At 61.6% G+C, this 56,655-nt stretch carries 51 protein-coding genes, 1 tRNA gene, 3 pseudogenes and 1 riboswitch; of the genes and pseudogenes, 36 read left to right on the forward strand and 19 right to left on the reverse strand.

Annotation, left to right across the window (positions count from 1 at the left end):
• Positions 1-180: 180 nt before the first annotated feature.
• From LG30_RS0112915 to LG30_RS0112930, 4 genes and pseudogenes are all read right to left on the reverse strand, one after another.
• A complete protein-coding gene (locus LG30_RS0112915; RefSeq protein ID WP_033131118.1) occupies positions 181-2,031 on the reverse strand; it encodes an extracellular solute-binding protein in 1,851 nt (616 codons plus the stop codon).
• A gap of 104 nt (positions 2,032-2,135) precedes the next feature.
• Positions 2,136-3,029 (reverse strand): EamA family transporter, encoded by an 894-nt coding sequence (locus tag LG30_RS0112920; protein ID WP_033131119.1) that lies wholly within the window; start codon positions 3,027-3,029, stop codon positions 2,136-2,138.
• 155 nt (positions 3,030-3,184) lie between these two features.
• Complete coding sequence (locus LG30_RS0112925) at positions 3,185-3,931, reverse strand: DeoR/GlpR family DNA-binding transcription regulator (RefSeq protein WP_033131120.1); 747 nt, start codon at positions 3,929-3,931, stop codon at positions 3,185-3,187.
• A gap of 146 nt (positions 3,932-4,077) precedes the next feature.
• A pseudogene (locus LG30_RS0112930) lies at positions 4,078-4,590 on the reverse strand (glycine radical domain-containing protein); the annotation flags it as partial.
• Here LG30_RS0112930 and LG30_RS23020 point away from each other — a divergent pair.
• From LG30_RS23020 to LG30_RS0112940, 3 genes and pseudogenes are all read left to right on the forward strand, one after another.
• A pseudogene (locus tag LG30_RS23020) lies at positions 4,582-4,819 on the forward strand (beta/alpha barrel domain-containing protein); the annotation flags it as partial. The pseudogenes LG30_RS0112930 and LG30_RS23020 sit on opposite strands and share 9 nt — an antisense overlap.
• A 9-nt stretch (positions 4,820-4,828) precedes the next feature.
• Positions 4,829-4,989 (forward strand): annotated as a pseudogene (locus tag LG30_RS23025) (fructose-6-phosphate aldolase); the annotation flags it as partial.
• A gap of 74 nt (positions 4,990-5,063) precedes the next feature.
• On the forward strand, positions 5,064-5,252 hold the full coding sequence (locus tag LG30_RS0112940) for a hypothetical protein (RefSeq protein WP_033131122.1): 189 nt from the start codon (positions 5,064-5,066) through the stop codon (positions 5,250-5,252).
• Here the strand turns inward: LG30_RS0112940 and LG30_RS0112945 are convergent.
• Positions 5,249-6,445, reverse strand: a complete 1,197-nt coding sequence (locus LG30_RS0112945; RefSeq protein ID WP_033131123.1) for an HD-GYP domain-containing protein — start codon at positions 6,443-6,445, stop codon at positions 5,249-5,251. The genes LG30_RS0112940 and LG30_RS0112945 overlap by 4 nt on opposite strands.
• 351 nt (positions 6,446-6,796) lie before the next feature.
• Here LG30_RS0112945 and rsuA point away from each other — a divergent pair, with 351 nt between their 5' ends.
• Positions 6,797-7,489, forward strand: coding sequence for a 16S rRNA pseudouridine(516) synthase RsuA (gene rsuA, locus LG30_RS0112950; RefSeq protein ID WP_033131124.1), 693 nt, complete (start codon positions 6,797-6,799; stop codon positions 7,487-7,489).
• Positions 7,490-7,680: 191 nt separating this feature from the next.
• Here the strand turns inward: rsuA and LG30_RS0112955 are convergent, their stop codons facing one another.
• Positions 7,681-8,592, reverse strand: a complete 912-nt coding sequence (locus LG30_RS0112955; RefSeq protein ID WP_033131125.1) for a DMT family transporter — start codon at positions 8,590-8,592, stop codon at positions 7,681-7,683.
• Positions 8,593-8,757: 165 nt separating this feature from the next.
• Between LG30_RS0112955 and LG30_RS0112960 the strand changes: the two genes are divergently transcribed.
• On the forward strand, positions 8,758-10,410 hold the full coding sequence (locus LG30_RS0112960) for a peptide ABC transporter substrate-binding protein (protein ID WP_033131126.1): 1,653 nt from the start codon (positions 8,758-8,760) through the stop codon (positions 10,408-10,410).
• A gap of 10 nt (positions 10,411-10,420) precedes the next feature.
• Positions 10,421-10,963, forward strand: a complete 543-nt coding sequence (gene yfcE / locus LG30_RS0112965; RefSeq protein WP_033131127.1) for a phosphodiesterase — start codon at positions 10,421-10,423, stop codon at positions 10,961-10,963.
• A 30-nt stretch (positions 10,964-10,993) separates the two neighbouring features.
• Here yfcE and LG30_RS0112970 read toward each other — a convergent pair whose 3' ends face one another.
• The 3 genes from LG30_RS0112970 to flgA form a co-directional block, all read right to left on the reverse strand.
• Positions 10,994-11,410, reverse strand: a complete 417-nt coding sequence (locus LG30_RS0112970; protein WP_033131128.1) for a flagella synthesis protein FlgN — start codon at positions 11,408-11,410, stop codon at positions 10,994-10,996.
• Positions 11,407-11,727 carry a flagellar biosynthesis anti-sigma factor FlgM gene (gene flgM / locus LG30_RS0112975; RefSeq protein ID WP_033131129.1) on the reverse strand — a complete coding sequence of 107 codons (321 nt, stop codon included), beginning with the start codon at positions 11,725-11,727 and terminating at the stop codon, positions 11,407-11,409. The genes LG30_RS0112970 and flgM overlap by 4 nt, the downstream gene beginning before the upstream one ends.
• A gap of 95 nt (positions 11,728-11,822) precedes the next feature.
• Positions 11,823-12,428, reverse strand: coding sequence for a flagellar basal body P-ring formation chaperone FlgA (gene flgA, locus LG30_RS0112980; RefSeq protein ID WP_033131222.1), 606 nt, complete (start codon positions 12,426-12,428; stop codon positions 11,823-11,825).
• Between the two features lie 234 nt (positions 12,429-12,662).
• Here flgA and LG30_RS0112985 point away from each other — a divergent pair, with 234 nt between their 5' ends.
• The 14 genes from LG30_RS0112985 (at position 12,663) to mgtE (ending at position 27,270) form a co-directional block, all read left to right on the forward strand.
• The gene (locus LG30_RS0112985) at positions 12,663-13,574 is read left to right on the forward strand and encodes a chemotaxis protein CheV (RefSeq protein ID WP_033131130.1); all 912 of its coding nucleotides are present in this window, start codon (positions 12,663-12,665) and stop codon (positions 13,572-13,574) included.
• Positions 13,575-13,592: 18 nt separating this feature from the next.
• Entirely contained in the window at positions 13,593-14,417 is an 825-nt protein-coding gene (locus LG30_RS0112990) for a CheR family methyltransferase (RefSeq protein WP_033131131.1), read from the forward strand.
• Positions 14,418-14,478: 61 nt separating this feature from the next.
• Entirely contained in the window at positions 14,479-14,877 is a 399-nt protein-coding gene (gene flgB / locus LG30_RS0112995) for a flagellar basal body rod protein FlgB (RefSeq protein WP_033131132.1), read from the forward strand.
• Entirely contained in the window at positions 14,877-15,296 is a 420-nt protein-coding gene (gene flgC / locus LG30_RS0113000; protein WP_005329775.1) for a flagellar basal body rod protein FlgC, read from the forward strand. The genes flgB and flgC overlap by 1 nt, the downstream gene beginning before the upstream one ends.
• Before the next feature lie 105 nt (positions 15,297-15,401).
• Positions 15,402-16,139 (forward strand): flagellar hook assembly protein FlgD, encoded by a 738-nt coding sequence (locus tag LG30_RS0113005; RefSeq protein WP_033131133.1) that lies wholly within the window; start codon positions 15,402-15,404, stop codon positions 16,137-16,139.
• Positions 16,140-16,151: 12 nt separating this feature from the next.
• Complete coding sequence (flgE, locus tag LG30_RS0113010; protein WP_033131134.1) at positions 16,152-17,510, forward strand: flagellar hook protein FlgE; 1,359 nt, start codon at positions 16,152-16,154, stop codon at positions 17,508-17,510.
• Positions 17,511-17,654: 144 nt separating this feature from the next.
• Positions 17,655-18,401 carry a flagellar basal-body rod protein FlgF gene (flgF, locus tag LG30_RS0113015; protein ID WP_033131135.1) on the forward strand — a complete coding sequence of 249 codons (747 nt, stop codon included), beginning with the start codon at positions 17,655-17,657 and terminating at the stop codon, positions 18,399-18,401.
• A gap of 14 nt (positions 18,402-18,415) precedes the next feature.
• Positions 18,416-19,204 (forward strand): flagellar basal-body rod protein FlgG, encoded by a 789-nt coding sequence (gene flgG / locus LG30_RS0113020; protein WP_033131136.1) that lies wholly within the window; start codon positions 18,416-18,418, stop codon positions 19,202-19,204.
• Positions 19,205-19,218: 14 nt separating this feature from the next.
• Complete coding sequence (flgH, locus tag LG30_RS0113025) at positions 19,219-19,890, forward strand: flagellar basal body L-ring protein FlgH (RefSeq protein ID WP_033131137.1); 672 nt, start codon at positions 19,219-19,221, stop codon at positions 19,888-19,890.
• Positions 19,891-19,924: 34 nt separating this feature from the next.
• A complete protein-coding gene (locus LG30_RS0113030; RefSeq protein ID WP_033131138.1) occupies positions 19,925-21,022 on the forward strand; it encodes a flagellar basal body P-ring protein FlgI in 1,098 nt (365 codons plus the stop codon).
• A gap of 102 nt (positions 21,023-21,124) precedes the next feature.
• Positions 21,125-22,231 carry a flagellar assembly peptidoglycan hydrolase FlgJ gene (flgJ, locus tag LG30_RS0113035; protein ID WP_033131139.1) on the forward strand — a complete coding sequence of 369 codons (1,107 nt, stop codon included), beginning with the start codon at positions 21,125-21,127 and terminating at the stop codon, positions 22,229-22,231.
• Between the two features lie 3 nt (positions 22,232-22,234).
• Positions 22,235-24,232: a FlgK family flagellar hook-associated protein gene (locus tag LG30_RS0113040; RefSeq protein ID WP_033131140.1), complete on the forward strand. Its 1,998-nt coding sequence runs from the start codon at positions 22,235-22,237 to the stop codon at positions 24,230-24,232.
• 3 nt (positions 24,233-24,235) lie between these two features.
• Positions 24,236-25,444, forward strand: coding sequence for a flagellar hook-associated protein FlgL (flgL, locus tag LG30_RS0113045; protein ID WP_033131141.1), 1,209 nt, complete (start codon positions 24,236-24,238; stop codon positions 25,442-25,444).
• 189 nt (positions 25,445-25,633) lie between these two features.
• Positions 25,634-25,803, forward strand: a riboswitch (M-box (ykoK) riboswitch).
• A gap of 123 nt (positions 25,804-25,926) precedes the next feature.
• Complete coding sequence (gene mgtE / locus LG30_RS0113050) at positions 25,927-27,270, forward strand: magnesium transporter (protein ID WP_033131142.1); 1,344 nt, start codon at positions 25,927-25,929, stop codon at positions 27,268-27,270.
• Between the two features lie 67 nt (positions 27,271-27,337).
• On the opposite strand, the gene ppx is transcribed toward mgtE, so the two are convergent.
• The 3 genes from ppx to LG30_RS0113065 form a co-directional block, all read right to left on the reverse strand.
• Complete coding sequence (ppx, locus tag LG30_RS0113055) at positions 27,338-28,828, reverse strand: exopolyphosphatase (RefSeq protein WP_033131143.1); 1,491 nt, start codon at positions 28,826-28,828, stop codon at positions 27,338-27,340.
• Positions 28,818-30,887 carry a polyphosphate kinase 1 gene (ppk1, locus tag LG30_RS0113060; RefSeq protein ID WP_033131144.1) on the reverse strand — a complete coding sequence of 690 codons (2,070 nt, stop codon included), beginning with the start codon at positions 30,885-30,887 and terminating at the stop codon, positions 28,818-28,820. Before ppk1 ends, ppx begins: the two co-directional genes overlap by 11 nt.
• Positions 30,888-30,963: 76 nt before the next feature.
• Complete coding sequence (locus LG30_RS0113065) at positions 30,964-31,476, reverse strand: glycine cleavage system transcriptional repressor (RefSeq protein WP_033131145.1); 513 nt, start codon at positions 31,474-31,476, stop codon at positions 30,964-30,966.
• Between the two features lie 212 nt (positions 31,477-31,688).
• Here LG30_RS0113065 and LG30_RS0113070 point away from each other — a divergent pair, with 212 nt between their 5' ends.
• The 5 genes from LG30_RS0113070 (at position 31,689) to LG30_RS0113090 (ending at position 37,658) form a co-directional block, all read left to right on the forward strand.
• Complete coding sequence (locus LG30_RS0113070; protein ID WP_033131146.1) at positions 31,689-32,540, forward strand: DUF2726 domain-containing protein; 852 nt, start codon at positions 31,689-31,691, stop codon at positions 32,538-32,540.
• A gap of 261 nt (positions 32,541-32,801) precedes the next feature.
• Positions 32,802-34,220 carry a sigma-54 dependent transcriptional regulator gene (locus tag LG30_RS0113075; RefSeq protein WP_033131147.1) on the forward strand — a complete coding sequence of 473 codons (1,419 nt, stop codon included), beginning with the start codon at positions 32,802-32,804 and terminating at the stop codon, positions 34,218-34,220.
• Positions 34,221-34,326: 106 nt separating this feature from the next.
• On the forward strand, positions 34,327-35,361 hold the full coding sequence (locus LG30_RS0113080) for a sensor histidine kinase (RefSeq protein ID WP_033131148.1): 1,035 nt from the start codon (positions 34,327-34,329) through the stop codon (positions 35,359-35,361).
• 88 nt (positions 35,362-35,449) lie between these two features.
• Complete coding sequence (locus LG30_RS0113085) at positions 35,450-36,787, forward strand: sigma-54-dependent transcriptional regulator (RefSeq protein ID WP_033131149.1); 1,338 nt, start codon at positions 35,450-35,452, stop codon at positions 36,785-36,787.
• A gap of 109 nt (positions 36,788-36,896) precedes the next feature.
• Positions 36,897-37,658 carry a Nif3-like dinuclear metal center hexameric protein gene (locus LG30_RS0113090; RefSeq protein WP_033131150.1) on the forward strand — a complete coding sequence of 254 codons (762 nt, stop codon included), beginning with the start codon at positions 36,897-36,899 and terminating at the stop codon, positions 37,656-37,658.
• A gap of 147 nt (positions 37,659-37,805) precedes the next feature.
• On the opposite strand, the gene purN is transcribed toward LG30_RS0113090, so the two are convergent.
• Positions 37,806-38,444, reverse strand: coding sequence for a phosphoribosylglycinamide formyltransferase (gene purN / locus LG30_RS0113095; protein ID WP_033131223.1), 639 nt, complete (start codon positions 38,442-38,444; stop codon positions 37,806-37,808).
• A 5-nt stretch (positions 38,445-38,449) separates the two neighbouring features.
• Positions 38,450-39,487: a phosphoribosylformylglycinamidine cyclo-ligase gene (purM, locus tag LG30_RS0113100; RefSeq protein WP_033131151.1), complete on the reverse strand. Its 1,038-nt coding sequence runs from the start codon at positions 39,485-39,487 to the stop codon at positions 38,450-38,452.
• A 175-nt stretch (positions 39,488-39,662) separates the two neighbouring features.
• On the opposite strand from purM, the gene upp reads away from it, so the two are divergent.
• From upp to hda, 3 genes are all read left to right on the forward strand, one after another.
• The gene (upp, locus tag LG30_RS0113105; RefSeq protein WP_033131152.1) at positions 39,663-40,289 is read left to right on the forward strand and encodes a uracil phosphoribosyltransferase; all 627 of its coding nucleotides are present in this window, start codon (positions 39,663-39,665) and stop codon (positions 40,287-40,289) included.
• Positions 40,290-40,424: 135 nt separating this feature from the next.
• A complete protein-coding gene (locus LG30_RS0113110; RefSeq protein WP_033131153.1) occupies positions 40,425-41,465 on the forward strand; it encodes a DUF2066 domain-containing protein in 1,041 nt (346 codons plus the stop codon).
• Between the two features lie 180 nt (positions 41,466-41,645).
• The gene (hda, locus tag LG30_RS0113115; RefSeq protein ID WP_033131154.1) at positions 41,646-42,347 is read left to right on the forward strand and encodes a DnaA inactivator Hda; all 702 of its coding nucleotides are present in this window, start codon (positions 41,646-41,648) and stop codon (positions 42,345-42,347) included.
• Positions 42,348-42,448: 101 nt separating this feature from the next.
• Here the strand turns inward: hda and aceA are convergent, their stop codons facing one another.
• From aceA to LG30_RS0113130, 4 genes are all read right to left on the reverse strand, one after another.
• Positions 42,449-43,762 carry an isocitrate lyase gene (gene aceA / locus LG30_RS0113120; RefSeq protein WP_033131155.1) on the reverse strand — a complete coding sequence of 438 codons (1,314 nt, stop codon included), beginning with the start codon at positions 43,760-43,762 and terminating at the stop codon, positions 42,449-42,451.
• A 73-nt stretch (positions 43,763-43,835) separates the two neighbouring features.
• Positions 43,836-45,443 carry a malate synthase A gene (aceB, locus tag LG30_RS0113125; RefSeq protein ID WP_033131156.1) on the reverse strand — a complete coding sequence of 536 codons (1,608 nt, stop codon included), beginning with the start codon at positions 45,441-45,443 and terminating at the stop codon, positions 43,836-43,838.
• Positions 45,444-46,150: 707 nt separating this feature from the next.
• Complete coding sequence (locus tag LG30_RS22540) at positions 46,151-46,291, reverse strand: hypothetical protein (RefSeq protein ID WP_193354273.1); 141 nt, start codon at positions 46,289-46,291, stop codon at positions 46,151-46,153.
• A 274-nt stretch (positions 46,292-46,565) separates the two neighbouring features.
• A tRNA-Pro gene (locus LG30_RS0113130) sits at positions 46,566-46,642 on the reverse strand.
• Between the two features lie 271 nt (positions 46,643-46,913).
• Between LG30_RS0113130 and LG30_RS22625 the strand changes: the two genes are divergently transcribed.
• From LG30_RS22625 to LG30_RS0113170, 8 genes are all read left to right on the forward strand, one after another.
• Positions 46,914-47,084: a hypothetical protein gene (locus LG30_RS22625; protein WP_420796351.1), complete on the forward strand. Its 171-nt coding sequence runs from the start codon at positions 46,914-46,916 to the stop codon at positions 47,082-47,084.
• Positions 47,081-47,620 (forward strand): tRNA adenosine(34) deaminase TadA, encoded by a 540-nt coding sequence (tadA, locus tag LG30_RS0113140; protein ID WP_033131158.1) that lies wholly within the window; start codon positions 47,081-47,083, stop codon positions 47,618-47,620. The genes LG30_RS22625 and tadA overlap by 4 nt, the downstream gene beginning before the upstream one ends.
• Positions 47,621-47,821: 201 nt before the next feature.
• Entirely contained in the window at positions 47,822-50,059 is a 2,238-nt protein-coding gene (locus LG30_RS0113145; protein WP_033131159.1) for an ABC transporter permease subunit, read from the forward strand.
• A gap of 51 nt (positions 50,060-50,110) precedes the next feature.
• Complete coding sequence (gene pstA / locus LG30_RS0113150) at positions 50,111-51,760, forward strand: phosphate ABC transporter permease PstA (protein ID WP_033131160.1); 1,650 nt, start codon at positions 50,111-50,113, stop codon at positions 51,758-51,760.
• A 103-nt stretch (positions 51,761-51,863) separates the two neighbouring features.
• A complete protein-coding gene (gene pstB / locus LG30_RS0113155) occupies positions 51,864-52,682 on the forward strand; it encodes a phosphate ABC transporter ATP-binding protein PstB (RefSeq protein ID WP_033131161.1) in 819 nt (272 codons plus the stop codon).
• A gap of 100 nt (positions 52,683-52,782) precedes the next feature.
• Positions 52,783-53,493 (forward strand): phosphate signaling complex protein PhoU, encoded by a 711-nt coding sequence (phoU, locus tag LG30_RS0113160; RefSeq protein ID WP_025327511.1) that lies wholly within the window; start codon positions 52,783-52,785, stop codon positions 53,491-53,493.
• Between the two features lie 192 nt (positions 53,494-53,685).
• A complete protein-coding gene (gene paeA, locus LG30_RS0113165) occupies positions 53,686-55,017 on the forward strand; it encodes a polyamine export protein PaeA (RefSeq protein WP_033131162.1) in 1,332 nt (443 codons plus the stop codon).
• Between the two features lie 164 nt (positions 55,018-55,181).
• A complete protein-coding gene (locus tag LG30_RS0113170; protein WP_033131163.1) occupies positions 55,182-55,724 on the forward strand; it encodes a hypothetical protein in 543 nt (180 codons plus the stop codon).
• 69 nt (positions 55,725-55,793) lie between these two features.
• Here the strand turns inward: LG30_RS0113170 and LG30_RS0113175 are convergent, their stop codons facing one another.
• Positions 55,794-56,633, reverse strand: a complete 840-nt coding sequence (locus LG30_RS0113175) for a sterol desaturase family protein (RefSeq protein ID WP_033131224.1) — start codon at positions 56,631-56,633, stop codon at positions 55,794-55,796.
• Positions 56,634-56,655 lie beyond the last annotated feature (22 nt).

A 56,655-nucleotide genomic window follows, 5' to 3' on the forward strand; every position in this document is an offset into this window, starting at 1 on the left:
CATACAAGAGACCCCGTCCTATATGGCACGGGGTCTTTTGTTTTCAGGCATCTCTCTTTTCGTACAAGAGACCCCGTCCGACATGGCGCGGGGTCTTTTGTTTTCAGGCATCTCTCTTTTCATACAAGAGACCCCGTCCGATATGGCGCGGGGTCTTTCGTTTGGTGCTGCAAGCAAGGTTCAAGGCTGCTGGTAGCGGGTATCGATCAGGGTGACGGGAGGGAAGCGCTGGCCACTCTTGATGGCCGCTTGCGTCTCCTGTTTCACCTGCTCGTCGATCCAGAACAGGCCGCCAACGCTGTAGCCCGAATTGGTACCATCGAGCGGCCAGTACAGCAGATCGCTCTTGGGGGTCGCCGGGATCTTGGGCAATTTCACCCAGCGCCAAGCGCCGGCCCGGGTGTAGGGCACCTGATAGGCGGGCACGAAGCTGGCGAGCTCATAGAGCCGTTGCTGGATCTGGCGAGACAGCTCGGCCTTCTTGGCAAAGTCGAATGCCTTGTCAAACTGCTCCACCAGGGCGGTGATGGCATCGTCATCGATGTTCATGATGTTGTTGGTCTGGGGCTTGTTGGCATTGACCTTGTGAAAATGCTCCCAATAGGCGGGATAGCGGCCGGAGCTCCAGCCCATCCAGGCACTCTGGTGCTTCTTCTCCAGCATGGATTTGAAACCGGCGGAGGCATCCATCAGGTTCAGCTCCAGATTGAGGCCCGCCTTCTTCGCCTCTTCCCGCAGCAGGGTCAGGCGCTGGGCATGCTCCTGGGTGGTGTAGGTGATGTTGAGCGAGAGGGGCTGCCCCTTGTCATTTTGCAAGATGCCATCGGGCCCTGTCCTGGTGAAACCCGCCTTGGCGAAATACTCCCGCGCCAGCTTGGGATCGAAGGGCCGCGCCCTGAGTTCGGTGTTGGTGAAGGCGCCCTGGCCGGAGCCATAGCTGTTGAGGCGCTGGTAATCCCCGCGCAGCAGGGTGGCGATCATCTTGTCGATGGCGAGCGCGTACTGAATGCCGAGCCGCACATTGAGATCGCTGAGCAGGGGATCGGCGGTGTTGAGGTAGAGCCCCATCGGTGACTGCGGCGTCTGGGTATAGAACCAGATCCTGTCGATATAGCCCTTGTCGAATTCGGCGGTCTTGCTCTTGTCGTGCCACCAGTTGGGCATGACGAGCGGGAAGGTATCGAGCTCGCCGCGCAGAAAGTGCTGCCAGGCAATGTTCTGATCCCGCAGCACCTTGATCTCGATCTGATCGGGATTGAAACGGTGCTGGAAGTAGCGCTCCCCATCCCCCCACCAGTCCTTGACTCTATTGAAGGTCACGGACTTGCCTTTCTTCAGCTCCCCTATCTCATAGGCGCCGGTGACCGGCAGTATCTTCCAGTTGTACTCCTTGACCCAGTTATCGGTGAGCTTGATGGCATGGCTCGGCTCCGGACTGAAGGGCAAGGATTCCAGCAGATCTTCCCGGCTCTTCTCGGTGCCGCTGGTGATGGACAGCGTGTGATCGTCGAACTTGGTCACCGCGCTTATCTGGGTGCTGTAGTAGTTGTTGTACCAGGGATCGTTGATCTCCTTGCTGCGCATCATCTTGAGGGTAAACAGCCAGTCGTCGGCGGTGACGGGCTGACCGTCCGACCAGCGGGCCTTGGGGTTGATGCGAAAGTAGAGGGTCTTGTTGTCGGTCCCGAACGCCCACTGGTTCGCCAGCATGGGCATGGGCTTGCCGGTGAGGGGATGGGTGGCGAGCAGCGGCAGGGTGCCCTCCCGGATATAGCCCGCGAAGCCGCCGTTGGAGTCAGGCCCGTATTTGCGCAAGGTGAGCGGGAAGCTCGACATGAAGTCGTGGAAGGTGCCGCCACGCCGGGCGGCGGGATCGGCGTAGACGGGGTCATTGTCGTTGCTCTCCCACACAAGATCCGCCGGCAGGGCGGCGCTCCAGCCAAAGGTGCTGAAAAACAGCGGGATCACCAGTGTCGTGAGTCGTACAAGGCGTGGAAACAGTGAAATGGTTGGTGACGAAGGGTGCAGCATGTCCTTGCTCTCCTGATGATCGGCGTCCTGCCGGGAAGGATGTCAGGCCCGGGAGGGCCTGTCTCATGATGGGAACTTTCCCTCGGTTGGTCAATGCCGCTGCTTTAGTGCTCGGCCTGGGGCTTGAACAGCCTCATGCGCCCGCCCAGCACATGCACCACGAAGCCAAGCAGCACCAGGCCGGAGCCCAGCCACTGCAGGGTGTTGGGATGCTCGTCGAGCAGGAGGGCGGCGGCCACCATGCCGACACAGGGCACTAGAAGGGAGAGCGGCGCGACCTGGGCCACCGGATAGCGCATCAGCAGGCGTCCCCAGAGCCCGTAGCCGAGCCAGGTGGCGACCAGCGACAGGTAAAGCACGCACAAGAGTCCCTGCCAGCTGAAGTGCTGCAGGCTGCTGGCGATGCGCTCCGGCCCCTCGAACAGCCAGGAGAGCGCGAGGAACGGCAAGATGGGCACCAGACCACCCCAGGCGATGAGGCTCGGCAAGCTGGTCTGATAGCGCAGGCCAATCTGGCGGTTGATGACGTTGCCAAGGCCCCAGCAGGCGGCCGCGCACAGGGTCAGCATGAAGCCGAGCAGGGTGAGATTGCCCTCACCGTTGGCGGCGATCAGATAGAGGCCGCCTCCCGCCAGCGGCAGCGCCACCCAGTGATGGGTCTGCCAGCGCTCCCCCAGCCAGATCATGGCGAACAGCAGGGTGAACAGCACCTGGGATTGCAGCACCAGAGAGGCCATGCCCGCCGGCATGCCGAACTTCATGGCGCTGAACAGGAAGGCGAACTGCCCAAGGCTGATGGCGCCGCCATAGGCCAGCAGCCAGCGCCAGGGCATGGCGGGCCTGGGCACCAGCAGGATGGCGGGGAACACCACCCCGATGAAGCGCAGGGCTCCCAGCAGCAGAGGCGGGATCCCGTCCAGCCCCCACTTGATCACCACGAAATTGAGTCCCCAGCACAGAATGACCAAGGCGGCCAGACACTTGTCCTTGGCTTGCATGATGCGTCCTTGTTGATACGGCAGTTGTGATGCGAAAGGCACTGGCCAAAGGGCGCCGGCGAGTCGACAGAGACTCGAGCATAACCGCTCAGGGGTGAGGGGTGTCAACCAGATAGCGGCAATGGAAGTGGCAATAGTGCGCCGCCAAGGGCTGGTCAGGCGGCGACGCAGTGCAGGGTCACGCTGCGGGCCGCGAGGGCGCCACGCATGGCGGCGGGCAGGGCATCATCGGTGACCAGCACGCCGATCTGTCCCAGGATGCCCAGCGGGCTGGGGTGGATGACGCCAAACTTGCTGCTGTCGGTGATGACCACGTTGGTCACCCCCTTGGCCAGCACGCTGTTGACCACGTCGGCTCGCATCATGTCGCGGCCGGTGAAGCCGACGTCGGGATGAAAGCCATCCACCCCGATGAAGGCCTTGGAGAAGTGCACCTGCTCGATGCACCGCCGGGTGAGCGGTCCCACCACGCTCTCGCTCTGCTGCTGATAGAGACCGCCGAGCAGCACGACCTGGGCCTGGGTGTCTTTGAGCAGATGGGCGATGAAGCTGCTGATGGTGATGATGGTGACGCGTTTGTGCAGGGCCAGGTGGCGGGCCAGCAGGGCATTGGCGCTGCCCCCCTCGATAAACACCGTCTCGCCATCCTCCACCAGCTGGGCGGCCCGCTCGGCGAGCCGCTCCTTGAGCGGATAGTTGATGTTCATGCGGGCATCGGGATCGTCGCTCTTCAGGACCATGGCAAAGCCGTGCACCCGCTTGAGCAGCCCCTGTTTCTCCAGCGCGGTGAGATCGCCCCGTACCGTGACCTCGGACACCCCGGTCTGTGCGGCCAGGTCGCTCACGCTCATCTTGTGGGCCTGGTGGACCAGGGTGAGGATCTGTTGGCGGCGTTGATTCATGGCAAGGGCTCGATGCGAAGGATGAAAAAAACATGGCGGCAGGGCCGCCATGAGGGTTCCCGTCAGAGGCTGTGCTCGATGCGGGCGATGATAGCATCTTGTGCATTCGGCGGTAAGGCGGTGAAAACACGATAAAATATGCGTGTTCACCTGTTACCTACCGCCGCTCGGAGGCTGTGCTCGGTGCGGGCGATGATGTCGTCCTGGGCATCCGGGGAGAGTGCGGTGAAGAAGGCGGAGTCGCCCGCCACCCGCACCACCAGATCCCGGTACTTGTCCGGCGGCTTCTTGGCCGCCAGCAGGGTTTCGCGCGAGACAATGTTGTACTGCACGTGCCAACCCTTGTGCACCCCGAAGAAGGTGCGCAGCAGGCTCATCAGCTTGGCCTGGCCCCGCGGGTTGTCGAGGCTCGCCGGGCTCAGCTTCTGGTTGAGCAGCACGCCGCCGAGGATGGCCCCGATGGGCAGCTTGCCGAGGGAATTGAACACAGCCGTCGGCTCCAATCTCTCCGAGCCCGAGCCCGAGCCCGGGCTGGTTCCTTCTGCGAGTGGCGTGCGGGCGTGGCGACCATCCGGGGTGGCCTGGGTGGCCGCACCGAAGGGCACGTTGGCGGAGATGGAGGAGGTGCCGACGTAGTAGGTGCCGCCGATGTGGCCGCGGTGTGTCGCTGGTCCAGGGTCCTGCCGCTGGCGAGGGTCACCACCAACCCGAGCATTGCCGCCGCCGGGGGCTGCCCCTGGCCAGCCTGCTGCTTGCCTTGCGGGAGCTGCTGGGGCCCAAGGCGCGGCTGTTCGCTCAGGTGATGGCAAAAACGGAGACGGGGATGGTGCGGGAGGCCATGGCCCTGCGCGAGCGGGACCCGGAGCTGGTGATCAAGATACCGTCTGCGGGGAGTGGCTGGCGGCCTCCTTTAGAACGCCGCGTCAGGCGCTGGATTGCCTGCTGGCGGGCTGCCAGTCTATCACCCTGCCGCTCTAGCCGAGTCGCTGCCCAACGTGCCGGCAGTGGATGCGGCGCTCGCCAAGTTCGACCAGGATTGGCAGCGGGCCTTCGGTTAAGGCCGGGGGAGGGGACAGGGGAGCTACACTCTGGGGAGGCCCGGCATCCTGGGCCCCTTGGCAGGAGATTCCCCATGAGCGATCACAGTCTGTTGCCCCACGGCGAGGATCTGCGCCGCGCCGTGCGCTGGCTCGGCGAGCACCACCAGCACGACTTGCGGGCCATCGAGGAGGCCAGCCAGCGTTTTTGCCTGTCCCCCCTGGATGAGGAATTTCTCATCCGCTACTGCCGTGAACAGGCGCCGGACGCCCAGAGCCGTTAGACGAAGTTGGCGAGGTTGATGCCAAATTCCTTGGGATCCACCGTGCTTTCTATACGCTCCTGTACCCCGTTTTTGGCGAGATCCAGCCACTGCACCTCGAGGTAATGACGCTGACCGGTGTGATAGATCACCTTCACCACCGGCTTGAGGGGCTCCTGGGGGTTGCGCTGCATGACGATGGCCAACCGCTGGTTGGACAGCTGCACCAGGGTGCCGACCGGATAGACCCCCATGCACTTGATGAAGCGGGTGACCAGCTCCCGATCGAAGTGGTGATCGGCCCCCTTGAGCAAGATCCGGAACGCCTGGGTCGGCTGCATACCTTGCTTGTAGACTCTGTCCGCCGTCACGGCGTCGTAGACATCGACGATGCCGCTCATGCGGGTGTAGAGGGAGAGCTGGGCACCCTTCAGCCGACGGGGGTAGCCGCTGCCATCGAGCCGCTCGTGGTGATTGGCCGCCACCTCCAGCATGATGGGAGTGATACCGGCCGTCGCCAGCAGAATGTCGTGGCTGTGCACCACGTGCAGGCGCATCACGCCAAACTCCTCGTCAGTCAGCTTGCCCGGTTTGTTGAGCACCTCGTCCGGGGTCATGATCTTGCCCACGTCGTGCAGCAGTCCCCCCAGGGTCAGCTCCTTGAGCACGCCGTGCTCCAGCCCCAGATAGCGGCCGAAGTTGGCCAAGAGGATGGCCACGTTCATGGAGTGCTCCATCAGGTAGGCGTCCTTGGCCCGGATCCGGGCGAGGCAGAGCATGGCATCGCCGTGGCTGAACATGGTGTCCACCATCTCCTCGGCAACCGCGGCGAGCGGCGTGATGTCGATGGGTTCCCCCGCCTTGAGCTGGCGGATGAACTTGCCCTGCAGCGCGCGCGCCTCCTGATACAGACGGCGGATCTTGAGTTCGCGCCCTTCGCCGTTGGCACTGGCGCCGGGACGCTGGGGGTCGGTGATGGCAGGGGAGGGCTCGGGGGAGAGGGTCTGGTCGATGCTCACCAGCTTGCTGCGGGAGAGATCCACCTGCACGGCGCTGACCCCGCGCCGGATCAGGGCCTCGATCTGTTTGGGGTTAGTGACCAGTCCCGTCTGGGCAATTTCCATGGCGCCGCTCTGGCGGGTGATGGCAACCACATACATGCCTGATTGCAGCTGGTTGACGGGGATGACGGGATGAGGCGTGCTCGACTTCATACGGCTTCCTGACATTATTGTGCGTAACGGGCGCGTTATCGAGCAATCTACCACGACACTATTGAGTCTGTGCCTATTTGTGTGGTTTTTGCCACCGAAAGCAGCTTGTATCGCTATGTAACATCAAGATTGAGGCATTGGGGGGCGGCTTTCAAGCACCGTCTTCAGGCTGGTCCCGCTCAAGCCAGTGAATGATGCTGCCGTTCGATCACGGCAGCCGGCCGTGCCACCTCAGACTGGCCATGGCTTGCAGAGGGGTATCCAGTGACTCCCATCCTTGCTTAGTGCTGGCGTTGTCCGGCCCGGCCGATATAATGACGCCCCTTTATTGATGGACTCCGAGGTTTGTGCATGCGGCTCGATAAGTTTCTTTGCGATTGCTCCGATTTGACCCGTTCCCAGGCGGGCAAGCTGATCCGTCAGGGTGAGGTGATGGTGGACGGGATCCTGGTCAAGCAGCCTGCTTTTCACATCAACGAGCAGAGCCAGGTGGAGTTCGATGGTGTCATGCTCACCCTGGATCAGCGCAATCGCTACTTCATGCTGCACAAACCGGAAGGCTACGTCTGCTCCAACGAGGATCCGGATCACGCCACCGTCTTCCAACTGCTGGATGAACCCGCCATGGGCAAGCTGCACGTGGTGGGCCGGCTCGATCTCGACACCACCGGGCTGGTGCTGATCACCGATGACGGCCAGTGGTCCCATCGCATCACCTCGCCAAGGCACGAGTGCGCCAAGACCTATCATGTCTGGCTGGCCGATCCGGTGAGCGAGGATGCCATCTCGCTGTTTGCCGACGGGGTATTCCTGCGCAACGAGGAAGACAAGACTCGCCCCGCGCAGCTGGAGCTGCTCGGGGAGTGCGAGGCGCTGCTGACCATTCACGAGGGCAAGTATCATCAGGTGAAGCGGATGTTTGCCGCCATCGGCAACAAGGTGGTGGGGTTGCATCGGGAACAGATCGGGGAGCTGGTGCTGGATGAGGAACTGGCGCCGGGTGAATATCGCGAACTGACTGACGACGAGATCGCCCTGTTTTAATCACGGGATCCGGCAACGGATGTCCGATTTCGCCATGATGTTGCCGCGTCCGATCATATCGTTTTGGGGCTAATCGAACCTACAGGGTCAATTGAACTTGCAGATTCGACTAGCGAAGCGTCTTCGGACGATCCTGAGGATTGGGCGTAGGTTGGTGCTGAGCGAAGCGAAGCCCAACATCAACCCCCGACTTACCCCGCTCCCAATACTAAGGCCGTGCCCAGGGTCGCCAGCAGGGCGCCAGCCCAGGCGGGCAGGGCGGGGCGCACTCCCGAATGCCACCACAGCAGGGGCAGCAGTATGACCGGGGTGGTGGAGGAGAGGATCGCCACCATGCCCACGTCCCCCTGACGCAACGCCACCAGAATGAGCGTCATCCCCAGTGCCATCGCCAGGAAGCCGTTGATGCCTATCATGCCGAGCACCCGCCGGTTGATGGGGTTCTGTGGCAGGGCGAGCGGCACCCGCAGCACCCGCAACACCGAGTGCGCCAACAGGGCGCTGCCCATGCGAATGCCGGAGGCACTTACCGCGTCCACCTCGCCGCTCATCATCACCGGCTTGGCGATGATGGCCCCGAGGCTCTGACACAGGGCCGCGGTCAGCCCCAGCCCTATGCCGATGGCCAGGTGGCCGCGCACCTGCTCCCACTCGTTGTGCTGCTGAGAAGACTGCGGATTGCCGCGTCGCCCGAACAGGATGGCGAGCATGACCCCGGCCAGCACCAGCAAGGCCCCCAGCAGACGCCAACCATCGAGCCGCTCGCCAAACAGCCAGAGGCCGAGCAGGGCGGAGAAGAGGGCGTGACAGGAGAACAGCAAGCCGCTGCGGCGCGGCCCCAGCCGGTTCATGCAGGCGAACAGGGCGGTGTCACCGACGAAGATGCCGATGAGCCCGGACAGCGCCAGCAGGGGCAGGGCGCTCTCGGTGAGGGTCTGCCAGCCACCGGTGACCAGGCTGGCACTGCCCAGCATCAGGCTGACCAGAAACATCCGCCAGCGGCTGTAGGCGAAGGCCCCCAGATGGCGGGCCGGTTTGACGGAAATCAGGGCTGCAATCGCCCATAAACTGGCCGCGGCCAGCGCCAGCCACTCATACCCCATAAAAACTCCTAAAAAAAACCCCCGAAGGACTCCATCTATCGGGCAAGCCCGATACAATACGGGCCGTCTTCGGGGATAACAAGCGCGGCATCATGCATTCTCACTCGGGCGCGCGCCGGCCTTCCCCCTTATTTGCAGTCAAAAGAATTGAATGAGGTTTATGTCATGGTTCACCGTCCGGCAGTTCACTGCTCCCTCCACCGGCCAGCCCGTCGCTGGCTCCCTTCCGTGCTGCTGGGTCTGATGCTGGCACCGCCGTTGCAGGCCACCACTGTGGTGCAACAGCCTGCGCTGTCGGACAGGCAGACCCTGGTCAAGGGCAACGGTGCCGAGCCCGAATCCCTGGATCCGGCTCAGATCCGCACCGGTTTTCCGGGGGAGGTGGTGCTGGTGGACCTGTTCGAGGGGCTGGTGAGCGAGGATGGCCAGGGCAAGATAGTGCCGGCCCAGGCCCAGCGCTGGGAGACCAGCGAGGATGGGCTGGTGTGGCGCTTCTTTCTGCGCCCGCAGCTGAAGTGGTCAAACGGCGAGCCGCTGGTGGCACAGGATTTTGTCTACGCTTGGCGGCGTCTGCTGGATCCGGCCCAGGCTTCGCCGTCCGCCGGCCTGCTGTTGGCCACCGGCATCAATAATGCCCAGTCCATCTATGCCGGCGCCCTCGATCTCGGGGCGCTGGGGGTCGAGGCCGAGAGCGAGCAGATCCTCAAGGTGACCCTGGAGCGGCCCGTGCCCTACTTCCTGCAACTCATCAGCCAACGCCCCTTCGTGCCGGTCAACGGCAAGGCTATCGCCCAGTTTGGCAAGCAGTGGACCCAGCCCGGCAAGCTGGTCAGCAATGGCGCCTACAAGCTGGTGAACTGGGTGCCGAACGAGCGCATCGAGGCCGAACGCAACGCCCAGTACTGGGACGATGCCCACACCCGCATCCAGCGGGTCACCTATCTGCCGCTCGCCTCCCAGCATGCCGAGCGACTGCGCTACGAGGCGGGGGAGATCCAGCTCACCAACAAGGTGGCGCTGGAGTATTACCAGAAAACCATGCAGGAAACCCCTGAGCGGATCTGGGGCTTGCCGCTGCTCGGCACCTATCTCTATACCTTCAACCTGCGCCGTCCCGAACTGCAGGATGTGCGGGTGCGTCAGGCGCTCTCCATGGCCATCGATCGCCACCTGTTGACCGAGAAGGTCAGTGGCCAGGGGGAGCCGCCGGCCTGGTCCCTGCTGCCCGCCATGCCGGGTTATGAGGAGCTCGGCTCCGGGTTGTCCTCGCTGGATCAACCGACCCGGCTTGCCAAGGCGGTCGCATTGCTTGCGGCGGCGGGTTACAACAGCGCCCATCCTCTCAAGCTGACGCTGACCTACAACACCTCGGAGAACCACAAGAAGCTGGCGCTGGCGGTGGCGGCCATGTGGAAGCCGCTGGGGGTGACGGTGGAGCTCAATAACATGGAGTGGAACGCCTACCAGGTGGCGAAAGACAGCGGAGATTTCATGCTGGCTCGCTCGTTTTTGTTTGGTGATTATGTTGAGCCTTCCTCCATGCTCAACAGTTTCCGCTGCCAGGATCCCCAGAACGAGAGCGGCTACTGCAACCCGGCCTTCGATGGGCTGTTGCAACAAGCGGCGGATACCCTGAACGGGACCACCCGGACCGGGCTCTACCATCAGGCCGAGCAGTTGCTGATGGAGGAGATGCCGGCCATTCCTGTCTATCACTACAACCAGATGCGGCTGGTGGATCCCAGCCTGCGCGGCCTGCCCAGCCGCAACCTGAAGGGGGCGATCGCCACCAAGGATCTCTATTTCAGTCAGCCATGAGGAAAGCGGAATGAAGATAGCCATTGTTTCCGATGTGCACGGCAGTCTGGATGCCCTGGAGCAGGTGTTGGCGCGGCTCTCCCCCTGGCAGCCGGATCACTACCTGCTGCTCGGGGATCTGCTCAATCACGGCCCGCGCAATCCGGTACCGGCAGGCTATGCGCCCGCGGCGGTGGCCGAGCGGCTCAATCAGCTGGCCCCCCGCATCATGGCGGTGCGGGGCAACTGTGATTCGGAAGTGGATCAGATGCTGCTCGATTTCCCCATCACGGCGCCCTACAACCAGCTGTTGGTGGACGGGCGGCGCTGGTTCGTCAGCCACGGTCACCTCTACCGCCCAGGCGAGGTGCCCTTGCCGGCGGGCAGCCTGTTCATCAGCGGTCACACCCATGTCCCCCTGCTGCAGCGGGAAGGGGGTCTGGTGCTGGTGAATCCGGGATCCATCTGTTTTCCACGGGGGGACTGGGCGGCCAGTTATGGCTGTTACGAAGAGGGGATGCTGCGCATCCATGGCTGCAGCGATGGCGCCGAGCTGATGCGGTTGGTGCTGTGAAACGCTAACGAATGGAAAGAGAGAAAAGGATCAGGCCTTGATACCCAGGGAGCGGGTGCCGGAGCGGGTGTTGCCCTTGGCGTCGTAGGTCAGGGAATTTCTGTCGCGCAGCTTGCTGAGAAAACTGGCAAGGCGGCGGTTGGAGATGATGCTGAGCTCGAGCAGTCGACCATTGAGGTTGTTTTGCTCCTGGCAGGCGTCCAGCTTGGCTTGCAATGCCTGCATCTGTGCCGGGAAGGCAGCGAGCCGTTGCTGCAGATCGGGCAGCTCGGCCAGACTCTTGTCCAGGGTCTCGATAGCCAGCAGCAGTTGCTGCTTGCGATCGGTCAGCGCCGGCAAGGCCAGGGCCTGGTGTTGTTTGAGCAGGTCAAACTCCTCCGCCAGCAAGCCTTGCATCTGGGAGAGGTATTCGTCTTGGGCGTGCAGCAGCGAAGGCAGATCCATCATCCGAGCCGTTTATCCAGATCGGCTTCAAAACTGAACATCTTCTTGGCCACGGCGGCGCTGTCGACCTTGTATTCCCCACTGGCCACTGCCTTCTTCAGGCTTTCGACGCGGCTTTCATTACCGGTGGAGGCGGTGTTGAGGGTCTTCTGCATCTGTTGCAATTGCTGCGCCTCGCTGGTCAAGGAGACAGAGTCAGTCTTGACGGTTGCCGCGCGGTTGCCTTCGGCCGAGGTCGTAGACTTGCTGGCCACACCCTGACTGGTTGCGTTATTTTGCAACCTGCTGTTTGCCAAGTTGTTGATATTGTTGATAGCCATACGCTTTACCTTCGTCTGCTTTGCTGTTCGCTTATCTGTTTATCGGTGACGGTGGTCAGAACTTTAGAAAAAAAATCGAAGCATTAACAAAATAATCAGAATGTGACCACCACGGAACCAACGGCACTGACGGTGCCCTGTACCTGCCTGCCTGAGCGAATGTTAACTAGCCTGATCATGTCTCCGAAGCTGCCATCTTGCAAGGCTCGGGCCATGGTTTTGATTTGCATGCTGCTATTTTCGGCGAGGAGAGTTACCTCGTCCCCCTTGCACACCACACAGACCTGAGTGAGCCGAACGGGTTGGCCCGGTTTCAACTCACGCTTGCTGCGTGCGCCGATGAGGGGGGCCGGATCGCTCAGATAATCGCCCCGGATCTGGGTCTGATCCTGATAGGCCAGGGTCAGCATGGATTCACTGAGGATGTCGCCCTTGGCCACCGGAGCCGCCACTGTGACATAGGGTTTCTGGATGCTGACTCGCACCGGCAGGTAGAGATCCCAGGGCTGCGCCGATTCGCACTTGAGATAGACGGTGGTGTTGCGGCGGATCTCCATCTTGGCGGGGAAGGAGATGGTCAGCGCCTCCTCGCAGCGGTTGAGGGGGAGCCGCTCATCGATGGCCGCGGCCTTGACCTCGGCCTGGGCATCGAGGGGGATGTCCAGCTGGCCGAGAACGAACTCCTGCGCCTGTTCCTGCAGGTATTGGGTGACCTCGGACGCCATGGCGTGAGAGAGGCCGCAAAACGGCAGTAAGATCAGGAAAAGTCTACTAATCATTTTTGCTTGCCGGTCGATAAGTTGATCACGTATACCACCGTAGTTAACTATGCTTGCTGCTGAATTTGGTTGCCGAGACATCGATCGTCTGACGCAAGCCAACCCGCATGCAGCGACATATGCACGATCAGTGCCAAGCGTTTTTAGGGAGTGTTTATGGCGAGTATTTTGGACTCGGTCAACCAACGGACCCAGCTGGTGGGACAAAACCGACTGGAGTTGCTGTTGTTTCGTCTCAATGGACGTCAAAGATTTGGCATCAACGTGTTCAAGGTGCGTGAGGTGCTGCAATGCCCCCCCTTGACCGTCATGCCCAAACTCAACTCCTGCATTCGCGGTGTGGCCCATATCCGTGGCCAGACCATCTCGGTGATCGATCTCAGCATGGCGATGGGCAATCGCCCGATCCAGGATATTTCCAAGTGCTTCATCATCATCTCCGAGTACAACAGATCCATTCAGGGGTTCCTGGTGCAATCGGTCGAGCGCATCATCAACATGAACTGGGAGTCCATCCTGCCGCCGCCCAAGGGGGCCGGTCGCATCAACTACATGACGGCGGTCACCGAGGTGGACGGCGAGTTGGTGGAAATCCTGGACGTGGAGCGCATCCTCAACGAGATCTCGCCGGTCTCCACCGAGGTGAGTGCCGAGCTGGTGGAGGCCAGCGTGGAGCGCAATCCTCACGGGCGTCCGGTGTTGGTCGCCGATGACTCCTCGGTGGCGCGCAAGCAGGTGCAGCGGGCGCTGGAGGCGATCGGGGTGCAGTGTGTGCTGGCCAAAGACGGGCGCGAGGCGCTCAACATGCTGCTGGAGATGGCCAAGCTGGGTCCCATCAAGGATCAGATTGCGCTGGTCATCTCCGACATCGAGATGCCGGAGATGGACGGGTACACCTTCACGGCGGAGATCCGCAACAATCCCGCGCTCAAGGAGTTGCATGTTATCCTGCATACCTCCCTCAGCGGGGTGTTCAATCAGGCCATGGTACAGAAGGTTGGCGCGAACAATTTCATTGCCAAATTCCAGCCTGATGAATTGGCCAAGGCCGTACAAGGCGCTCTCTAATAAAGAAGAAAAAACTGCATGAAGACACTGTCGGACGACTTATACAAACAATTCAGCCATTTTCTGGCGCTGCAGAGCGGCATAGTGCTGGGTGACAACAAACAGTATCTGGTCAAGAGCCGTCTGTCGCCCTTGATGACTCAGTTTGGTATCGAGAGTCTGTCTGAACTGGTGACCCGGGCGATGAACGTGCGCGAACGGGATCTGAAGATGGCCGTGATTGACGCCATGACCACCAACGAGACTCTGTGGTTTCGCGATACCTACCCGTTTCAGCTGCTGAGCGACAAGATTTTCCCGGAACTTGGCAAGAGCGGCCGTCCCATCAAGATCTGGTCCGCCGCCTCTTCCTCTGGGCAGGAGCCTTACTCCATCGCCATGACGGCGCTGGAGCAGCAGGTCAAGCGGCCGGGTACCTTGCCGGGCGGGGTGCAGATAGTGGGGACCGATATCTCCAGCACCATGCTTAACCAGTGCAAGGAGGGGGTCTATGACAGCCTGGCGCTGGCGCGCGGCTTGTCCCCCGAGCGCAAGCGGTTGTTCTTCGAGGCCCATGGTGACAACAAGATGCGGGTATCGGAGCGTGTCAGAAAATTGACCAGCTTCCGACCGCTGAACCTGCTGGAGAGCTACAGCCTGCTCGGCAAGTTCGACATCATCTTCTGCCGCAACGTGCTCATCTACTTTGCGCCCGAGGTGAAGTCCAAGATCCTCAACCAGTTCGCCAGCAGCCTCAATCCCGGTGGCTATCTGATGCTGGGGGCCTCGGAGTCCCTTGCTGGTCTCACCGACAAGTTCGAGATGATCCGCTGCAACCCCGGCATCGTCTACAAGATCAAATAATCCCTTCTAATCCCCCTTTGGCACACCTCTTGCTAAACATTCGTGAAGCAGGAGGTGCGCTATGGCAATTTCATTCGACAAGGCATTCGGTATTCACCAATACACGCTGAGCGTTCGCGCCAAGCGTGCGGAGGTGCTATCGAGCAACATCGCCAACGCGGATACCCCGGGCTTCAAGGCCAGGGACATCAACTTCTCTCAGGCGTTGCAGGACGCCCAGGGCCAGCAAGGCTTTGGCCTCGCCACCACCAGCGAGAAGCACTTCGCCTTGCAGATGGATGCCCCGGGCACGACCCAGTACCGCAACCCCCTGCAACCGGATACCGGTGACGGCAATACCGTGGATGTGCAGCAGGAGCGCAGCGAGTTCCTGCGCAACAGCCTCGAGTACCAGGCCTCCCTCGAATTCATGAACGGCAAGATAAGCGGCCTGCTCAAGGCACTGAAAGGAGATCAATGATGAGTTTGTTCAAGGTCTTTGACATTGCAGGCTCAGCCATGAGCGCGCAGTCGGTTCGCCTCAACACGGTTGCCAGCAACATGGCCAACGCCGACAGCGTCAGCTCCAGCGTGGAAAAAACTTACCATGCCCGGCGGCCAGTCTTTGCCGCCCAGCTGGATCAGGCCATGTCCGACAAGCAGGCCTCGGTCGGGGTCGACGTGAAAGGCATAGTCGAGAGCGATGCGCCCCTGCTCAAGGAGTACAACCCGAACCACCCCATGGCGGACAAGGATGGCTTCATCTTCAAACCCAACGTCAACATGGTGGAAGAGATGGCCGACATGATTGCCGCCTCGCGCAGTTACCAGACCAATGTCCAGGTCGCCGACGCGGCCAAGAAGATGCTGCAGCAGACGCTCGGCCTCGGCAAATCCTGATAGAGGTGAACCCAGATGACAGAGACCTGTGACAGCCTGCACGGCCGCGACTATTGGCTCGGCCTGTGCGGCGCGTGGCAAACCCGGACAGAGGGGGGAGCATAAGTGGCAGATACCTATGACAGCCTGCTCGGCGTCAACCGGACTTCGACGAACCAGACCAGTACGGCCAACACCACGACCCCGAAGAAGGAGCTCGATCAGGCTTCCTTCCTCAAGCTGCTGACCATGCAGCTCTCCTATCAGGATCCGTTCAAGCCGGTGGATAACGCCCAGATGTTGTCCCAGATGACATCGATGTCGACCTCGGAGGGGATCAGCAGCCTCTCCACCCAGATGGGCAGCCTCAACAGCCTGATGACCTCCAGCCAGGCGCTGCAGGCGTCGGCGCTGGTGGGCCAGAGCGTACTCATCCCCTCCAACACCGGCTATCTGGAGAAGGGTGGGTCCGTCTCCGGCATGATCGCCACCGGCGACGGCGCCAGCAACCTCAAGGTGACGGTGAAGGACGAGAGCGGTCAGGTCGTCAAGGAGTTTGCCATCGAGGGCGAGAAGAAGGGCAACGTGGCCTTCGAGTGGGACGGCAAGGACAAGGACGGCAACCTGGCCAAGAGCGGCAAGTACCAGATCGAGATCCACGGCACCGTGAATGGCAAGTCGGAGGCTATCCCGGCACTGGCCTACGCCCAGGTCGAGAGCGTCACCCTCGGCACCAGCACCAACCCCAGCACCCTCAAACTCAAGGGGCTGGGTGGCATCTATCTGACCGACGTATTGGAAATTGGCGGGACGACCGGCAAGTCGACCACGACCCCGGACTCGACCTCTAAAGCTGTGATCTAAGGAGATAAAGACATGTCATTCAACAATGCCCTCAGCGGCATCAATGCGGCTCAAAAAGACCTGAACGTCACCGCGAACAACATTGCCAACGTCAATACCACCGGCTTCAAGGAGTCTCGCGCCGAGTTTGCGGACGTCTACGCCAACTCCATCTTCGTCAACGCCAAGACCCAGGTCGGCAACGGGGTGGCGACCGGCGCCGTGGCCCAGCAGTTCCACCAGGGGGCGCTGCAATTTACCAATAACGCGCTGGATCTCGCCATCCAGGGCAACGGCTTCTTCGTCACCTCCGATAGCATGAATAGCCTGGACCGCACCTATACCCGTTCAGGGGCCTTCAAGCTCAACGAAAACAGCTACATGGTCAGCAACTCCGGCGGCTACCTGCAGGGATACGAGACCAACGCCGACGGCACCCCCAAGGCGGTCAGCATCAACGCGACCAAGCCCATCCAGATCCCGGATCGGGCCGGCGAGCCCGTCATGACGTCCCGGATAGATGCCGGCTTCAACCTGCCCTCCACTGCGTCTCCGCTGGCGGCGGGCAACGGTGCCGCAGATGCCTCCAAGTTCGATCCCAAGGATTCGACCACCTACTCTTCCTCCACCTCGGTCGTGGTGTATGACTCCCTGGGGGAGCCGCACACTATCACCCAGTACTTCGTCAAGGAAGCCGACCCGGCAGATGTGACCAAGCCGGTCGTGCCGACCGCCTGGCGCATGTACCTGTATCAGGGTGACAAGCCCATCGACATCGCGGGCGGTACAGCCACCACCATGGCCACCGGCGTCAGCCAGGCCCCCCTGAGCGCCCGGGTTACCTTCGATGCCTCCGGCAAGATGGTGACCCCGACCACGCCTGCGGTCATCAAGACCGAACAACTGGGAGCGGCGGGTGCCGGCATCATCACCAATGGTGCCGACGGCACCCAGGCGATCGAGATGAAGCTCGGCCCCGTGACCCAGTATTCCTCACCGTTCGAGGTCAACAAGTTGACCCAGGATGGCTCCACCGTCGGTCGTCTGACCAAGGTCGAGATCGGGGCGGATGGCATCGTCTCCGCCACTTACAGCAATGCGACCACGGTCAAGGTGGCCATGGTGGCCATGGCCAAGTTCGCCAACTCCCAGGGGCTGACCCAGGTGGGGGACACCTCCTGGCGTCAATCCCTGCTCTCCGGTGAGGCGCTGCCAGGCACTCCCAATTCGGGCACATTCGGCTCCATCAAGTCCTCGGCGCTGGAGCAGTCCAACGTGGACCTGACCACGGAGCTGGTGGATCTCATCACCGCCCAGCGCAACTTCCAGGCGAACTCCCGCTCGCTGGAGGTGAACACCTCGCTGCAGCAGAGCATACTGCAGATCCGCTAACCGGTTTTCATCTCGAAAAGGGCGCTTCGGCGCCTTTTTCGCGCCTGTTCTGGGCGTTTTCCTGCCTCTGCTGCCCCCTTTTATTTGTCTTGGCATTCAACTTGCAGTTGTTCCTCCAGAGTCATCTGTTTGACGGAGGATCCCATGGATCACCTGCTTTATATCGCCATGTCCGGGGCCAAGGAGAACATGAACAGCCTGGCTGTGCGTGGCAACAACCTGGCCAACGCCAACACCATCGGCTTCAAGTCTGACTTCGAGCAGGCGCGCAGCATGCAGGCGTTTGGTGAAGGGCTGCCCACGCGGGTGTTCGCCATGACCGAGAGTCCGGGCCAGAACCTGCAGCACGGCATGCTGATGACGACGGGGCGGGATCTTGACGTCGCCGTCGACGGCCCCGGCTGGATTGCGGTGCAGGACCCCAATGGGAAAGAGGCCTATACCCGCATGGGCAACTTGCAGCTCAATGCGGCCGGCAACCTGCAGACCTCGACCGGACTCAACGTGGTGGACGACGGCGGTCAGCCCATCGTGCTGCCGCTGCCCATGGAGAAGATCGAGATCAACCGGGATGGCACCATCAGCGGCCGTCCCGAAGGCGCCGCCGCCAACCTGCCGGAAGATTTCCAGCGCATCAAGCTGGTCAATCCGGCCAGCGACACTGTGGCGAAGGGCCAGGATGGCCTGTTTCGCCGCAAGGACGGCCAGAATGAAGCCGCCTCCGCCGAGGTCGGCCTGCTGGCGGGCTCGCTGGAAGGCAGCAACGTCAATGTGGTCGACGAGATGACCAACCTTATTCGCTTGCAACGTCAGTTTGAAACTCAGGTCAAGATCATGAAGACCGCCGAGGAAAACGACGAGGCCCAAACCCAGCTGCTGCGTATCAGCTAATCAAGGAGCATTAAATGAATCCTGCACTCTGGATCAGCAAGACCGGCCTCGATGCCCAGCAGACCAACATCTCGGTCACCTCGAACAACCTCGCCAACGCCAGTACCGTTGGCTACAAGAAGGCTCGCGCCATCTTCGAGGACCTGCTCTATCAGAACATCAACCAGCCAGGTGGCCGCTCCTCGGCAGACACCGAACTGCCCTCCGGCCTGATGCTGGGGGCGGGGGCCAAGGTGGTCGCCACCCAGAAGAACCACAGCCAGGGCAACGTGCAGACCACGGACAACTCCCTGGATCTGATGATCAGCGGCCGCGGCTACTTCGAGATCCAGCTGCCGGACGGCAGCGCCGCTTACACCCGCAACGGCCAGTTCACCCTCAACGATGAGGGCACCATAGTGACCCCGGGCAACGGCTACCCGCTGCAACCGGAGATCCAGATCCCCGAGAACGCCCAGAGCGTGACCGTGGGGGAGGATGGTCAGGTCTCGGTGCAGCTCAAGGGGGATGGTCAGTCCCAGGTGGTGGGCCAGATCAACACCACCGACTTCGTCAACCCGACCGGCCTGCAACCCATGGGGGAGAACTTGTTCCTCGAGACCCAGTCGAGCGGCGCCCCCATCCAGGGCACGGCCGGTGCGGACGGGCTCGGGGTGGTCAAGCAGGGCATGCTGGAGACCTCCAACGTCAACGTGACCGAAGAGCTGGTGAACCTCATTCAGGCCCAGCGGGTCTATGAGATGAACTCCAAGGTCATCTCGGCGGTGGACTCCATGATGTCCTTCCTGACCCAGCGGACTTGATTAGGAGAACCATGATGAAAGCCATCTGGATGCTGGGCCTGCTGACGCTGACAGGCTGCGCCAGCACACCCAATACCGCCAAACCCGACGATCCCGACTTCGCCCCCGTCTATGGCGAGTCGGAGCCGGTCTCTGTCCGGCCAACCGGCGCCATCTTCCAGCCCGAGCAGGTCAATGGCATCTATTCGGACATCAAGGCCCACAGGGTGGGTGACATCATCACCATCCAGCTGGCCGAATCGACCTCGGCGTCGAAGAAGGCCAACACCCAGAGCGGCAAGGACAACAAGCTGGAGCTGGAACCCGTCACCCTGGGCGGGGTGCCGGTGACGGCGAGCCCCTATGACCTGTCGGCCTCCATCGGCCAGACCAGCGCGTTCAAGGGCCAGGCCAAGGCGGATCAGAGCAACAGCCTGCAAGGCAACATCTCGGTCAGCGTGGTCAAGGTCTTGCCGAACGGCAACCTGCTGGTGCGCGGTGAGAAGTGGATCATGCTCAACAACGGCAACGAATACATCCGTATCACCGGCCTGGTGCGCCCCGAGGATGTGACCTCGGAGAACAGCGTGTCGTCCCAGCGGGTCGCCAACGCGCGCATCCATTACGGCGGCACCGGCGATCTGGCCAACACCCAGGAACAGGGTTGGCTGACCAGCTTCTTCAACGGTCCCTGGTGGCCCATTTAGGATTCACTGGACCCAGGTCCAGTCAGGAGATCTCATGAATCGACTCCGTCTGCTCGCCCTGCTGTGCTGCTGCTTGCCGCTCGGGCTGGCGCACGCCTCCCGCATCAAGGATCTCAGCTCGGTGGAAGGGGTACGTAGCAACCAGCTGATCGGTTACGGTCTGGTGGTGGGCCTGCCCGGCACGGGCGAGAAGAACAACGCCTTCACCGAGCAGACCTTCAGGACCATGCTCAACAACTTCGGCATCAAGGTGCCGGATAACATCAAGCCCAAGATCAAGGACGTGGCGCCGGTCGCCATCCACGCCGATCTACCGCCCTTCTCCAAGCCGGGTCAGACCATAGACGTCACCGTCTCCGCCATCGGCGAGGCCAAGAGCCTGCGCGGCGGCACCCTGCTGCAGACCTTCCTCAAGGGGCTGGATGGGCGCGTCTATGCGGTGGCTCAGGGCAGCCTGGTGGTCGGCGGTTTGGGCGCCGAGGGGGCCGATGGCTCCAAGGTAGTGGTCAATACCCCGACCGTGGGACGCATCGCCAATGGCGCCACCGTGGAGCGTGAGGTGCCAAATGCCTTCTCCCAGGGGGACACCATCACCTTCAACCTGAACCGGCCTGACTTCACCACCGCCAGGCGAGTGGCCGACGTGGTCAACGATCTGGTGGGACCCAACACCGCCCAGGCGCTGGATGCGACCTCCATCAAGGTGTTCGCGCCGCGGGACCCCAACCAGCGCGTCTCCTACCTGGCCACCATCGAGAATCTGGAGGTGGATCCGGCCACCGAGTCCGCCAAGATCATCGTGAACTCGCGCACCGGCACCATCGTCATCGGCAGTCAGGTCAAGCTGCGGCCGGCCGCCATCAGTCATGGCGGGCTGACGGTGACCATCGCCGAGAATCAGCAGGTCTCCCAGCCCAATCCGCTGGCGGGCGGGCAGACGGCGGTCACCAACAACTCCACCATCAACGTGCAGCAGGAGCCGGGCCGGATGTTCAAGCTCGATACCGGTGCGACCCTGGACGATCTGGTGCGGGCGGTGAATCAGGTCGGGATAGCGCCCGGCGATCTGATGGCGATCCTGGAGGCGCTGCAGCAGGCAGGTGCCATCCAGGGGCAGTTGGTCATTTTGTAAATGACGGGGCATGACACCAGGTTGACCCCCTTCGAGGGCTCGGGTGCATTGAACAAGGTGTTGGGCGGCAAGGGTTTGCCACGGGCGGCAACGAGGTAGGTTATGGCAGAGTTCGACTCCCAGAGCGGGATCAATCTTGGCATGGTGCAGGATGTCCAGAACCTGGACAAGCTGCGCCGGATGAGCATGAGCAAGGAGGGGAAGGCCGATGCGCTGATGGCGGCGGCTCGCCAGTTCGAGTCCATCTTCACCCAGACCCTGTTCAAGGGGATGCGTCAGGCCAACGCGGTGCTGACCGAAGACAACCCCATGAACAGCAGCTACACCCAGTTCTACGAAGGGATGCTGGACGAGCAGCGGGTCGCCGACATGTCGAGCAAGGGCGGCCTCGGCATTGCCGAGATGGTGGCCAAACAGTTCTCCCCCGAGAAGAGCTTCACCCACGATGACGGGCGGGTGCTCAAGCTGCCCCAGCGCACCGAGCGTGTCTACAAACCCTATCAGCCGCCGACCTCGGCTCCCAATGATTTGATCGCAGCCTCAAAAGTTGGCAAAGATTTTGCTGAAAAAGAGATGAATAGTGAGCTGAATGGGGCCGAGCCCCGGTTTGCCCCGCCCAGACGCCCCCACCGTACCGTGCCTCCCATGGGAGATAGCCAGCGTCTGAGTGGCAGTCAAGGGGTAGAGGGGGCGGGTGGCAGCGCCAAGGTGTTCGACAGCCCGGAAGAGTTTGTGCATCGGTTGATGCCGCTGGCCAAGAAGGCGGCGGACAAGCTGGGACTGAGCCCGGCGGTGCTGGTGGCTCAGGCGGCGCTGGAAAGCGGCTGGGGCAAGCGGGTGATCAAGGACGGGGAGGGACAGATGACCCACAACCTGTTCGGCATCAAGGCCGATCCGCGCTGGGATGGCCCCAAGGCGGTGGTCAGCACCCTGGAATATGAGCAAGGAGTGGCGTCTCGCCAGAAGGCGGCGTTTCGTTCCTATGAGTCGTTTGAAGATAGCTTCAACGACTATGTGGATTTCCTCACCTCGGGCTCCCGCTACAAGGGGGCACTGGCCAAGGCGGATAGTCCGGAACGCTATTTCGAGGCGTTGCAGCAGGCCGGTTATGCCACCGATCCCCAGTACGCCAGGAAACTGAAACAAGTGTTGCGCAGTGATGCCATTGCCGGCTACGCCGCGACCAGGAACACAGAGATGGAGCTGTAAGTTATGGCAAGCGATCTGCTTGGAATTGGAACCTCGGGTGTGATGGCCCAGCAGCGACTGCTGCAGACCACCAGTAACAACATCGTCAACGTCAATAGCCAGGGCTATGTACGTGAACGCACCCTGATCTACACCAATTCCGTCGGATTGGGGACGGGGGACATGATCAGCGAGCGGGTCATCAACGCCTATGCCCAGGGGGAGGTACGCCGCGATACTTCCGCCTACAACGCCTCGAACACGCGCTATAATCAGCTGTTCCAGCTGGACAGCCTGCTCGGTGACACCAGTAACAGCGTGGGCACCACCATTACCTCCTACTTCAAGGCTTTCCATACCGCCAACGAGTCGCCGGCCGAGATCGGCGGGCGCAAGACGACCCTGAGCGAGCTCAACGGCATGGTGGACAGGTACCACACCCTCTCTGCCCAGCTCGACAAGCAGTCAGACACCATCAACGCCACCATCAGCGACGAAACCGACAGGGTCAACAGCCTGCTAAACAGCATCAACGATCTGAACCAGGCCATCATTCGCACTCAGGGGACGCCGGAAGAGAGCCTGATGCTGTTCGATCAGCGCGACGAGGCCGTGCGCCAGCTCTCCGAGAAGATGGAGATCCGCACCGTGACCCAACCCAACGGCAGCATGCTGGTGAACATGAGCACGGGCCACTCCCTGGTGCTGGATGGCGGCGTGGCCCAGTTCAAGGTGGTGGCGGGGGATCCCGACTCTCGCGAGTCGGCCCTGCAGCTCAACCTGGGATCCAACAAGGTCAACATCAACGACAAGGACATCGGGGGCGGCATCGGAGGGCTGTTCAGCGCGCGCCGGGATCTGGAGCCCTCCAAGCGGGAACTGGGGCAGCTGGCCGTCGCCATGGCCGATGCCATGAACCAGCAGAACCGGCTGGGGATGGACTTGGACAACGAGCTGGGGGGGGATCTCTTCTCCCTCAAGGACAGTCAGGGGCTCCCTTATGGCAGTAACACCGGCAATGGTGCCGCCAGCGTGAGCTTCGTGCCCGGCAAGGGGACAGAGGTGACCACCTTCGACTACGAGGTCAAGTTCAGCAGCGCCACCGGCTATGAGGTGTTCTCCATCGACGGCACCGGCAAGCGCACCTCGCTCATGACGGGGGCTACCCCCCCCGCCAAGTTCGAGGTGGCGGGACACGGCATCGAGATCGATATCGAAGGTACTCCGGCCGCCGGTGACAAGATATTGCTGCAACCGACCAAGCATGCTGCAGCAGGTCTCGAGGCCGCGATCACCCGACCGGAAGATATTGCGCTGGCCTCACCTATAAAAGCAGATAAAAACTCTCAAAATATAGGCTCTGGTGAGATAAAGATGACCGGTGTCTATCACACCGGCACGGGGTCGGGTTTTGGCGCCAACAGCCTGAATCCAAACGCGCCTCAGGCCGTCAAGATCGACAACGGTGGCAACTACGAGGTCTATGACAAGAACAACAACCTCATCGGGGTCGCCCCGGCATCCAGCAAGGGCCAGAACCTGATGGCCGCCCTCGAGAGCCCGCTGGGGGGGCCCAAGGTCTATGCCGATCCGACCCAGACCCCGGGCTACGACTTCAGCATCACCGGCAAGGTGGAGGCCAAGGACAGCTTCACCCTGAGCTACAACAAGGACGGCTTCGCCGACAACGCCAACGGGCTGGCGCTGGCGGAGCTGCAAAACAAGACGCTGGTGCGCAAGAACAACAACGCCGCCACCAGCAACGACAAGATGACCTTCAACGATGCCTACAGCGCGCTGGTGACCGGGGTGGGCAACAAGACCAGCCAGGCCAAGACCCTGCTGCAGGCCAACGAAGCCAAGTTGACCCAGAGCACCGGCATCTACGAGAGCGTCTCCGGCGTCAATCTGGAGGAGGAGGCGGCCAACCTCATCCGCTTCCAGCAGTCCTATGCCGCCTCGGCCCAGATAGTCAGCACCGCCAAGACCATCTTCGATACCCTGTTGTCTTCCGTGAGGTAACGCATGCGCATCACCACCAACATGATCTATGACCGCAACCTCGCCACCATGAGCAAGGTCAGCGAGCGCCAGAACACGGCCTACAACCAGCTGATGTCCGGGGACAAGTTCACCCGGGCGGGGGAAGATCCCTCCGGCATGAGCCAGAAGATGGCGCTGACCAAGGAGATCGACTTGTTCAAGCAGTACAGCGTCAACGGTAGCCTGCTGGAGAACAGCCTGGGCCACGAAGACACCGTCCTCACCTCCATCAACACCGCCATGCTCAGCGCCAAGACCCTGATCCAGAAGGCGAACAGCTCGGCCATGGGATCCGAGGAGCGCGGCGCCATCGCAAGCGAATTGGAGGGGCTGCAAAAGCAGATGTTCGACCTGATGAACAGCAAGAACTCCCAGGGGGAGTACATCTTCGGCGGCAACCAGAGCAAGACCCAGCCCTTCGTCAAGGACGCCAGCGGTAACTACGTGTTCCAGGGGGACACGGGCCAGCGCAGCATCCAGGTCTCCCCCACGGTGCAGATCCCGGCCAATGACTCCGGCTTTGATCTGTTCGAGATGGTGGGAACCCGGCGCACCGCCAGCGCCGCCAGCGCCAACATCAAGGTGGGCGTCGGGGATCAGGCGAACTTCGAGAGCTTCTATCGCAACCACTACGACTCGTCTCTTGCCAGCAACCAGTTCACCGTGAGCACCCTGGCGGGTCCGCCGGACACCTACGAGATCAAGGACAGTGGCGGCACTGTGGTGCAAAACGGCGACTACAGCACGGGTAACAAGATAGCCTTCAACGGGCTGGAGCTGACCCTGGACCTGCCCGCAGGCGGCGCGGATCAAAACTTCGTGCTGGATGCACCGAAGAACGACAACGTGCTCAACGGCATGTCCGACTTCATCACGGCCCTGCGCGACCCCACCCTCTCGGCGGACAACTTCCAGCTGGCGGTGGCCAATGCCACCACCCACATGGACAACGCCAGAACCAAGGTGGACAGGGGACAGGGGGACGTGGGCAGCCGGCTCAACAGCCTGGAGCAGGTGATGAGCTCGAACGATGGCCTCAGTACCCTGAACCAGCAGGCGCGAGCCAAGGTCTCGGAGGCCGACATGTACGAGGTGATAGCGACCCTCTCCAAGGAAGACGCAGCCATGAGCGCCACCCAGCTCGCCTTCAGCAAGATAAGCAAGCTGACCCTGTTCGACTATATCCGCTGACATACGCTGAAATAGTGCCCCCCCGTGGCCCGGGGGAGCCTTGTCTCCTCTCCCGCCGTCTGCCGTCCGTTTTCCCACACCGTCGCTCAATTTGTAACAACCCGTTGCCAGGGGCCCTACTAGCTTGACTCGGGCCAGCCTCTGGTCGATGATGCCGCCCGCACAGCCCAGGGCTGTGGCTATTTTTTCGCAGCATCTCGTTAGGCGAGGCTCCTGCATAAACACAGGCCACTGATCTCACGACGTCCAGAGACGCCCAAGATCAGGACAGTTTTCATCGGATTAAGGTGTCAACCCAAGTGGCTTCCGGCATGCCGGATACGTTATGCAGTGCTAAAGCTGGTACGTGGGGATGAAGACACGCCGGACGGCGTCATTTCCTGCCTGTTACTCGTCAATCAAATTGCTGTTTTCTTGCAAACGGCGGCCGGTATGACCGGTTGCTCCCGGGCTCGACCCGGGATCACATGAGGATATCTGTGATGAAGAAAACACACCACCTGCTCAATCGTCATCAACTGCTCGACCTGGCTGCCCTGCAGGGCTGGCTCGCCCGCAACCTGGATCCGGTTGCGCGCGCCGACCAACTGCTGACCCTGCGCCCGGAAGAGCTCAACTGTATCTTCGATACCCTGCCCACCCCTGACGGTGCCGAACTGCTCGTCTCATTGCCAGCGGACTGTGCCGGCCGATTGCTGTTGCGGCTGCATGCCAGCATCGTCGGCCTGTTGCAGGGCGCCATCCCCAGACGGGATCTGCTGGCCATCTTGCGCAGGCTCGATGACGACGATCGCCACCAGCTGCTCGCCCGTTTCCCGGAGCCCGTACAGACCAGCTTCCATTCGCTGCTGGACTGGCCGAGTGAATCGGTCGGCGCCAACATGCGTCACGAATACCTGGCCATCGACGGGCAGGAGACGGTGGGCTGCGCCAAGCAGCTGATCCACGACGCCTGGGACAAGGCCCAGCTGTTTCAGGACTTGTATGTGATCGATGGTGAGCGGCGGCTGCTTGGCAGCGTCTCCCTCAAGTCACTGCTGATAGCGGATCCCCTGCTGCCAGTCAGCGAGTTGATGGAGCGGGAGACGGTGCGCATCGATGCCCGGGCCGATCAGGAGCTGGCCGCCCGTCTGCTGATCGATCGCGATCTCTCGATCCTGCCGGTGGAGGCCCAGGGCCGCTTGGTGGGGGTCTTTCACGTGGACGATGCCGCCGACATCCTGGAGCGCGAGTCCACCGAGGATGCGGAGCTGCAGGGAGGCTCCTCGCCGCTGGATATTCCCTATCTGCAGGCGACGCCCTGGCAGCTGTGGCGCAAGCGGGTGGGGTGGCTGCTCATCCTGTTTGTGGCCGAGGCCTATACCGGCACTGTGCTGCGGGCCTTCGAGGAGCAGCTGGAGGCGGCCATCGCCCTGGCCTTCTTCATCCCGCTGCTGATCGGCACCGGCGGCAACAGCGGCACCCAGATCACCACCACCATAGTGCGCGCCATGGCGGTGGGGGAGGTGAGCCTGAAGAACCTCGGCACCGTCTTGAAGAAGGAACTCTCCACCGGTCTGTTCATCTCGATGACCATCGCGGTGGCGGCCTGGGTGCGGGCCTGGAGCCTGGGAGTGGGTCCCGAGATCGGCATGGTGGTCACCCTGACCATAGTGGCTATCGTGCTCTGGAGCGCCACCGTCGCCTCGGTGATCCCCATGGTGCTGCGTCGTTTCAGGATCGATCCGGCCGTGGTCTCGGCCCCCTTCATCTCCACCCTGGTGGATGGCACCGGCCTCATCATCTACTTCGAGATAGCCAAGCAGATACTGCCCGACTTGCGGTGAGCGGAAATAACAGGGAAAAAACAAAGAGGCAGCCGATGGGCTGCCTCTTTTCGTCTGAGGTGAGGGATCACCCGAGCTGGAACAGCAGGGGCCAGCCCTGCTCCTGGCAATAACGGTGCTCTTTTTCCAGGTTCTGCATCAGCAGGCGGTTTTCGTCGCACCAGTCGAGTGGCAGGGTGACCACCAACTGATCTTCGGCGGCCTGTACGCGCCACTCTGGCAGCAGGTTGTCCTGGCGCCTGTGGTGGGCCGCGACCGCGAGGCGCAGGATACGGATGCAGCGCAGCACCGTCTGTTCGTCGTGGTTGGGCAGGGCGGGCAACTCGGAGAGCTTGAGCCCCTTGCGCTGAAAGCGCACCAAGGCCGCCAGCAGGGCCTGATCGTCCTGGTTGAAACCGGGTAGATCGGTGTTTTGCAAGATGTAGGCGGAGTGGCGATGGATGCCGCTGTAGTTGATGGCGAGGCCAATCTCGTGCAACCGCGCCGCCCAGCCGAGGATGGCGCGGTAGGGTTCGATGGGCATCTGCCAGGGATCGCTCAAGGCATCGAACAGGGAGAGCACGCTGTGCTCGACCCGGGCCGCCTGGCGCTTGTCGATGCGATAGTGGGTGGACAGTGCCAGGGCGGTGCGCTCGCGGATGTCGTGATGCTGCAGTCGCTCCTCGAACTCGTACAGCAGCCCCTCGCGCAGGGCGCCGTCGGAATATTCCATCCGATCGATGGGCAGGGAGGTGAAGAGCCCGAGCAGTATGGCCACCGCCGCGGCGAACACCTCCTGGCGCTCCTCGGTCAGACCCGCGAGCTTGAGCTGATCGACCCTCTTGTGTGCGAGCATCTCCTGTTTGAGGCGCTCCAGCCCCGCCAGCGTGATGCTGCCATCGGTCCAGCCTTCCCCCTGCAACACATCCCGCACGGTACGAATGGAGCCCGAGCTGCCGAGGCAGCTCTGCCAGCCGAGCTTGCGGTATTGGTTGACGATGGGGGCGAGCTGATGCTGCGCTTCCAGCACGGCGTTGTTGAAAGCCTTCTCGCTCAGCTTGCCGTTCCCAAAGAAGCTCTGGGTGAAGCTGACACAACCCATCTTGCGGCTGGTCAGGGCCTTGTGATCGAAGCCCTCGCCGATGATGAGCTCGGTGCTGCCGCCGCCGATGTCCACCACCAGCACCTGGCCCTCGACGTGCTGGGTGTGAGCCACCCCCTGATAGATGAGGCGCGCCTCTTCCTGGCCGCTGATGATCTCGATGGGATGGTTCAAAACCTTGACCGCCTCGCTCACGAAGGCGCGGGCGTTGCTGGCGCGGCGCAGGGTATAGGTGCCGGCGATGCGGATCTGATCAGGCTTGATGTTGGTCAACCGCTCGGCGAACAGGGCGAGGCAATCGAGGCCTCGTGCCATGGCCTCGTCCGACATGCGGCGCTGCTCGTCCATGCCCTCCGCGAGCCGGACCCGTTCCTTGAGGCGATCGACGATCTGCATCCGTCCCTCATTGAGGCGGGCGATGACCATGTGAAAGCTGTTCGAGCCCAGATCGACAGCGGCGTACAGACTATTGTCCATGGTTTGACTCTATGCGTTTGAGGTAGTCGTAAATCGCGACCTGAGAACGCACCTTGCGGCGGTTGCCCCGCTTCACGTATTCGTTGCTCTGGCCTGCATCGATGACCCTTGCCTTGCAGGTATCGCTGAGCTGCAGCTGGAGAATATCCAGGATGCGCTGTTTCAGACGCTCGTCGTAGATGGGGGTCCCCACCTCGATCCGGCCGTCGATGTTGCGGCTCATCCAGTCGGCGCTGGAGATGAACAGCTGGGGGTTGCCCTTGTTGTGGAACACCATGACCCGCGGGTGCTCGAGGAAGCGGTCGATGATGCTGATGACCTGGATGTTGTCACTCAGGCCCGGCACGCCGGGGCGCAGGGCGCACATGCCACGGATGATCATCTGGATCGGCACCCCGGCCTGGCCGGCGGCGTAGAGCCGGTTGATGAGGTCCCTGTCCACCAGGTTGTTGATCTTGAGGGTGATGCCGCTGGGCTGGCCCGCCTTGGCGTTGGCGAGCTCGGCATCGATGAGGCGATAGAGCTGGCGGCGGCTGTTGATGGGGGAGACCAGCAGGTGGTTGAACTTGTAGCGCCGGTAGGGATATTCGATGTATTCGAACACCCCTTCCACCTCGGCGGTGATGTCCGGGTGGCGGGTCAGCAGGGAGAAGTCGGTGTAGATCTTGGCGGTCTTCTCGTTGAAGTTGCCGGTGCCGATGTGGGCATAGCGCACCGCCTCGCCATGCTCGTGGCGGGTGATGAGGCAGAGCTTGGAGTGGATCTTGAGGCTCGGCACCCCGAACACCACCTTGACCCCCGCATCGGTGAGGATGTTGGCCCAGTCGATGTTGGCCGCCTCGTCGAAACGGGCGCGCAGCTCGACCACCACCGTCACCTTCTTGCCGTTGTTGGCGGCGTCGATGAGGGAGTGGATGATGCGCGACTTCTTGGCGACCCGGTAGATATTGATGCGGATGGCGCTCACCGCCGGATCAAAGGCTGCCTGACGCACCAGTTCCGTGAAGTGGTGGAACTTGTGATAGGGGTAATACAGCAGAATATCCTGCTTGGTGATGGCGTCGAAGGCGTTGACGAAGCCGTCGAAGTCGCGGCAATCGAGGGCCGGCAGCTTGGGGTTTTCCAGATAGTCCCGGCCCACGTTGGGGAAGCCGATGAAATCCTTGAAGTTGTGATAACGACCGCCGGGCATGATGGCGTCGTAGGAGCTGATCTGCAGCTTGAGCTTGAGGAAGCTTATCATGGCGGCGGGCATCTCCCGCTCGTAGACGAAGCGCACCGGCATGGCGGTGAGGCGCTGCTTCAAGCCGTCACTCATCTTGTCCACCAGGCTGAGGTCGAGCTGGTCGGAGAGATCGTACTCCGCATCCCGGGTCAGCTTGACCGCGTAGGCCGCTATCTCGTCGTAGTCGAAGAAGCCCTTGAAGATCTCGTCGAGGCAGAAGCGGATGACGTTATCCAGGATGATGATCTGCTTCTTGCGGCGGGTCCCCTCCGGCGGCAGCTGGAAGAAGCGGGGCAGATCGTCGGTCGGCACCTCCACCAGGGCGTACTGGATCACCTGGCCCCCTTTCTTCATCTCGATGGCGAGGTAGGTGTGCTCGTCTTTCAAGAACTTGACCGGGTTGACCTCCTTGTTGAGCAGGATGGGGATGATGTGACGCAACACCTTCTCCCGGAAGAAGACCCGCAGCCACTGCTGAATGGAGTCGGAGATCTGGCTCTCGTTGACCAGGAAGATGTTGTGACGGGCGAGCGCTATCAGCAGCTCTTTATAGGTGTTGTCGAATGCCTCGCCGAGCGCCATCACCTTCTGCTGGATGGCGCGCAGCAGCACCTTGGCCTCGTCGTCGCCGCCGTGCACCTCGTTGATGAGGATGCGGCGCTTGACGTCCGAGACCCGTACCTTGAAAAACTCGTCCTGGTTGGAGGAGAAGATCCCGAGGAAGCGGACCCGCTCGATGAGGGGGACCGTCTTGTCCATCGCCTCTTGCAACACCCGTTCATTGAATGAGAGCCAACTCAGCTCTTTCTCTTCATACTGCTTGTCGGTGCTCATCTGGTGCCTCTGTGATCAGGTTGCGTCTGCGCGGCAGTTATGGCGTCAAACCATGACAATTTTATGACGGCCGGCACTATTCGGTCAGGTCTTGATCGATGTCGACGACGAGATCATCGGAGAGGGACTCCAGCGCCGCGACGAGATCGTCTTGCTCGAGCTGGGGGGGCAAGGCGACCAGGGCATGGGCGTAGAACAAGGGGGCGCCCGAGTGGGGCGCGGGCTCGCAGCCGGTGGTGAGATCGGCGACGTTGATGTTGAGCTGACGCAGTATGCTGGCCACCTCGTGGACGATGCCCGGCCTGTCGTTGCCGGTGACGGTCAGCATCATCTGGCGTGCGGGTTCCTGGCTGAGTTGGCCTTCGGCAAAGCTCACGGTCAGACCCGGCAGCATCACCAGCGCCTCGCACAGGCTGCGGTAGTGTTCATCGGGGACGCTCACGTGCAAAATGCCGGCAAATTGTCCTGCCAGTTCACTCATGGAGCTGGCCAGCCAGTTGCCCTGCTGGCGGCTGATGGTATCGGCCAGACTCTCGACGATGCCGGGCTTGTCTGTTCCGATGACGGTGACGACCAATTGCTTTTGCATCCTGCTCTCCTGTGAGTGGGTTCCCCCCTCATTGTGCCTGCTGTGGCAGGCCATATGAAGCCCCGCCTCGTGCAAAAGTGGTGAAAAAACGCGGAGGCAGGAGGAGGGCTCCATTTCTGCTCTGCCTGTGCAAGGCCCCCCGTGCTAGAGTGTTGCCCCTTCTTCTCCACGTTTTGTGAACAGGATATGTCTTGTGAATGGGATCTGCGCTTATGAATAGCCTTGTCGTATCGGGATTGGTGTTGTTGGTACTGCTCCTGCTGGCGATCGTCTGGGGCAGAGGCAAGAAAGGCAAGGCGTCGCCCTATGATCTGCAGGAGACCCTGTTCAGCCCGGCCGAGCGATCTTTCCTCGGGGTGCTGGATCTGGCGGTGGGCGACCGGGCGCGAGTCTTTGCCAAGGTCCGGGTCGCCGATGTGTTGACCCCACAAGCGCGCATGGGCAAGAGCAAGTGGCAGCAGGCGTTCAACCGGATCAGTGCCAAGCACTTCGATTATCTGCTCTGCCATCCGGCGGATCTCTCCGTGCTCTGCGCCATCGAACTCGATGACAGCTCCCACCGTCACCAGAAGCGCAAGGCGCGGGATCTGTTCCTGAAAGAGGCCTGTGATGGCGCGGGTCTGCCCCTGTTGCAGATCCCGGCCAGCAGCCACTATCAGGTGGAAGAGCTGCGCGAGCAGCTGTTGCCGCTGCTAAGCAAGGCCACTCCTCAGGTTGAGGATCTGTTGCCAGGGGAGCGCCGTGAGCCCACCTTCAGTCCGCTGCTGCTCGATGGCGTGGATCTGAGCGAACCGCGTCATGGGGGGCAGGCGCCGGTCGCATCGGTGTCGCAAGCCGCCAAGCCGGTGTTGGTCGAGCCGGATCCCGAGCTGGTGGACAACCTGTTCGGCAGCCTGGACGAGGAGGAGGATCAGCCTTCAGCCACGCCGCACTGCCCTCGCTGCGATGCCCCTCTGGTGGAGCGGGAGGCCAAGAAGGGTCCCCATGTCGGCCGTCTGTTCCTGGCCTGCAGCCGCTTCCCCCAGTGCCGTTACGCCGCCCCCCACGGTCAGCTCAAGCACTGAGTCCCGAGTTTGGCTCCGACCTCGGTCGGAGCCTGTCCCCGCTCTGCCTGCCGCCCCTGTATCGGCGGTCTTACCGCCAGCTATCAATGATTAAAATACGCCGGTTGTGATCCCCATCCCGATGAACGGAACAGATCGCGACAGCTTTTGACAATCCGCCATTATTTTGGCACTTTGTGCCCCTTAAAACGTGCATGGCTAGCCATATAAGCACGAGAAAAACAAACAGTTTGGCTTCAGGTGCAGAAAAGGATGGAGAGGATGGCAATGGAGGTATTGATTGTCGATGCCGATGAACAGCGGCGCCAGCAGCTGGGGACAGTGCTTTCGTTCATGGGGATCCCCTGGCAAGAGGTGGCGGAGCCTGAGCTGGATGTGGCCATCGAATCGTCCGGCCCGCTGCAAGGGATATTGACGGGAGAACTGCAGGAGCGCCCCCTCGGCGAGCTGCTCGCCGCCTTCCCCCGGATCCCGTTCCTCTCCCTGATTGAGGCCAGTCATCCCAACAGCAACTTCATCGGTGGCAGTGATACCCCCTTCACCTACGAGTCGTTGACTCGCCACCTGCATTTCTGCCAGGCCTTCATCTCATTGCACCCGCGCCAGCAACTGCACGACAAGGGTCAGACCCTGTTGCGGCTGCTGGTGGGCAAGGGCAGGGGCATTCAGGAGGTGCGTCGCCTCATCGGTCAGGTCGCGGAAACCGAGGCCAACGTGCTGATCCTGGGGGAGTCCGGGACCGGCAAGGAGGTGGTGGCCCGCGCCATTCACGAACTCTCCTCCCGCAGCGGCGGCCCCTTCGTGCCCATCAACTGTGGCGCCATTCCGGCTGAGCTCCTGGAGAGCGAGCTGTTCGGGCACGAGAAGGGCGCCTTCACCGGCGCCATCGCGGCCCGTCGCGGCCGCTTCGAGCTGGCCCAGGGTGGCACCCTGTTCCTCGATGAGATAGGCGACATGCCGCTGCCGATGCAGGTCAAGCTGCTGCGGGTGCTGCAGGAACGCCTGTTCGACAGAGTGGGCGGCGGCAAGCCGGTGCAGGCAGACGTGCGCGTCATCGCGGCGACCCACAGAGATCTGGAGGCGATGATCCGCACCCAGCTGTTCCGCGAGGATCTCTACTATCGCCTCAACGTCTTCCCCATCGAGACGCCGCCCCTGCGCGAGCGCTGCGACGACATCCCCCTGCTGCTGCAGGAGCTGCTCAATCGCCATGCCGAGCAGCACAGGGGGATCATCCGCCTGACCCAGCGCGCCATGGAATCCATCATGCAGTACCCCTGGCCCGGCAACGTGCGCGAGCTGTCGAACCTCATAGAGCGGCTGCTGATCCTCTATCCGAACCAGATCGTCGATGTGGTGGACCTGCCGAGCCGTTATCGCCTGCTGCCCTGCGAGCCTCGCGATGAGCGGCTCACCGAGATGGACGAGCGCGATGCCCTGGCCGCCGTGTTCCAGACGCCCCTCGAGCCGGAGCCCGGCAGCGGTGTCTCGCTCCCCATGCAGTTGCCACAGGAGGGGGTCAATCTCAAGGAGATGCTGGCCGATCTCGAGGTGGAGCTGATCCGCCAGGCTCTGGAGTCCCAGGAGGGGGTGGTGGCCCGCGCCGCCGACTTGCTCAGCATGCGTCGCACCACCCTGGTGGAGAAGATGAAGAAGTACGGCATGAGCAAGGAAGTCTGAGGTCAATGCTTTGACACCAAATGTCTAATGCATTGATATGTAGTTGTTATTTTACTGGCATGAAAATTGAATAACCTGATCCCAAACCCAGTTTGAGGTCAGGTTTATGACAATCGCCCAGCAGGACAACCCGCTCCAGTCTCACGAGGTGAGCCAGCTCTACGCCATCTTCCAGGCACTGCCGACCGGCGTGCTGCTGCTTGATGGGGAAGGCCGGATCACCCGCGCCAACCCGGCCGCCCTCGCCTTGCTGGGAGAGCCGTTGCAGGGTCAACTCTGGCGCCAGATCATCGACCGCTGTTTCGAGCCCCGCGAGGACGACGGTCACGAGATCTCCCTGCGGGGCGGACGTCGGGTTCAGCTCTCGACCCAACCGCTGCAGGATCAACCCGGCCAGCTGGTGTTCATCACCGATCTCACCGAGACCCGCCAGCTGCAGGACAGGGTCAACCACATGAAACGGCTGTCGGCCCTTGGCAACATGGCCGCCTCGCTTGCACACCAGATCCGCACCCCGCTCTCCGCCGCCATGCTCTATGCGGCGAACCTCGCGAACCGCACCCTCAAGCCCGAATCCCGCAGCCAGTTCCAGCAAAAGCTGATGGCGAGGCTGCAGGATTTGGAAAAACAGATCAACGACATCCTGCTGTTCGCCCGCAACGGCGACAACCAGGTGGTCGCGCCCGTGTCCGTACAGGGGTTGCTGGCGGAGGTGCAGGCCGGTGCCGAGGCGTTCTGCCAGCAACAGGGCTGCACCCTGCAGATGGAGGCGCCGGAGCCGGATCTCTGGCTGCTGGCCAACAGCAATGCCCTGGCGGGCGCCATCAACAACCTGATCGCCAACGCCCAGCAGGCAGGGGCCAACTCGCTGCTCATCAGCGCGGTGCGCAGCAGTGGCCGGGTGGAGCTGCGCATTCTCGACAACGGCAAGGGGATGCCCGCCCAGTTGCTCAACCAGATCTTCGAACCCTTCTTCACCACCCGCTCCCAGGGTACAGGCCTTGGGCTTGCCGTGGTGCAATCCGTGGTGCGTGCCCATCAGGGAGAGGTCAGCGTGGCCTCGGTCCCCGGTGAGGGCACCTGCTTTACCCTGTCGTTCCCCCTGCATCAGCAGGCGGTGCGGCTTGGAGGTGTGGCATGAGCCGCGTCGGATCCCGCGTGCTGGCCGAGGCCAGCCGCTCTGCGGGTATACATCACGATAAGGCCAGGTTGGCCGTGGGAGCAGTAGCATGACCCAGGCCCGCATTCTGGTAGTGGAAGATGACAACGGCCTGCGCGAGGCGCTGGTGGATACCCTGCTGCTCGGCGGCTACGAATGCCGCGAAGCCGACAGCGGTGAACGGGCCCTGCTCTCCCTGTCGCGCCAGCGCTTCGACATGGTCATCTCGGATATCCAGATGGGGGGCATGGACGGCCTGACCCTGCTGGCCAACATCCGCCAGCAATATCCCCAGGTGCCTGTGCTGCTGATGACGGCCCATGCCAACATCGATGGCGCCGTGCGTGCCATGCGCGAGGGGGCCATCGATTACCTCGCCAAGCCCTTCTCCCCCGAGGTGCTGCTCAACCAGGTCAGCCGTTACGTGCCGGCCCAGAAGGTCGAGAAGCGAGCCGTGGTGTACGGGGATCCCAAGACCGCCGAGCTGTTCCAGCTGGCGATCCGGGTGGCCAGAAGCGAGGCCACCGTCATGGTGACGGGCCCGAGCGGCACCGGTAAAGAGGTGCTGGCCCGCTACATCCACGACAACTCCAGCCGCGCAGAGCAGAGCTTCGTCGCCATCAACTGCGCCGCCATTCCGGAAAACATGCTGGAGGCGACCCTGTTTGGCTACGAGAAGGGGGCCTTCACCGGCGCCGTGCAGGGTTGTCCCGGCAAGTTTGAGCAGGCCCAGGGCGGTACCCTGCTGCTGGATGAAATTACCGAGATGGACTTGGGGCTACAGGCCAAGCTGCTGCGGGTGTTGCAGGAGAAAGAGGTGGAGCGGCTCGGCAGCCGCAAGCTGATCCCCCTCGATGTGCGGGTGATCGCCACCAGCAACCGCGACCTCAAGAAGGCGGTGCAGGACGGCCTGTTCCGCGAGGATCTCTATTACCGTCTCAATGTCTTCCCCCTGCGCTGGAGCTCGCTCTGGGAGCGGCCGGGGGACATTCTGCCCCTGGCGGAGCACCTGCTGGCGCTGCATGCCAACCAGATGGGCCTGCCCACGCCGCAGCTGCTGGAGGATGCCCGCGCGCGCCTGCTGGCCCACCCCTGGCCCGGCAACGTGCGCGAGCTCGACAACGTGGTGCAGCGCGCCCTGATCCTGAGTCCGGACGGGGTGATTGGCTCCGCTCAGCTGATCCTGGAAGAGACGGACGAGGCGCTGGTGCGTCCGCTCGAGCGGCTGGCGGGGGGCGATGGCTTGGGGAGCGAGCTGAAGTTGCAGGAGCACCAGATCATCCTCGACACCCTGCAGGAGTGCAACGGTAGCCGCAAGGCCGTCGCCGACCGACTCGGCATCAGCCCGCGCACCCTGCGTTACAAGCTGGCCCAGATGCGGGATGCGGGCATAGAGTTGTCTGCCTGAGTGCCATGGCCTTGATGGCCCGGCTCGATTATCATGGGTACCTGACGATTTAACCCAGGACCTTGCTGTTGCCTGCAGGAGCAGGGTCTGACTGTGTTAGGAGACCCTTATGATCTCTCATCGAAAACTGGAAACCCTGCTCAACCACCTGCTCGAACCTCATGCCATCAAGGACTACTGTCCCAATGGCCTGCAGGTGGAGGGGCGCGAGCGCATTCGCCACGTGGTCACCGGCGTCACCGCCAGTCAGGCGCTGATCGACGCGGCCGTGGCGGTCAACGCCGATGCCATCCTGGTCCATCACGGCTACTTCTGGAGCGGTGAACCCGCCCAGATCACCGGCATGAAGCAGCGTCGCCTCAAGACCCTGCTGACCCACGACATCAACCTGTTCGCCTATCACCTGCCGCTGGACGTACACCCCGAGGTGGGCAACAACGCCCAGCTCGCCAAGCTGCTCGGCATCAAGGTGCGCCGCGGCCTGGAGCCCTGGAACAGCAAGAGCGTGGCCATGGTGGGCAAGCTGGAGGAGCCCATGAGCGGGCCGGATTTCGCGGCGCTCATCGCCGAGCGGCTCGGCCGCACTCCACTGTACAGTGGTGAGACGGGGCCCGAGCTTATCCGCTCCGTGGCCTGGTGCACCGGCGGTGGTCAGAGCTACATCAACCTGGCGGCGGAGCAGGGCATAGACGCCTTCATCTCCGGCGAAGCCTCGGAGCAGACCATCCACACCGCCCGCGAGATGGGGATGCACTTCTACGCCGCCGGCCATCACGCCACCGAGCGTTACGGTATCAAGGCGCTGGGGGAGTGGCTTGCTACCGTGCACGGGCTGGAGGTGACCTTTATCGACATCGATAATCCGGTCTAGAAAAGGCAGCGGTTTGTATTAGTTAATGACCGTTTTATGAATATTTTTAGCTGTAAAATTCAATCTTATCATTCATAAATGCTGACTGTTGAGTGAGTTAAGAAACAAAAAGGAGGCCATTGGCCTCCTTTTTCACATGTCGTCCGGTCACTCGCTGGCATAACCCGCCGGGCCGAGTACTGCACCATCCAGCAGGGCCGCATCCGCTTGCATCCGCAGCCTCCCCTGGCAGAACCACTGCACCACCAGGGGGTAGATGCTGTGCTCCTGGGCTTGCACCCTGGCCGCCACGTCATCGGCATCATCGCCCTCGAAGATGGGCACGCGAGCCTGCAGGATCACAGGGCCGCCGTCGAGCTCCTCGGTGACGAAGTGGACGCTGGCGCCGTGCTCGCTATCACCGGCGTCGATGGCGCGCTGGTGGGTGTGCAAGCCCTGGTATTTCGGCAGCAACGAGGGGTGGATGTTGATCATCCTCCCCGCGAAATGACGCACCAGGGGGGCGCTCAGGATCCGCATAAAGCCGGCCAATACCACCAGATCCGGCTTGTAGTCCGCCATCAGCGCCTGCAGGGCGAGATCGTAGTCATCCCGGCTGGCAAATTGCTGCTGGGCCAGGATGGAGGTTGCCACTCCGGCTTCCTTGGCGCGCACCAGCCCATAGGCATCGGCCTTGTTGCTGATGACGCCGACCACCTCGCCCGCTATCTTGCCGCTGGCGCAGTCGTCGAGGATGACCTGCAAGTTGCTGCCGCTGCCGGAGATAAGGACCAGAATGCGTGTCATCGGGCTCATCGGATGATGACCTGCTCCTCGCCATCGGCCGCCTTGGCGATATGGCCGATATGCCAGGCGTTCTCCCCTTCGGCCTTGAGCAGGGTCAGCGCCTTCTCAAGCTGGGAGGCGGGCAGCGCGATGATCATGCCGACGCCGCAGTTGAAGGTGCGGTACATCTCGTGGCGGGTGACGTTGCCGGCCTGTTGTAGCCAGCTGAACACCGCCGGCCACTGCCAGCTCTGCTCGTCGATCACCGCCTGGGTGTTGGCGGGCAGCACGCGGGGGATGTTCTCCCAGAAGCCGCCACCGGTGATGTGGGACAGGGCGTGGATCTCGCACTCCTTGATGAGCTTGAGCACGGGTTTCACGTAGATGCGGGTCGGCTCCAGCAGGGCATTGGCCAGGGTGGTATCGCCCAGCGGCTGATGTACGTCGGCCTTGGAGACTTCCAAAATCTTGCGCACCAGGGAGAAGCCGTTGGAGTGGGGGCCACTTGCGGCCAGGGCGATCAGGGCGTCCCCGTCGCCGACCTTGCTGCCGTCGATGATCTCGCTCTTTTCCACCACACCGACGCAGAAACCGGCGATGTCGTAGTCTTCCCCTTCATACATGCCCGGCATCTCGGCGGTTTCGCCGCCCACCAGGGCGCAGCCGGATTGCTCACAGCCCACACCAATCCCGGTCACCACGGCGGCGGCGGTGTCAACGTCCAGCTTGCCGGTGGCGTAGTAGTCGAGGAAGAACAGGGGCTCTGCCCCTTGGACGATCAGATCGTTGACGCACATGGCCACCAGATCGATGCCCACGGTGTCGTGCTTCTTGAGGTCGATGGCCAGACGCAGCTTGGTGCCCACCCCGTCGGTACCGGAGACCAGCACCGGTTCCTTGTAGCCAGCAGGGATTTGACACAGGGCCCCAAAGCCGCCAAGACCACCAAGGACTTCGGGACGACGAGTACGTTTTGACACGCCTTTGATACGTTCAACCAGTGCATTGCCGGCATCGATATCTACGCCAGCATCCTTGTAGCTCAGTGAGGTTTTGTCAGTCACGCGTATTCCCCGTCATATAAAGAAGTGGAGGGTAAAATTCGGGGCGTATTCTACCAGTGGGCGGGTAAAAGCAGAAAGGAAATCGTTTGCGCGTTTTTGCGTGGAAAAGCTCTACAAGCCGCGGCTTTTATTGTATGATTCCGCGATTTTTTGGCGCCGGTTTGAGGAGATAATAATGAAAGTCGTTGAAGTCAAACACCCCCTGGTCAAACACAAGATCGGGCTGATGCGCGAAGGCGACATCAGCACCAAGCGTTTCCGTGAACTGGCCAAGGAAGTGGGCAGTCTGTTGACCTACGAAGCGACCTCTGACTTCGAAACCGAGAAAGTTACCATCGATGGTTGGAACGGGCCAGTAGAAGTTGACCAGATCAAGGGCAAGAAGGTCACAGTCGTGCCCATCCTGCGCGCCGGTCTTGGCATGATGGATGGCGTGCTGGAGCACATGCCGAGCGCCCGCGTCAGCGTGGTCGGCATCTACCGCGATGAAGAGACCCTGCAACCCGTCCCTTACTTCGAGAAGATCGTCAGCAACATCGAAGAGCGCCTGGCGCTGGTCATCGATCCCATGCTGGCCACCGGTGGCTCCATGATCGCCACCATCGATCTGCTCAAGAAGAAGGGCTGCCAGTCCATCAAGGTGTTGGTGCTGGTCGCAGCGCCCGAAGGCATCAAGGCACTGGAAGCCGCTCACCCGGATGTGGAGCTCTACTGTGCCTCCATCGATCTGGGCCTGAACGAGAAAGGCTACATTGTCCCGGGCCTGGGCGATGCCGGTGACAAGATCTTCGGCACCAAATAAGTCTTGGTTCTGTCTCCGTGAAGCCGGCCCCGTGCCGGCTTCACGCTTTTTGGTGCTGCACCTGCCGGTTGCCTTGCTGGGAGGCGCGCCTTGCCGCTACCATAAGCACCATCTCCCATTTCGAGAATCTTCTTTATGCTTAAACGCTTAGCGACACTCCTCTGCTGCTGCCTGCCGTTTGTGGTGTCGGCCGCCCAGGTGGCGGATCTCTATCAGGGCAAGGCGCCCACCAGCGGCGACATGACCGCCGCCCAATCCCAGGCGCTGGGAGAGGTGCTCATCAAGGTGACCGGCAAGCGGGACATTCTCACCCAGCCGGAGGTGGTCAAGGCGCTGGCCGCCCCGGGGGACTATGTGCAGCACTACGGCTATCAGGATCTGGGGCCGGTCAAGTTCCTCAAGGCCGACTTTGACGTCACCAAGGTTAACGCCCTGATCGCCCAGAGCAAGTTTGCCCTGCTCGGACCCGCGCGTCCGCAGTTGGCCATCTGGCTGGTGCTCGATCAAGGGGAGCGTCGCATCCTGCCGGATCAGTCCAGCGATGGCTGGGCCGCCGCCCTGCGAGGCCAGACGCAAGCCATGGGCCTGCCGGTCAGCATTCCGCTGATGGATCTCGATGACAACATGGCGGTCAATGCCACCGATGTGTGGGGGCGTTTCGCCGATCCCATCCTCAAGGCGAGCCAGCGTTACGGCGCCGAGATGGTGGTGCTGGGCAAGCTGGCCCCTGATGAGAAAGAAGAGGGCAAGTGGAGCATCGACTGGGGCCTGTACGGGCCCAAGCCGGGGACTCAGGCCGGTGGTGAGCTGGTCGAGCTGACCAAGGGCGCAGGATCCGGTTCTCAGGCCGAGGTGGCCCAAGGCTTCGCCGATGCCCTGGCCGGCTGGCTGGTGCAAAACTACGGCACTCGCCTCTCAGGTACCATCTCCAGCCAGACTCTGGTGGTGGAAGGACTCGCCGGCATCGACGGCATGATCCAGCTGCAGAAGATGCTGCAAGGCATGGCCAGCGTCAGCAAGGTGGCGATCGGCAAGCTGGAAGGGGACAAGGTCACCTTCAACCTCTCCCTGCAGGGGGACAAGGCCGAGCTGGTGCGGGGGCTGCAATTGGAGAGCCGGCTGCGCCAGATCGAAGACAATGAGAGCGGCTTGCGCTATCAATGGTCGCAGCCTTGATCCTGAGGAAGGGTCCGGATCACCGGTATTGGCAGGGGGCTGAGTCCAGCCTGCGCTACCCATGGTCGCAGGCTTGATCCTGTCAGCTTTGTTATCACCGCCCGGCCGAGTCCGGGCGGTTCTCTATCTGCCGCTTGGATGATACACTTGCCCGCAAATATCACAGTCAAAGCCCAACGAGTGAAGCAACCGGCCCAACTGTCTTTAGCCGTACAATTACCGGATGATGAAACCTTCGTCAGTTTTTATCCCGGCAACAATGCCCATCTGATCACCGCCCTCAAGAATGCGGCCATCGGTCAGGGCGCGCCTTTCCTCTATTTCTGGGGAGCCAAGGGCTCCGGGCGTTCCCACCTGCTGCACGCCACCTGCGCCGAGGTCAACGCCCGCGACGCCGCCGCGGCCTATCTCTCCCTCGATCAGTTCGAACAGCTGGATCCCAGCATGCTCGATGCCCTCGAGAGCCTGCCGCTGGTCTGCCTCGACAGCCTGGAGGCCATCGCCGGCAATGCGCTCTGGGAGCGGGCCCTGTTCGACTTCTACAACCGCTGGAAAGAGAAGGGGGAGGGGACCCTGGTGGTCACCGGCTGCAGCGCGCCGCGCAAGCTGGGTCTGCAACTGCCGGATCTCGCCTCCCGCCTCGACTGGGGGGTGAGTTTTCATCTCGACGAGCTGGACGACGAGGGCAAGCTCAGCGCCTTGCAGCTGCGCGCCGAGCTGCGGGGTTTCAAGCTGCCCATAGATGTGGGCCGCTTCCTGCTCAACCGGCTGTCGCGTGACATGCGCACCTTGCTCGCCACCCTCAATCAGCTCGATAACGCCTCCTTTCGTGCCAAACGCAAACTCACCATCCCCTTTGTCAAAGAGATCCTCGAGCTCTGACCCGGCGGTATTGCCCCGTTTCATGTCTCACGCGCAAAAAAGAAACCCCGGCACCAGGCCGGGGTTTTTGTTTTAGCGATATGGCTCGCATCATGCAGTCATCAGTGGAACTGATCTTCTTCGGTGGAGCCGGTTAGTGCCGTGACGGACGACTGCCCACCCTGGATGACGGTAGTGACCTTGTCGAAGTAACCCGTGCCCACTTCCTGCTGGTGCGCCACGAAGGTGTAACCACGGCTGGCGGCGGCAAATTCCGGCTCCTGCACCATCTCGACGTAGTGCTTCATCCCCTCACCACGGGCGTACTGGTAGGCCAGCTCGTACATGTGGAACCACATGTTGTGGATGCCCGCGAGGGTGATGAACTGGTACTTGTAACCCATGTCGGACAGCTCCTGCTGGAAGCGGGCGATGGTGGCATCGTCCAGGTTCTTCTTCCAGTTGAAGCTGGGGGAGCAGTTGTAGGCCAGTATGGTGTCCGGGTACTGGGCCTTGATGGCTTCGGCAAACTGGCGCGCCTCGTCCAGATCCGGCTTGGCGGTTTCACACCACACCATGTCGGCGTAAGGGGCATAGGCGAGGCCGCGGGAGATGGCCTGCTCGATCCCCGCCTGCACCTTGTAGAAGCCCTCGGCGGTACGCTCACCGGTCAGGAAGCCGGCATCGTAAGGGTCGGCGTCCGTGGTCAGCAGGTCGGCGGCATTGGCGTCGGTACGGGCGATCACCAGCGTGGTGGTGCCACAGACATCCGCTGCCAAACGTGCTGCGACCAGCTTCTGCACCGCTTCCTGGGTGGGGACCAGCACCTTGCCACCCATGTGGCCGCACTTCTTGACCGAGGCCAGCTGATCTTCGAAGTGCACGCCGGCGGCACCCGCCTCAATCATGTTCTTCATCAGCTCGAAGGCGTTCAGCACGCCGCCGAAACCGGCCTCGGCATCTGCGACTATCGGCAGGAAGTAGTCGATGAAACCGGCATCCTGCGGACCCAGCTTGTTGGCCCACTGGATCTGGTCGGCGCGGGCGAAGGAGTTGTTGATGCGTTCCACCACGGACGGTACCGAGTTGGCCGGGTAGAGGGACTGATCCGGGTACATGGTGGAGGAGAGGTTGTTATCCGCCGCCACCTGCCAGCCGGAGAGGTAGATTGCTTCTATGCCCGCCTTGGCCTGCTGCACCGCCTGACCACCGGTCAGGGCGCCGAGGCAGTTGACGTAGCCCTTCCTGGCGCCGCCGTGGATCAGTTCCCACAGCTTGTCGGCGCCGCGCTGGGCCAGGGTGTGTGCCGGCTGCAAGCTGCCGCGCAGGTTCACCACGTCTTCGGCGCTGTAGCCGCGCTTGATCCCTTTCCAGCGGGGGTTCTCCGCCCAGTCTTTCTCGATAGCCTGGATCTGTTGCTCACGGGTCAGTGCCATATCAGTTCCCTCTTTCATTGATTTCACGTGTCCATTGACTTGTTATTGGCGAGCCCCGCCCGGGGCTCATACATCAGAGCCGCTCGTAACCGGGCAGCGTCAGAAAATCGATCAGGGTGTCGGCGCAGGTGATCTGCTCCATCAGCTCGCTCGCCTCGGCGAAGCGACCAGCCTGCCAGCGGGCATCGCCCAGCTCGCGTCTGACCACCTCCTGCTCCTCGGCCAGCATCTGGCGGAACAGTGCCTTGGTCACCACCTTGCCGTTGGAGAGACTCTTGCCGTGGCGGATCCACTGCCAGATGGAGGTGCGGGAGATCTCGGCGGTGGCCGCGTCTTCCATCAGGCCGTAGATGGGCACGCAGCCGTTGCCGCCGATCCAGGCTTCCAGATATTGCAGGGCGACCCGGATATTGGTGCGCATGCCGGCCTCGGTGCGCTCACCTTCGCAGGGGGCCAGCAGCTCGGCGGCGGTGATGGGGGTATCCTGCTCACGCAACACCCCGATCTGGTTCTTGGCGTCGGCCGGGATGGCGGCGTTGAACACCGCCATGGCGGTATCGGCGAGGCCGGGGTGAGCCACCCAGGTGCCGTCGTGGCCGTTGTTTGCCTCCCGCTCCTTGTCCGCTTTCACCTTGGCGAAGACCTCGGCGTTCACCGCCGGATCCTTGGCCGGGATGAAGGCGGCCATGCCGCCCATGGCCAGGGCGCCGCGGCGGTGGCAGGTCTTGATCAGCAGGCGCGAGTAGGCGCTCAGGAAAGGTTTGTCCATGGTGACTACCTGCCTGTCCGGCAGGACGCGATCCGGGTGGTTCTTCAGGGTCTTGATGTAGCTGAAGATGTAGTCCCAGCGGCCGCAGTTGAGGGCGACGATGTGATCCTTCATCTGATAGAGCAGCTCGTCCATCTCGAACACTGCAGGCAAGGTCTCGATGAGGACCGTGGCCTTGATGGTGCCGCGGGGCAGGCCGAACTTGTCTTCGGTCCAGGCGAACACCTCGCTCCACCAGCGACCCTCCAGGTGGCTCTGCAGCTTGGGCACATAGAAGTAGGGGCCTGAGCCCTTGGCCAGCAGCGCCTTGTGGTTGTGCAGGAAGTAGAGTGCGAAGTCGAACAGGCCGCCTGGGATGGGGTCACCGTCGAAGGTGACGTGCTTCTCCGGCAGGTGCAGGCCGCGCACCCGGCAGATGAGCACGGCGGGATCGTCCTTGAGGGTATAAGCCTTGCCCTCGGGATTCTGGTAGGAAATGGTGCCATTGACGGCATCGCGCAGGTTGATCTGACCCTCGATCACCTTATTCCAGGCCGGTGCCAGAGAGTCCTCGAAGTCCGCCATAAAGACTTTCACGTTGGCGTTGAGGGCGTTGATCACCATCTTGCGCTCGACCGGGCCGGTTATCTCCACCCGTCTGTCCTGCAGGTCGGCTGGGATGCCGCGCACTGCCCACTGGCTCTCGCGAATATGGGCGGTTTCCGGCAGAAAATCGGGGAGTTCCCCCCCATCGATGCGGGCCTGACGGGCGACCCGCTGCTTCAGCAGTTCGTTGCGCTGGGGGGCGAAGCGTTCCACCAATTCGGATACCAGGACCACCGCATCCGGCGTCAGGATGTGCGCGTACTCGGGAAGCATCTCGCCTTGAATGCGCAGACGGCTGCTGCTGATGGTCTGGGCCGGTGCCGACATAGGGTTCACTCCTTTGAAAGTTACATTTTGAACTTATTAACTACGACTAACGTCGATCCCTGTTTTCATTAAACTCCCCGTAACAGCGGGGTAACACGACTCATAAGGTGCAAAAGTTTGTCCGGCCCGTCAACCTGATTTTTAAAACAGCCGTTTTCGAGCGGTATTTAAGTTTATGTTTTTAATGGATTTACCTGATTAGCATAAAAGCTCTACGCAGATGGTTATGCTCTTGGTTATTCCCCTCGCCAGGTGGGCAGAATGAGCGCCGTGTCGAGCAGCAAAAATGTAATAAATTACGTAATAAAATTACCAATGCAAAAACAAATCCCGACCTTACTCCAGGCTTTGCGAAAACATCTGTATGAAATTCATTCTGCGAATGTAGTCGTTATCTAGCGCCCAGCAAGGTTGACTGGCGAACTGTTGTTTAAAACTTGATGGCGAGATCCGTGGATAGGGAGGGGCTGGCGCACCCAGGGTTGAAATGACGCGCAATAACGTAGGTTTGTATCAAGGAGTCGAAGGGGCAGGGGAGCCGAAGGTAGGTATGTGACCAGTGAATTATACCGATAATATCTAATTAACCAGCATTTTGTGGTTATTTTTGTCGGCGGTGATTTGGCGGGATTCAAGAAGCGGTGCCGGACAACAAAACCGGCCCTTCATCCGCGGCGTTGATGGGAGAGGGGGAGGCCTTCTTCGCCTCAGTAGTCCTCGTCCGGGGCGGCGAGATCGATCACATCAAGGCGTACCATGCTGCCGCCTTCGGCATCACCGGACTCGAGCGCGGGATGGGAGGGCGAGAGAAGGGGCTGGTCGGGTTGAGTATCAACTGCTTGCGTCATGGGTGCTTGCCTCATTGGATTGCAAGCCGGTCGGTGACTCCCTCACCCGAATATCCACCTCCCTGTATGCATGGCCGGCGGAAAAGTTGCGTATCCTAGCGGCACTTTATAAAAGCTTCAAGTGGTTCTGTATAAAAAACATGCCAATGCTGTGTTTGCGGTCGATGGCAGCAGGATGCGGGTGTAAAGAAGGGAATAAGAGAAGAAGATAGCGAGGGAGAGATGCAGGCAAAAAAATAGCCCAGTCACAAGACTGGGCTATTTTCGGGGAAAATGGTCGGTGTGAGAGGATTCGAACCTCCGACCCTCTACACCCCATGCAGATGCGCTACCTGGCTGCGCTACACACCGACGAGGTCAGTTCGAGCTGACGGAAGGGAGTCTAATGATATGAACAACTGGGTGCAACTCCTTTTTTATCAGACAGATGCCGACTGCTTCTTTATTGCGCAGACCCCTTGTTGCAGAGGGAAGTGCGACTTGGGCCCGGGCGAGAGATTTGGCATAATCGCCGCCCACTTGCCGAGCGGTATCTGGCGGTGGCGACGCCTGATACCCTGAGTTCGTCACGGGCTGAGTCGGTGTTATCGTCTTTTGAATGCAGATAAACGAGAGGAACGGCGTGGAGCCAATAGAGAAGAAGGTGGCCGAGTCGCAGCAGGTGCAAGACGAGCGCTGGATGCGCCATGCCATGGCGCTGGCCGCCAGGGCCGAGGGGGAAACGGGTGAGATCCCGGTCGGCACGGCGCCGATGTTCAAGGCACACAGGCAATATAAAGAGGTAAGGGCGTGACGCCATCAGAGAATGCTGATTCCGTTGAGCAAGCGCAGCAAGACGAGCGCTGGATGCGCCACGCCATGGCGCTGGCCAGCAAGGCCGAAGGGATCGGCGAGATCCCGGTGGGGGCCGTGCTGGTGCTGGGGGACGAGGTGATAGGCGAGGGCTGGAATCGCTCCATCAGCGAGCATGACGCCTGCGCCCATGCGGAGATCATGGCGATCCGCGCCGCCGGCACCCGGCTGCAAAACTACCGGCTGCTCGATACCGTGCTCTATGTGACCCTCGAGCCCTGCTGCATGTGCGCCGGCGCCCTCATCCACAGCCGCGTCAAGCGGGTGGTGTTCGGCGCCCGGGATCTCAAGACGGGGGCGGCGGGCTCGGTGTTCGAGATCCTGCAGGATCCCCGCCACAACCACAGGGTCGAGCTCTGTGGGGATGTGCTGGCGGATGCCTGCTCGGCCCAGCTGTCTGCCTTTTTCAAACGGCGCCGGGCCGAGAAGAAGGCGCAGAAACTGGCATCACAACCCGCGAGCGACACGCCCGCCTGACTCCCGCAGGGGGGCGTCCGCCATCCTGTCCTACTCCCTTTTAAATACCTTATATAAACAAGCGGTTGGCGCTCTCTCACCGAGATGGGTCCAGCCTTGTTTGTCCTTGAAAGAACCTGCGTTTCATCGCGTCCGATGTAACAAAACTGTCATGCAACCGCCATATAATGCCGCCAAGCCTAGCTCACATTGAGGTTTTGCATGTCATCGGAATCGATCAACCTGGTCATGGCGGGCAGTAGAAAACGCCGGATCAAGGACAAACTGGCCAAGTACGGAGTCACCACTGGGGGTGGTCTGGTACTGGTGGCCTTGCTGCTTATATTCTTCTACCTGCTCTATGTGGTGAAGCCCATCTTCAATGGCGCCAGCATGGACGCGACCTCTTCCTTCACGCTGCCGGTGCAGGGCAAGACCGCCTGGCTCGGCGTCGAGGAGCAAAACGAGATAGGTTACCGCTTCAGCGACAAGGGAGAGGTCAGCTTCTTCGTGGTGCAAGCCGATGGCAACCTCAAGGTAGGTCAGGTACTGGGTCAGACCCAGATCCCCGGCAACATCAGCGCGGTCGCGACGCCGGCCCCCGGCCAGAAGCTGATCGCCTACGGCTTTGCCGATGGCAAGGCGCTGGTCGTTCAGCCCTATTTCAAGGTCTCCTATCCCAACGACGTGCGCGTCATCGAGCCAAGCCTGCAATATCCCTTCGGTGAAGAGCCCATGGTGCTCGATCCACAGGGCAAGGCGCTGCAACGCATGGTGTTCGAGGCGACCAAGGACAAGATGGCCGCCGCCGCCGTGACCGAAGATGGCCGTGGTGTGATGGCGGTGCTGAGCGGTGAGGAGAACTTCCTCTCCGGGGAAGTAGAGTGGAGCAGCCAGAACTACGCCATACCCTCCCTGCCGCGCCAGGTGGATCAGATGTTGCTGACCCCCAATCTGCGCATCCTGTTCGTGCGCGAGGGCAACCGCCTGTCGGTCTATGACATCCACAACCTGGATGACATCTCCCTGCGCGACGTCATGGAGATCAATGCTCCGAACGCCAACGTGACCCAGGTCGCGCTGCTCTCCGGCGCCTCTTCCCTACTGGTGGGCAATGACAATGGCGTCATCTCCCAGTGGTTCGAGGTGGCCAAAGATGGCAAACGTGCATTCACCCAAATTCGTGACTTCAAGAATGATGGCCCGGTCGACTTGCTGACCCCTGAGCACTTCCGCAAGGGCTTCATCAGCAGCGCCAAGGACGGTACCGTCAACTTCTTCCACGCCACCGGCGAGACCAAGCTGCTGAGCGAGAAGGTCGAAGGCGGTGCCATGGCGGCCCTGGCCATCTCCCCGCGTCACAATCTGCTGCTGGCGCAGCAGGAGAACAACTTCAAGCTGTTCTCCGTCGAGAATGATCACCCCGAGGTGACCTGGTCGGCGCTGTGGCAGCAGGTGTGGTACGAAGGCTATCCCGAGCCGCAATACGTGTGGCAGTCCACCTCCGCAAGCAACGACTTCGAAGCCAAGCTGAGCCTGGTGCCCCTGGTGTTCGGGACCCTCAAGGCCTCCTTCTACGCCATGCTGTTCGCGGTGCCCCTCGGCGTGGCCGGTGCCATCTACACCGCCTACTTCATGTCGGCGGGCCTGCGCAAGTACGTCAAGCCGACGGTGGAAATCATGGCGGCGCTGCCGACCGTGATACTGGGCTTCCTGGCCGGTCTCTGGCTCGCTCCCATCATCGAAGGGGCGCTACCCGGGGTGATCCTGCTGCTGATCCTGCTGCCCATGGGCATGTTGCTGACGGCGCTGGTCTGGAACTACCTGCCGGAGCGTGGCCGCTTGTGGCTGCCAGAGGGCTGGCACGCCATCCTGCTCATTCCGGTGCTGCTGTTCATCGGCTGGGGGGCCTTCGCCCTGAGCCCGCTCATCGAAAACGCCTTCATGCACGGGGATTCCCGCATCTGGCTGACCCACGAGATGGGCATCAAGTTTGACCAGCGCAACTCCCTGGTGGTCGGCATCGCCATGGGCTTCGCGGTCATACCCACCATCTTCTCCATCGCCGAGGATGCGGTGTTCTCTGTGCCCAAGCACCTCACTCAAGGGTCCCTGGCACTCGGTGCCACTCCCTGGCAGACCCTGAGCCGGGTGGTGATCCTGACCGCGAGTCCGGGCATCTTCTCGGCGGTGATGATGGGCCTTGGCCGCGCCGTGGGCGAGACCATGATAGTGCTGATGGCGACCGGTAATACCCCCATCATGGACTTCTCCATGTTCCAGGGGCTGCGCACCCTGGCGGCGAACATCGCGGTGGAGATGCCGGAGTCGGAAGTGGGCAGTTCCCACTACCGGGTACTGTTCCTCGCGGCCTTCGTCCTGTTTGTATTCACCTTTATGTTCAACACCCTGGCCGAGTTCATTCGTCAGCGGTTGCGCGAAAAATACAGCTCTCTGTAATGAGCCGTTCTATTAAAAAGCGGCGTTCTGTATATGGACAAGGAATCAACAATGGGTAAGTGGTTTAAATCAGGGGCCCCCTGGATCTGGATGACAGGCGGCGCCGTCAGCCTGAGTCTGGTGGCCGTACTGGGTCTGTTGCTGCTGATCGGCTGGCGTGGTCTGGTCTACTTCTGGCCGCACCCCATCTATGAGTGGCAGCTGGAAGACGCGGCCGGCAACAAGAGCGTGCTGATCGGCGAGATCAACGATCGCGAAGAGGTGCCGGTTGAGCGGCTGCGTGCCGCCGGCCAGGCGCTGGCCGGGGAAGAGCGCGAGCTGTTGACCCGTTATCTGGTCAAGACCGGCAACCGTGAATTCGTCGACCTCGATTTCCGCTGGGTGCTGGAGACCGACATCAAGTCCCGCACCCTGCCGGCCGAGCTCGCCATGGTGGAACGCACCACCAACGGCAACTTCTACGGCTACATCACCTCGGTGAAGGAAGATGGCAAGGAGCTGACGTCGGATCTGCACCCTGCGCTGCAGCGGGTGCTGGCTCGGGCCAACGCGCTTTCCGAACAGGCCAACGACCTGCAAAAGGGTGACATCGGCAGCATCAACTATCAGCTCGAGAAGCTGCGCCTCAAGGAGCGCAAGGCCGAGCTGGATGGCAAGCTGACCGATCAGCTGAAATCCCAGCTGGCCGCCGAGCGCCAGGCGCTGGGCGAACGTTACCAGGGGCTGGAGAAGGAGCTGTTCTCCCTGCGCAGTCAGGCGGACAGGGACAGCATCGTCGTCAAGGATATGCGCGGCGAGCTGGTCACCATGCCCATGTCCAAGGTATTGGACGTGGTCTGGCCCAACGACATGAGCCTGCCGGCCAAGGTGGGACACTGGTTCCATCAGATCGGCAAGTTCGTCTCCGACGATCCCCGTGAGGCCAACACCGAGGGCGGCGTCTTCCCGGCCATCTTCGGCACCGTGTTCATGGTGCTGCTGATGGCGATCATCGTGACTCCGCTGGGGGTGGTGGCGGCCGTCTACCTGCACGAGTACGCGGGCAAGAACAGCCTGACCAAGATCATCCGCATCGCGGTGATCAACCTGGCGGGCGTGCCCTCCATCGTGTACGGCGTGTTCGGCCTGGGTTTCTTCGTCTACACGCTCGGTGGTTCGTTAGACCAGCTGTTCTACCCGGAAGCGCTGCCGAGCCCGACCTTTGGTTCCCCCGGCGTCATCTGGTCGGCGCTGACCCTGGCCATCCTGACCCTGCCGGTGGTGATCGTCTCCACCGAAGAGGGGCTGGCGCGGATCCCGAGCACCATTCGTCAAGGCTCCCTGGCACTGGGTGCCACCCAGGCCGAGACCCTGTGGCGCATCGTGCTGCCCATGGCGAGCCCGGCCATCATGACCGGCCTTATCCTGGCGATAGCGCGCGCGGCGGGTGAAGTGGCACCGCTGATGCTGGTGGGGGTGGTGAAGCTTGCTCCCACGTTGCCGATGGATGGCAACTTCCCGTACCTGCACGTGGAGCGCAAGTTCATGCATCTGGGCTTCCACATCTACGATGTGGGCTTCCAGAGCCCGAACGTCGAGGCGGCGCGGCCGCTGGTGTATGCCACCTCCTTCCTGCTGGTGACGGTGATCGTCGGCCTGAACCTGACGGCTATCGGTATTCGTAACCACCTGCGCGAGAAATTCCGGTCGCTGGAGCATTAATCCGGCCACCCCAGAGACAAGAGATGCGCGGCCAGCGGCCGCCATCAACAGCATGATGGTCGCCGGAGTGCATCCGGCCACCTTGAACCGATTGAGGTAACAGATGATCAACGTAACACCGACTTCGACCCAGCATACCGCCCTGGACTTGCTCAATCTGAGCCCGGAACAGACCGCGCTCGAGGTCAAGGATCTCAACCTGTATTACGGCAACAAGCAGGCGCTGTTCAACGTCAACATGAAGATCCCGAAAGGGCAGGTGACCGCCTTCATCGGCCCGTCCGGCTGTGGCAAGTCGACCCTGCTGCGCTGCATCAACCGGATGAACGATCTGGTGGAGATCTGCCGCATCGAGGGGGAGATCCAGCTGCACGGCCACAACATCTATGACAAGGGGGTGGATGTCTCCGCCCTGCGCCGTCAGGTGGGCATGGTGTTCCAGCGTCCTAACCCCTTCCCCAAGTCCATCTACGAGAACGTGGTCTATGGCCTGCGCCTGCAGGGCATCAACGACCGCCGTACCCTGGATGAGGCCGCCGAGCGTTCACTGCGCGGCGCCGCGCTGTGGGAAGAGGTGAAGGATCGGCTGCATGACAATGCGTTTGGCCTGTCCGGTGGTCAGCAACAGCGGCTGGTGATCGCCCGGGCCATCGCCATCGAGCCGGAAGTGCTGCTGCTCGATGAACCGACCTCGGCGCTGGATCCCATCTCCACCCTCACCATCGAGGAGCTGATCAACGAGCTCAAGAGCCAGTTCACCGTGGTCATCGTCACCCACAACATGCAACAGGCGGCGCGGGTGTCGGATCAGACCGCCTTCATGTACATGGGCGAGCTCATCGAGTACTCGAACACCAACACCATCTTCACCACTCCGGCCAAGAAGAAGACCGAAGACTACATCACAGGTCGTTACGGCTAAGGGGTGAGGGAAAGAGTGGTATGAACAGCGTGAATTTCAGCGAACACATTAGCGGTCAGTTCAGTGGCTAAGGCATAATCGGAGCATAAGGATTATTTGTATGGACAATATGAACCTCAATAAACACATCTCCGGTCAGTTCAATGCCGAGCTGGAGAACGTACGCAATCAGGTGCTGGTGATGGGTGGCCTGGTGGAGCAGCAGCTGACCGACGCCATCTCGGCCATCCACATCCAGGATCTGGACGCGGCGCGCAAGATAGTGGCCAACGACCATAAGGTCAACGCCATGGAAGTGGCCATCGACGAGGAGTGCACCCGCATCATCGCCAAGCGTCAGCCGACCGCGTCCGACCTGCGACTGGTGATGGCCATCATCAAGACCATCACGGATCTGGAGCGCATCGGCGACGTGGCGGACAAGATCGCCCGCATGCTGACCGACAACGCCAACAAGCCGCAGCCGCCATTGGTGTCGCTCGAGAACATGGGCCGCCGCACCATCAAGATGCTGCACGACGTGCTCGACGCCTTCGCCCGCATGGATCTGGAGGCGGCCATCGCCGTCTACAAGGAAGATGACAAGGTGGATCGGGAGTACGAGTCCATCATCCGCGAGCTGATGACCTACATGATGGAAGATCCCCGCACCATTCCCCAGGTACTGAACGTGCTGTGGGCTGCGCGGGCCATCGAGCGGGTCGGCGATCGTTGCCAGCACATCTGCGAATACATCGTCTACTACGTCAAGGGCAAGGACGTGCGCCACACCAAGGCGGACGAGCTGAGCGACCTGCTCGGCAAGCATTGAACCAGAAATGAATAAAAAGGCGCGTTGAGCGCCTTTTTTGTTGCATTGGGCGACAGGTTAAGATAACGCCACCCAATGGACGCTTTTCTGCTAGAATATGCCCCCTGTGTGAGTCCCGGATGGACTCACGGTCTGGTATCCCGGGCCCAGTTTGCCGTCTTGTGCTAAGGCGGCTGTCGCAATAGGTCAATCATGAGTTTTGCCGATAGTTTATTCTTTTTGATGCTGCTGGTCGCCGGCAGCGTGTTCTTCTCCCTTTCCGAGATCTCTCTCGCCGCCTCCCGCAAGATCAAGTTGCAGGTGATGGCCGACGAGGGAAACCGCCATGCCGAGAAGGTACTGGCGCTGCAGGCCCAACCGGGTAACTTCTTCACCGTGGTGCAGATTGGCCTCAACACCGTCGCCATCCTGGGCGGAGTCTTGGGCGAATCCGCCCTGAACCCCGCCATCAAGACCTTCATCGCCGGCTTCTATCAAGGTCCCTGGCTCTCCCAGCTGAGCTCGGTCGTCTCCTTCGTGGTCGTCACCAGCCTCTTTATCCTGATAGCGGATCTCATGCCCAAGCGTCTGGCCATGAGCATGCCGGAGCGGGTTGCCGTGGTGGTGGTGCGCCCCATGCTGCTGTGCGTGACCCTGCTGATGCCGCTGGTGTGGTTCTTCAACGGCATGGCCAACGCGCTGTTCCGTCTGCTGCGGGTCTCCATGATCCGCAACGACGAGATCACCTCTGACGACATCTATGCGGTGATGGACGCGGGCGCCGAGGCCGGCGTCATCCAGCGCGAGGAGCATCAGCTCATCGAGAACGTGTTCGAGTTGCAGTCCCTCGGCGTCACCTCCGCCATGACGGCCCGCGAGAGCCTCATCTACTTCACCCTGCAAGAAGGTGAAGAGAGTATCAAGGCCAAGATCGCCGAGCACCCCCACAACAAATTCCTGGTGTGCGATCACAACCTCGACAGCATCAAGGGCTTCGTCGATGCGAAAGAACTGTTGATCCGCGTCATCAGCGGCCAGAGCATCGATCTCAACAGCGGCTCCCTGGTGCAGAACGTCATCATCATCCCCGACACCCTGAACCTCTACGAGGCGATGGAGTACTTCAAGAATCATCGCGGCGACTTCGCCGTGGTGATGAACGAATACGCTCTGGTGGTGGGCATCGTCACCATGAATGACCTGATGAGCACCGTCATGGGGGAATGGGCCACCCATGCGATGGAAGAGCAGATAGTGCAGCGGGACGAGAACTCCTGGCTGGTGGACGGGGTCACCCCCATCTCCGACGTGATGCGGGCCTTCGACATCGAGGAGTTCCCGGGGAACCAGAACTACGAGACCATCGCCGGTTTCATCATGTTCATGCTGCGCAAGATCCCCAAGCGCACCGACTCGGTGAAATACGCGGGCTACAAGTTCGAAGTGGTGGACATCGACAGCTACAAGATCGATCAGCTGCTGGTCACCCGGGTAGAACCCATCGCGAGCGACAAGCTGGCGCAGGAGTCACATCCGGCGGTCTGATCATCGGGCTGCCTCGAGATAAAAATGGCCCTGTATGGGCCATTTTTCGATAAGATGTGCAGCCGACAAGTGTGAAGGGGTGGCCAGGTCGGGATTTGCCGCTGACCACCGGAGTGGAACCCATGAATGGAAACCATAGTGACCGAGAAGGTCGTTCAGGAGTCATGAAGATGCCGTCTTATTCCCGTGCGCTCGGCTGTGTGGCGCTGGCCCTCGCCTTGGGGGCCTGTAGCCAGAGTGCCCCGCGCAAGCCTGCCGCCACGCCCAAGCCCGTTGCCCCCCAGGCCGCGGTGGTGGTTCCCCAGCCGGATCCTGATGCCGTGGTGCAAAGCGCCGTGGCAGAGCCGAGCCCGGTCTTCGATGAAGAGTATCAGGGGCCGGATCAGGGCTCTCTGGAGTCGGTGACCGCCCTGTTTGCCCGCGGCTACATCGAGTCCGCCATGCGCGAGACAATGCTGGCGGCGGTGCACAGCGACTACCCGCTGCTCGGCATGCGGGATGTGCGCCTCACCGATCCCGTCTCCAAGTTCCTCACCTCCGCCCAGGCCCGCACCACGGCCCACGACTACCTCTATGCCGGGGTGCAGCGCCGCTTGGGCCGGCCCCTGAGCCCGGCGCAGTGGGAGCAGGTCTGGCAAGGCTTCCCCCAGCAGGGGCGTGTCTCCGACTGGGTCAAACAGACCAAGCGGGTGCTGGCGGGGCGATAAGCCGTCATGACCGGACAAGCGATGAGGCCACCCTTGGGTGGCCTCATTCATTGGGTGCGCAGCGCTTGCTCAGGACGCGGCAGGGCCTGCCGGCTTGCCAAACAGCACCTTGAGCTTCTCTCGCCAGGGTAGGCCTCGTGCCTCGCGCAGCATGTCGCGCCACTCGTGGAAGGTGAGGATGAGCGGGTTGAAGCTGCGGATGGGCTTGGTGATGCCGAAACGGCAGGGCTCGGCGGGATCTTCTTCCACGAAGGTGCCAAACAGCCTGTCCCAGATGATCAGCACCCCGGCGAAGTTGCGGTCTATGTACTTGGCATTGCTGGCGTGATGCACCCTGTGGTGGGAGGGGGTATTGAGGATCCACTCCAGTCGGCCAAGCTTGCCCACTACCTGGGTGTGAACGAAGAACTGGAAACCCAGGCTCAGCAGCACTGTGGTCACCACGGCCTCTGGCGGGAAGCCGATGAGGATCATGGGGATCCAGAACAGCCACATGCCGGAGATGGGGTACATCAGGCTCTGGCGAAAGGCGGTAGAGAGATTGAGTCGCTCCGAGCTGTGGTGTACCACGTGGGAGGCCCAGAGCCAGCGCACATGGTGGCTGGCGAAGTGGAACAGCCAGTAGCAGAGATCCTGCAGCAGAAACAGCAGCAGCAGGCTCCAGACATTGAGCTCTATGTCCAGCAGCCGCCAACCCCAGAGCCCGTCGTAGAGGTAGGCGATGGCGATGGCCGCCAGCGCATCCCCTCCCTGATGCATCAGCGCCAGGGAGGCATTGGCGAACAGGTCCCGCCATTGGTAGCCGGCGGTGGGGAAGGCTGCACCGTGCTTGCGCAAATAGAGCATCTCCCAGCCGATGAAGGCCAGAAAAATCGGGGCCAGGTAGAGCAGTAGCAGTTGCACATCCATGTGAGCTATCCGGTTGGACCAG

It is taken from the genome of Aeromonas aquatica (genome assembly GCF_000764655.1).
GTDB lineage: Bacteria > Pseudomonadota > Gammaproteobacteria > Enterobacterales > Aeromonadaceae > Aeromonas > Aeromonas aquatica.

Coding starts and splice junctions, on each gene's coding strand:
- flgE (WP_033131134.1), top strand. CDS start 16,152: ATGTCATTCAACAATGCCCTCAGCGGCATCAATGCGGCTCAAAAAGAC.
- purN (WP_033131223.1), bottom strand. CDS start 38,444: ATGACACGCATTCTGGTCCTTATCTCCGGCAGCGGCAGCAACTTGCAG.
- LG30_RS0113030 (WP_033131138.1), top strand. CDS start 19,925: ATGAATCGACTCCGTCTGCTCGCCCTGCTGTGCTGCTGCTTGCCGCTC.
- flgM (WP_033131129.1), bottom strand. CDS start 11,727: ATGGCTATCAACAATATCAACAACTTGGCAAACAGCAGGTTGCAAAAT.
- flgC (WP_005329775.1), top strand. CDS start 14,877: ATGAGTTTGTTCAAGGTCTTTGACATTGCAGGCTCAGCCATGAGCGCG.
- pstA (WP_033131160.1), top strand. CDS start 50,111: ATGGGTAAGTGGTTTAAATCAGGGGCCCCCTGGATCTGGATGACAGGC.
- phoU (WP_025327511.1), top strand. CDS start 52,783: ATGGACAATATGAACCTCAATAAACACATCTCCGGTCAGTTCAATGCC.
- LG30_RS0112985 (WP_033131130.1), top strand. CDS start 12,663: ATGGCGAGTATTTTGGACTCGGTCAACCAACGGACCCAGCTGGTGGGA.
- LG30_RS22540 (WP_193354273.1), bottom strand. CDS start 46,291: ATGACGCAAGCAGTTGATACTCAACCCGACCAGCCCCTTCTCTCGCCC.
- aceB (WP_033131156.1), bottom strand. CDS start 45,443: ATGTCGGCACCGGCCCAGACCATCAGCAGCAGCCGTCTGCGCATTCAA.
- flgL (WP_033131141.1), top strand. CDS start 24,236: ATGCGCATCACCACCAACATGATCTATGACCGCAACCTCGCCACCATG.
- LG30_RS0112990 (WP_033131131.1), top strand. CDS start 13,593: ATGAAGACACTGTCGGACGACTTATACAAACAATTCAGCCATTTTCTG.
- rsuA (WP_033131124.1), top strand. CDS start 6,797: ATGCGGCTCGATAAGTTTCTTTGCGATTGCTCCGATTTGACCCGTTCC.
- ppk1 (WP_033131144.1), bottom strand. CDS start 30,887: ATGAGCACCGACAAGCAGTATGAAGAGAAAGAGCTGAGTTGGCTCTCA.
- LG30_RS0113065 (WP_033131145.1), bottom strand. CDS start 31,476: ATGCAAAAGCAATTGGTCGTCACCGTCATCGGAACAGACAAGCCCGGC.
- paeA (WP_033131162.1), top strand. CDS start 53,686: ATGAGTTTTGCCGATAGTTTATTCTTTTTGATGCTGCTGGTCGCCGGC.
- LG30_RS0113075 (WP_033131147.1), top strand. CDS start 32,802: ATGGCAATGGAGGTATTGATTGTCGATGCCGATGAACAGCGGCGCCAG.
- LG30_RS0113090 (WP_033131150.1), top strand. CDS start 36,897: ATGATCTCTCATCGAAAACTGGAAACCCTGCTCAACCACCTGCTCGAA.
- upp (WP_033131152.1), top strand. CDS start 39,663: ATGAAAGTCGTTGAAGTCAAACACCCCCTGGTCAAACACAAGATCGGG.
- LG30_RS0113170 (WP_033131163.1), top strand. CDS start 55,182: ATGAAGATGCCGTCTTATTCCCGTGCGCTCGGCTGTGTGGCGCTGGCC.
- ppx (WP_033131143.1), bottom strand. CDS start 28,828: ATGGACAATAGTCTGTACGCCGCTGTCGATCTGGGCTCGAACAGCTTT.
- flgB (WP_033131132.1), top strand. CDS start 14,479: ATGGCAATTTCATTCGACAAGGCATTCGGTATTCACCAATACACGCTG.
- flgH (WP_033131137.1), top strand. CDS start 19,219: ATGAAAGCCATCTGGATGCTGGGCCTGCTGACGCTGACAGGCTGCGCC.
- flgJ (WP_033131139.1), top strand. CDS start 21,125: ATGGCAGAGTTCGACTCCCAGAGCGGGATCAATCTTGGCATGGTGCAG.
- mgtE (WP_033131142.1), top strand. CDS start 25,927: ATGAAGAAAACACACCACCTGCTCAATCGTCATCAACTGCTCGACCTG.
- LG30_RS0112925 (WP_033131120.1), bottom strand. CDS start 3,931: ATGAATCAACGCCGCCAACAGATCCTCACCCTGGTCCACCAGGCCCAC.
- flgF (WP_033131135.1), top strand. CDS start 17,655: ATGGATCACCTGCTTTATATCGCCATGTCCGGGGCCAAGGAGAACATG.
- LG30_RS0112945 (WP_033131123.1), bottom strand. CDS start 6,445: ATGAAGTCGAGCACGCCTCATCCCGTCATCCCCGTCAACCAGCTGCAA.
- LG30_RS0113175 (WP_033131224.1), bottom strand. CDS start 56,633: ATGGATGTGCAACTGCTACTGCTCTACCTGGCCCCGATTTTTCTGGCC.
- LG30_RS0113070 (WP_033131146.1), top strand. CDS start 31,689: ATGAATAGCCTTGTCGTATCGGGATTGGTGTTGTTGGTACTGCTCCTG.
- LG30_RS0112920 (WP_033131119.1), bottom strand. CDS start 3,029: ATGCAAGCCAAGGACAAGTGTCTGGCCGCCTTGGTCATTCTGTGCTGG.
- LG30_RS0113110 (WP_033131153.1), top strand. CDS start 40,425: ATGCTTAAACGCTTAGCGACACTCCTCTGCTGCTGCCTGCCGTTTGTG.
- LG30_RS0113080 (WP_033131148.1), top strand. CDS start 34,327: ATGACAATCGCCCAGCAGGACAACCCGCTCCAGTCTCACGAGGTGAGC.
- yfcE (WP_033131127.1), top strand. CDS start 10,421: ATGAAGATAGCCATTGTTTCCGATGTGCACGGCAGTCTGGATGCCCTG.
- LG30_RS0112915 (WP_033131118.1), bottom strand. CDS start 2,031: ATGCTGCACCCTTCGTCACCAACCATTTCACTGTTTCCACGCCTTGTA.
- pstB (WP_033131161.1), top strand. CDS start 51,864: ATGATCAACGTAACACCGACTTCGACCCAGCATACCGCCCTGGACTTG.
- LG30_RS0112970 (WP_033131128.1), bottom strand. CDS start 11,410: ATGATGGATCTGCCTTCGCTGCTGCACGCCCAAGACGAATACCTCTCC.
- LG30_RS0112960 (WP_033131126.1), top strand. CDS start 8,758: ATGGTTCACCGTCCGGCAGTTCACTGCTCCCTCCACCGGCCAGCCCGT.
- flgG (WP_033131136.1), top strand. CDS start 18,416: ATGAATCCTGCACTCTGGATCAGCAAGACCGGCCTCGATGCCCAGCAG.
- LG30_RS0113085 (WP_033131149.1), top strand. CDS start 35,450: ATGACCCAGGCCCGCATTCTGGTAGTGGAAGATGACAACGGCCTGCGC.
- LG30_RS0113040 (WP_033131140.1), top strand. CDS start 22,235: ATGGCAAGCGATCTGCTTGGAATTGGAACCTCGGGTGTGATGGCCCAG.
- LG30_RS0113145 (WP_033131159.1), top strand. CDS start 47,822: ATGTCATCGGAATCGATCAACCTGGTCATGGCGGGCAGTAGAAAACGC.
- LG30_RS0112955 (WP_033131125.1), bottom strand. CDS start 8,592: ATGGGGTATGAGTGGCTGGCGCTGGCCGCGGCCAGTTTATGGGCGATT.
- LG30_RS0112940 (WP_033131122.1), top strand. CDS start 5,064: ATGAGCGATCACAGTCTGTTGCCCCACGGCGAGGATCTGCGCCGCGCC.
- aceA (WP_033131155.1), bottom strand. CDS start 43,762: ATGGCACTGACCCGTGAGCAACAGATCCAGGCTATCGAGAAAGACTGG.